Below are 55,584 nucleotides of genomic sequence, written 5' to 3' on the forward strand. Positions count from 1 at the left end.
CCCCCCCCCCCCCCCCCGCCCCCCCCCCCCCCCCCCCCCCCCCCCCCCCCGCCCCCCCCGCCCCCCCCCCCCCCCCCCCCCCCCCCCCCCCCCCCCCCCCCCCCCCCCCCCCCCCCCCCCCCCCCCCCCCCCCCCCCCCCCCCCCCCCCCCCCCCCCCCCCCCCCCCCCCCCCCCCGGCCCGTTCGGCGTCCCCGCCCCGGTCGCGGTGCGACGGGCGGACGGCGACGATGATGTTGAGCACTGCAGCATCCCCCGTCGCCAGTGAGGTCCCCATGCGCCTGCCCATCACCCCCGCCGAGATCGCACCCCGCATCGCGACCGGCGCGTTCATCCTCAACTCCGGCCTGGGCAAGCGCAGCGTCGACGGCGACACCGCCGCCGGGCTGCACGGTTTCGCCGCCGGCGCCTACCCGTTCCTCAAGGGCGTCCAGCCGGCCACCTTCGCCAAGGCGCTGTCCACGACCGAGGTCGTCCTCGGCGTCGCGCTGCTCACCCCGTTCGTCCCGACCGCCGTCGCCGGTGCCGCGCTGACCGGCTTCTCCGGTGGCCTGGTCGGGCTGTACCTGCGCACCCCCGGCATGACCAAGCCCGGCCGCAGCGTCGCCCCCACGCAGGACGGGCTGACGATCGCCAAGGACGTCTGGATGCTCGGCATCGGTCTCGGCCTGCTGACCGAGGCGCTCACCGGCCGGTCCGAGCGGGCCGCGGCGCGGCGCACCGCCCGCCGCACCGCCGGCAGGACCGCGCACCGGGGCAGCCGCCGGGCCGGCCGGAAGGGCGCGAAGCTGGCGGTGGCCGAGAACCGGGCACTGGCCCGGGCCGCCGCCACCGCCGGCGCGGTCAGCGCGCGCGCCCGCGACGCCGTCGCCGCCTAGCTCCGCACTACCCCGGGTCCGAGACCGCCCGGACGAGGTCGGCCAGCACCGCGGCGACCTCGCCCGGGTGGGTCTGCAGCGTCATGTGCGCCGCCCCGGGCAGCTCCACCAGCCGGCCGCGCGGTGCGGCCCCGGCCAGCACCTGCGCCCAGTCGTGCGGGCAGAGCGCGTCGTGGCTGCCCCGCAGGACGACGACGGGCACCGGCACCCGGCGCAGGCGCTGGTCGAGCCGCTCCCCCGACGTCCGCCGCCACACCGCGGTCATCCGGACCGGCCCGGTGGTCACCCACTGCACGAGCAGCAGCGGCACCTGCCACCAGGGCTCGTGGACGGCGGTGCGCACCCACCGTGCGGCGAGCACCCGCAGCCGCCGGGTGCGCGGGTCGGGGGTCGGCCCCAGCAGCAGGACCGCGGCCACCCGGGGGTCCCGCTCGGCCAGCGCGACCACGACGCCGCAACTCTGCGAGTGGCCCACCAGGACGACCCGCCCGGCCGGCAGCCGGTCGGCGAGCTGGCCCGCCAGCACGGGTGCGGGCGGTACCGTTTCCCGCCGGCCCAGGCCGGGCAGGTGCACGACGGCCCCGCCGATGCGGCCGCGCACCCGCGCCGAGGACCGGCAGTCCAGTCCCAGCCCAGGGACCCAGACCACACCGGGCCCCGGAACACCCGGCACGCCCTCGCTGCTCATCCTGATGAGTCCTCGGATGCCCCGGCAGGGGCACCCCGGCGTGGGGTGCCGACCGGCAGCAACAGGGCAGTGGGAGGATGAGTCATCATGACGACATCAGGAGGCAGTGTGACCACCGCAACCCCGTCCACCGGACAGCGACCCCGCGTCGTCATCGTCGGGTCCGGGTTCGGCGGTCTCTTCGCCGCCCAGCGCCTGAAGAAGGCGCCCGTCGACGTCACGCTCATCGGGAAGACCACGCACCACCTCTTCCAGCCGCTGCTCTACCAGGTCGCCACCGGCATCCTCTCCGAGGGCGAGATCGCCCCGCCCACCCGGGAGATCCTGAAGAACCAGGACAACGCCCGGGTGGTGCTCGGTGAGGTCACCGACATCGACCTGACCGCGAAGACCGTCACCTCCACGGTGCTCGGCCGCACCACCGTGCACGGCTACGACGAGCTCATCGTCGCCGCCGGCGCGGGCCAGTCCTACTTCGGCAACGACCAGTTCGCCGAGTTCGCCCCCGGCATGAAGAGCATCGACGACGCGCTGGAGCTGCGCGGCCGCATCTTCGGCGCCTTCGAGCTGGCCGAGCTGGCCACCGACCCGGCCGAGATCGACCGGCTGCTCACCTTCGTGGTCGTGGGCGCCGGCCCGACCGGGGTGGAGATGGCCGGCCAGATCGCCGAGCTCGCCCGCCGCACCCTGCGGCACGACTTCCGCCGGATCGACCCGACCAGCGCGCGGGTCATCCTGGTCGACGCCGCACCGAAGGTGCTGCCCCCGTTCGTCGACAAGCTCAGCCAGAAGGCGCACAAGCAGCTCAACGAGATCGGCGTCGAGGTCCAGCTGGGCGCGATGGTCACCGACGTCGACGCCGACGGCATCGTGGTCAAGGACGGCGACGGCCACGAGCGCCGGATCAACGCGGCCACCAAGATCTGGGCCGCCGGCGTGCAGGCCAGCCCGCTGGGCAAGATGCTCGGCGACCAGTCCGGCGCCGAGGTCGACCGCGCCGGCCGGATCTCCGTCCAGCCGGACCTGACCCTCCCCGGGCACCCCGAGGTGCACGTGGTCGGCGACATGATGTCGCTCAACCGCCTGCCCGGCGTGGCCCAGGTCGCCATCCAGGGTGGCCGGTTCGCCGCCGAGGCCGTCGCCGCCCGGGTCGCCGGCCGGCCGACCAAGCCGGAGTTCCACTACTTCGACAAGGGCAGCATGGCGACCATCTCGCGCTTCCACGCGGTCGCCGACACCTGGAAGTTCCAGTTCGGCGGCTTCATCGCCTGGGTGCTGTGGCTGGTCGTGCACCTGATGTACCAGGTGGGCTTCAAGAACCGGTTCAGCACCGTCGTCCACTGGGCGGTCAGCTTCCTGGGCCGCGGCCGCTCGCAGCGGGTGGGCACCCAGCAGCAGGTCTACGGCCGGCTGGCGCTGGAGCACCTGGGCCCGGACTTCGAGGTCTCCAAGACCGGCGGCAAGCGCCACACCGGCGAGCCGGTCGACGTCACCGGGCGCGACTCCGCCTGACGCCCGGCACCACCGCCTGAGCCGACGACGGCCCGGTCACCGCAGCTGCGGTGACCGGGCCGTCGCCGTACCGGGGTCAGAAGGGGTAGGCCGGCAGGTCCCCGCGCACGGTCACCCACTGGGTCTCGGTGAACGCCTCGATGTTGGCCTGCGGGCCGCCGTGCCGGGAGCCGGTGCCCGAGGCCCCCACCCCGCCGAAGGGCGCGACCGCCTCGTCGTTCACCGTCTGGTCGTTGATGTGCACCAGCCCCGAGGGGATCCGCTCGGCCAGCTGCAGCCCGGCGTAGACGTCGCGGGTCAGGATGCCGAGGCTCAGCCCGTACTCGGTACCGGCGGCCAGCGCCGCGACCTCCTCGAGCGAGGAGAACGACGTCACCGGGGCGACCGGGCCGAAGATCTCCTCCTGGTACGCCGGGGAGTCGACCGGCACGCCGCCGAGCACGGTGGGGCGGTAGAACAGCCCCTCGTAGGTGCCGCCGGTGCGCACCGTGGCGCCGCTGTCGACGCTCGCGGTGACCAGTCCGTGCACGCGGTCGCGCTGGGTGGCGTCGATCAGCGGGCCGAGCGCCACCTGGTCGCGCCAGGTGTCCCCGACCGGGAGGTTCTCCACCTTGCTGGTCAGGATGGCGGTGTACTCCTCGGCGATCGACTCGTGCACCAGGTGCCGGCTGGTCGCCATGCAGATCTGTCCCTGGTGGGCGAAGGTGCCCCACGCGCCGACCGAGGCGGCCGCGGTCACGTCGACGTCGCCCAGCACGATCAGCGCGGAGTTGCCGCCCAGCTCCAGGTGCGCCCGCTTGAGGTGCTGACCGGCCAGTGCGCCCACCGCCCGGCCGGCCTTCGTCGAGCCGGTGAAGGCGATGACCCGCACCGCCGGGTCGGTGACCAGCGCCTGGCCGACGTCGGCCCCACCGGGCAGCACCTGGAACACCCCGGCCGGCAGGCCCGCCTCCTCGAACACCCGCGCGAAGATCGCGCCGCCGCAGATGGCGGTCCGCGGGTCGGGCTTGAGGACGACGGCGTTGCCCAGCGCGAGCGCGGGGGCGATCGCCCGGATGGCCAGGATGGTCGGCACGTTGAACGGCGCGATCACCCCCACCACCCCGGCGGGCACCCGGCGGGAGAACGACAACCGGGGGGAGCCGCTTCGCAGCAGCTCGCCGTAGGGGTGGCTGGGCAGCGCGGAGGCCTCGTAGCACTCCTGCGCGGTGGTGTGCACCTGGAAGTCGCCGAAGGGCTGGATCGCCCCGGACTCCCGGGCCAGCCACTCCTTGATCTCCGCGGCGTGCTCGGTGAGCAGGTCACCGGCGCGGCGGAGCACCGCGGCGCGCTGCTCGAACGGCAGTGCCGCCCACTCCCGCTGGGCCTGGGCGGCACGCGCACCGGCCTTCTCCACATCGGCGGGGGTGGCCTGGCCGACCTCACCGAGCTCCGCGCCGGTGGCCGGCTCCACGGCGGTGTACGTGCCACCGCTGCCGTCGGTCCACGCCCCCGTCCAGATCTTGCCGCGCCATGCGCCGTTCCCGAGCAGTGCGGTGCCGTCCTCGAGCCGTGCCATGGGAGTCCTCATCTCGTCGTCGAGCGTCTCGGAACGGTTCTGCCACCCGGCACCGGCTCCGTCCATCGCGGTCTTCCGTCCTCCGGAAGCAGCGTGGAGTCGGGGCAGGGACACCGCTCCACCGTAGGACGGCCTCCCGTCTCCGGGTGAGCGCGAGGGCGCGCCCCCTTGCCGCCGGGCCCGTGCTGGTCGACAGTCCCCCGTCATGGACGGCGGGACGGTGCTGCGCGGACGACCCGTCCGGGTCGTGCTGCTGGCCACGCTGTTCCTGGTGGGCGGGGCGTTCTGCCTGGCCGCGGCGGTGCGGCCGATGTCCCCCGCCGCCCCGGTCGCGCTGAACGTGGTGCTGGGCGTCACCGGCCTGCTGATCGGGACGGCGCTGTGGGTCGCCGCCTCCCGGGTGGGCGTGGTCGTGGTGCACGCCGCGCTGGTGCTCCTCGCCGTGGCCACCGGGCTGCTGGCCTGGCGGTCGGCGACCGCCGTCGGGATCGTCGGGCTGGGGCCGATGGTCATCGCCCTGGGGTCCTACGCCGCGCACTTCGCCTCGCTGCGCGCAGCGCGCGTGCAGGTGGTCACCGCGCTGGCGGTGGTGACCACCGGCGCGGTGGCCGCCGCCCCGGGTGGGTTCGTCCTGCCATGGCTGATCACCGGCGTCACCGCACTGGCGCTCACCGAGTCGCAGGCCCAGCTCAGCGGGCGGCTGCGGGCGATCGCCGCCACCGACCCGCTCACCGGCCTGGCCAACCGCCGGGCCTGGCAGGCCGAGGCCACCCGCACGCTGGCGCGGGCGCACCGCACCGGTTCGCCGCTGACCGTCGCGGTGCTCGACCTGGACGGCTTCAAGGAGATCAACGACCGGGACGGCCACGACGCGGGGGACGCGTTGCTGCGCCGGCTCTCGGAGGCCTGGTCCAGCCGGCTCCGGACGTCGGACCTGCTGGGCCGGCACGGCGGCGACGAGTTCGTGCTGTGCCTGCCCGACACCGACCCGGTCGGGGCGGGAGAGATCCTGGAGCGGCTGCGCGACGGCGCGGTGGCCACCTGGTCGGTGGGGACGGCGACCCGGCAGGACGGCGACTCGCTCGGCGCGTTGCTGCGGCGCGCCGACACCGCGCTCTACCTGCAGAAGCGGGCCCGCCGCACGCCCGAGCCCGGCGTTCGCTGAGGCGGCACCGGGTCAGCCGTCGTCGGCCTCCCCGCGCAGCCGCGCCACCCGCTCGCCGGCCCGCTCCGCGATGGCCGCCGCGGTGGCCGCCCGGCGGGCCGCCGCGTCCCGGCGGCGCACGCGGTCGGGGACGGCGCGGCCCGCGGCGACGGCCTCCTGCTCGGCGCGGTGCAGCGCGGCGGTGAGCTCCTCGACCCGCGCGCGCAGCTGCTCCTGCCGGTCGGTGGCCCCGGCCAGTTCCCGCTCGGCGTCCTCGGCGGCCGCGGCCGCGTCCCGGGCGACGGCGGCGGCCTCCTCGGCGTCGCGTTCGGCCTGGGCCAGTTCACGGCGCCGGCGCTCGGCCACCTCCCGCCGGGCTCGTTCCTCGGCCTCCCGCCGGGCTCCTTCCTCGGCCTCCCGCCGATCCTCGGCCCCCCGCCGGTCCTCGGCCTGCCCGAGCGTCCGGGAGCTGCTCGGCGGCCGCGCCGGGGCGGGCCGCGCCGGTCCGGCGACCGCGGCAGAGAGATCCACCGGCCCCAGGCCGGTGTAGGACAGCGCCGTGGTCAGCCGGCCGCCCCGCAGCGCGGCGCCGGCGTCCGCGTCGGCGATCGCCGCCCGCAGGGTCGCCTCGACCTGCTCGGCGACGGCGCTGCTGACGTCGTGCCCCTCCCGGTGCGCGATGCCCCGCGCCTGCCGGGCCAGCGCCGCCACCACCTGGTTCCGCCGGCGCCCCAGCTCGCGCAGCTGGTCGCCGGCGAGGTCCGCCTGGGCCGAACGCAGCAGCTCACCGAGCTCGACCAGCTGGTCGACCTCGTCGGGTGCGCGGCGGGCCAGCAGGTTGCAGACCCAGGCCGCGGTGGTCGGCTTGGGCAGCGCGGCGACGTCCTTGGCCAGCTGCCTGTCCCCGGCGGCGCGGGCCTGGTCCCGGGCCGCGGTGCGGGCGGCGACGAACTCCCCGGGCGGCACGCCGTAGAGCTCGTCGGCGACGTCGGCGAGGTCCACGGCGGCCATGGTGCCCGCTCGGTGACGGGGGCAGACTCCGCCTGTGCCCGCCGCGCTGCGCCTGCTCCAGGTCCCGTACGACTCGGGGCGGTACGACGCCCGGATGGGTGCCGGCCCCGGCGTGCTCTCCGGCGCGGGCGCCGCCGAGCGGCTGCGGGTCCGCGGGCACGCCGTCCGGGAGGAGGTCGTCCATCCCGGGTCGGAGTGGCGGGCCGAGCTGCGGACGGGCTTCGAGCTGCAGCGCGCGGTGGCCGTGCGGGCGGCGGAGGCCCGTGCCGCCGGCGAACACCCGGTGGTGCTGTCCGGGAACTGCAGCGCGACCATCGGCGCCCTCGCCGCGCTGACCGGCGGCGGCGAACGGGTCGGCCTCGTGTGGCTCGACGCGCACGGGGACCTCAACACCCCCGACGTCGACCCGCGCGGGTTCCTCGACGGGCAGGGGCTGGCGATGGCCCTGGGCCGGTGCTGGACGGCGGCGACGGCGACCGTGCCGGGGTTCGCCCCGCTCGCGGCGGACCGGGTCGTGCTGATCGGCGCGCGGGACCTGGACCCGGCCGAGACCGATGCGCTGCGCCGGTCGGGGCCGCGGTGGCTGCCACCCCGGGACGCGCGGGACGCCCGGGTCACCGGAGCCGCCCTGGTCGACCTGGCCGACCGGGTCGACGTCGTTCACCTGCACGTCGACCTGGACGTGCACGACCCCTCCATCGCACCGGCCAACGGCTTCGCGGCGCCCGACGGGCTCACCGCCGCCGAGGTGCAGCGAGTGGTCGGGCAGACCGCCGAGCGGGTGCGGATCGGATCGGCGACCCTGGCCGCCTACGACCCCGCCCACGACCCCGCGGGCAGGATGCGCGAGACCGCTCTGGAGCTGCTGACCGTGGTGGCCGGCCTCCTCCGCTGAGCGGTCAGGGGCGGCGCCAGGTGTCGGACTCCAGGTGCGAGCCGGCCATCGGGCCCATCTGCATCATCCCGCCGTCGACCGCCCAGGAGGCGCCGGTGACGTAGCCGGCCGCCGGCGAGGCGAGGAAGGCGACGGTGGCGGCGACCTCCCGGGCGTCCCCGGGGCGCGGCACCGGGATGCCGGGGCGGTGCTTGCCGGGCGCCGTCGGGTCCTCGTCCTCCTGCCCGGTCATCGGGGTGGCGATCTCCCCGGGGGCGACGGCGTTGACCGTGATGCCGTGCTCGCCGAGCTCCAGCGCGGCGACCCTGGTGAGCAGGCCCAGGCCGCCCTTGGCCGCGCAGTAGGCGGCCGCGCCCACCCGCGGGAGGTGCTCGTGCACGCTGGTGATGTTGACGATCCGGCCCCCGCGGCCGGCGTCGACCATCCGTCGGGCCGCCCGCTGCAGGCAGAGGAAGGCGCCGTCCAGGTCGGTGGCGAGCACCGTGCGCCAGGTGTCGTAGTCGGTGTCCAGGATGGTCGACATGTGACCGGTGCCGGCGTCGTTGACCAGCACGTCCAGCCCGCCGAGGGCGTCGGCCAGCTCGTCGACGACGCCCGCGGCGTCCGGCAGCCGGGTCAGGTCCAGGTGCCGCACCTCGGCCCGCCGGCCGGTGCGCCGCACCTGCTCGGCGGTCTCCTCGCCCGCGGCCCGATCTTGGTACCAGGTGATCCCGACGTCGTGGCCGGACTCGGCGAGGGCGACGGCGACCGCCCGGCCGATGCCCGACTCCGACCCGGTGACGACGGCGACGCGGTGCTGCCCACCGCCCGGCTGCTCGCTGTTCTCGGTCATGCGCGCCCGCTACCCCTGCACACCCGCCGGGATGCGGCGCCCCGGCAGCGCACCTGACCGAGTCGCCGGGCACACCAGCGGGTGACGCCCCTGTCCGTCACGGGGATCGGCCCGCGGCAGCTGACCCACCCGGCCACCGGGGAACGGACGCCGACGACCGCCGGGGGCGCCGTCGACGGGGTTCCGGCACGTGCTGGTCGGCGGGACGCCGGTGGTCCGCGACGGGGAGCTGCAGACCGGGGCGCTGCCCGGCCGACCGGTGCGCTCGGGCGACCGCTGACCGTCCCGGGTCCATGTCGGTCTCGTGACCTCTGACGCGTGGGGTGATGCGGCCGTCCGGCCCGGGTAGGCGGTGCACATGAACGCCGTCCGCCCGCTGCTGTTCGTCCTCGCGGTCCTGGTCGGTGCGACCGGGTGCGTCGCCGTCGACACCCGCCCCGCCGGTGGGGGCTCGGCGCCCCCGCCCCAGTCCGCCCCGGCCGGCGACTCCTCCGCCCCGGCGGAGGAGCGGATCGCGCGCGCGGTGTTCGACCGGGTGAACGCCGAGCGGGAGGCCCGCGGGCTGGAGCCCGTGGCCTGGAACGACACGCTGGCCGACGTGGCCGAGCAGTGGAGCACGGAGATGGCCGAGAGCGGCGACTTCGAGCACCAGGACGTCGGCGAGGTGCTGCAGGGCGACGAGCTGTCCGGCTTCGTCTCGGTCGGGGAGAACATCTTCCAGTCCACCGGTCCGGTGCCGGCCGGCGCGATCCACGCCGGGTGGATGCGGTCGGACGACCACCGGGTCAACGTGCTCAACCCGGGCTGGAACCGGCTCGGCGTGGGGGTGCACTGCGGGCCGGACGGCGGGGTCTGGGCCACCCAGTGGTTCGGCCAGACGGCGGACGCCGACCGCCCCGCCGTCGCCTCGACCACCCCACCGGTCGAGCCGATCGCCCGTCCGGAGGAGGACGGGCCGACCTGCTGAGCCCGGGATCGCCTGACGTGAGCCCGGGATTGCCGGGCGCGCCCACCCGGGTAGCCGGTCGGGGATGACCTCCCTCGAACGTCTCCCCCGCGTCCGGCAGGCGCTGGCGCGGGCCCGGCGGCGGTACCACCGCACCCGGGACGCGCTGCCGGCCCCGGTGCTGCGGTTCGGCCGGTGGGTGCGCGGCCCGGAGTTCTTCACCGTCGCCGCCAGCCTGGCCTTCTACGCGATGATCTCGATCCCGCCGATGGTGCTGATCGCCTTCTGGATCGCCGGCGCCTTCGTCGACGAGTCGGCCCTGGAGGGGCTGGGCAGCCAGGTGGACGGGCAGACGCCGGACCAGTTGCCGGTGGGTGAGGTGCTCCGCGCGCTGATCGACATCGCCGCCCGGGCCGGCCCGCTCGCCGTGGTCTCCGCCGCCTGGCCGGCGACCGCATACGGTGCGGCGCTGGCCCGGGCCTTCACCCAGGTGGCCCCGGAGTCCGAGCGGCAGATCCGGGGCTGGCGGGGGCGGCTGCTGGCGCTGGTGCTCATCGCGGTGCTGCCGCTGGTGGTGTTCTCCGCCCTCGCCGCGCTGTACGTCGTCCCGCGGCTGTTCGGCACCGGCTGGGCGCTCACCGCGCTGCTCGGGCTGGGCGCGTTCGCGGTGCTGGCCCTGGTGATCGCCCTGGTCTACGCGCTCTTCCAGCTCCGGGACACCCGGTGGCAGGACGTGGCCGTCGGGGCGCTGATCGCGGCCGGGCTGGTCGCCCTCACCACCGCCGGCTACCTGGTGTACCTGCAGTTCTTCGCCGACTTCTCCGACCGGTACGGCACCAGCTCGCTGGCCACCGCGGTGCTGCTCGGGCTGTGGCTGCTGCTCGGCAACGCGGTGCTGCTGGTCGGGTACCGGCTGATGCTGCGCCGGGCCATCCGCCGGCAGGAGAGGCGCCGCTGAGCGGCGGGACCGACGACCGGATCAGTCGTCGACCGGGCTGCCCACGAGGGCGTCGACGGCAATGTCGTCCTCCTCCACGATCCGGGCGGTGGCGTCGGCGCGGCTGACGTCGCTGAGCACCCCGTTGGGCGTGCTCAACAGGCGGGTCATGTCCTCGGCCGGGCCGATGGCCAGCAGCGAGTACGGGCTGCTGATCCGCTCGCCGTCGACCAGCACCCCGTCGGCGGTGTCGACCAGGGCCGTGGAGACCACCACCCGGACGCCGTTGAGCTGGATCGCCTCGGCGCCGGCGCCGCGCATCTCCTGCACCGCCTCCAGCAGCAGGGCGGCGTCGATCTCCTCCTCGGGGTCGATGATCGACAACCGGATGCCGGGGCCGCGGACCGGGACGGCTCCGGTCAGGACGGCGATCGCCTCGGCCCGCTCGCGGGCCTGCTCGAGGGCGCTGTCGGACTCCGACCGGTCGTCGGTCAGGTCGTCCAGCGTGCGGCGGCTCTCGGCGAGCTGCTGGCGCAGCAGCTCCTCGTTGGCGTCGATGTCGTTGAGGATGGTGACCAGTTCCTCCTCGGTGGCCGTGCTGAGCGGGTCGTCGGTGTTGCTGAGCCGGATCTGGATGGTCATGCCCAGCCCGAGCACCAGCGCGAGGACCCCGCTCACCGCCGACAGCACGAGCCGGCGCCGCCCCCGCCGCGGTGCCGCAGCCGAGCTGCCTCCGCTCCCGCCCGGGCGACCGGTCGTCGACCCGTCGGGTGGGGCCTCCCCGGCCGGGGGCTGCCCGGCTGAGGGCTCGTCGGTGGAGGGCTGCTCGGTGGCGGGATGCTCGAGCGCGGGGTCGACCCGGACCGCGCCGGCCTCCTCGGCGGGCGCGGTGTGCTGGGGACCGGTGTCGTGGGACGGTCCGCTCCGCTCGCCGGCGCTCATCGACGGCCAGCCTAGGCGGCCGGCGGCGCGTCCCGCCGGTGGCGCGAGCGGGCGCTTGTCCCCGTTCCCGGCGGCGGATAGCCTCCTCACGTGGCTGGGCAGCTGATTCCGTGCGGGCTCGCCGGCGACTGATCCTCGCGCCGGCGGGTCCGTGGACACACCCTCGAGGTCGCTCCCCCCGCTGACCAGGGCCGTTCCGGCCCGGAGGCATCCATGTCCACGCACCCCAGCCCGCCCACCAGCTACCGCGCCGCCACCACGGACGCCGCCAGGTTGCGGGTCACCGTCACCGACGCCGTCGCCCTGCAACGCGTCCTCACGATGCTGACCGGGCGGAACCACATCTTCACCCGCCTGGAGGCGGAAGAGGCCGGCGGCGGCCGGTGGACGGTCAGCCTGGACCTGCTGGCGTCGCCGCAGGAGGTCGACCTGGTGACCGCCCGGCTGCACCGGATCCCCAGCGTGCTGACCGTCGCCGCCTCCTCCGTGGGCCACCCCGTCGAGCTGCTCGTCGGCGCCGCCCACGCGGGCTGACCCGCAACGCCCCACCCCTCCCGAGCTCCGCGGCGTCTTGCTGCCGGTGGACCGGCTCCCGGGCGTACCGGGACCGCGCCCGGGTACGCCCGGGAGACCGCGACCCCGGCACGGGGCGACCTCGACGAAGGGAGATGGCAGCGTGGCTCAGCAGGTGACCCAGGACGAGGTGCTGCGGCATCTGGGCGACGTCGACTACCCCGCCGGCAAGGACGACCTGGTGGCCGCCGCCCAGCAGAAGGGCGCCACCGAGGAGGTACTGCGGGCGATCCGGGCGATCCCGCCGGTCGACTACCGCAACGAGGGCGAGGTCGTGTCGTCGCTGCGGGTGGACGAGGGCCCCGGCCCGGTGCCCGGGCAGGCCGCCGAGCAGGCCCGCTACGACAGCAAGCCGGGCATCGCGCAGCCATCCCGCGACCCGCAGCAGGACCGGGTGACCGGAGAGGCCCGCACGACCGAGTAGGACAGGCCGGACCCACAGGGCCGAACGGACTGCTACGTAGCGGTCCGGGCGGCCCTGTCGGCTACCCGGGTGCTCGTCGGCTACCCGCAACGCTGGCTCACGCGCGGCGCCCGCTCAGGTGCCGTGCCCCGCTCAGGTGCCGCGGGGTGCCAGCTCGTAGACCGGTCCGAGCTCGGTCCGGCTCGGGTCGGGGGTCTCGTGCACCAGGCTGGGCTCGCTGTTCATCAGCCGGTGCAGCACCGCGCGGGTCTCCTCCGCATCGAGGTCGGCCCGTCTGGCGATGTCCTGCAGATGCGGCGCCGAGTTGGTGTCCTCCAGCTCGGCCACCGCCTGGTACACCGTGGCGTCGTTCCCGGACAGGTCCTCCACGCGCATGGACGTCCTCCTCGAGGTTGCTGCCTGAACGCCTCGGCCGTACCCGGTTGCCGCGCCGGGAACCGGGTCGGTTGGGCGCTCACGCCACCGGGCTGACGCGCGCAGCAGGCTGCGGCTGAGCCGCCGTCCGCGATCAGCGGACCGTCGCCCGCCAGGTACCGGGTTCGGTGGAGACCGAGCTGAAGCCGGTACCGGGCAGAGATGGCTCCCACAATGGGAACCGCCCCGGCCCTCTGACGAGGGCCGGGGCGGCGACGAGAGCCGGGCGGCTCGAGCTACTGGGCGAGGTCCCGCGGGTCGCTGGCCCTGACACGAGACGTCACCGCAGGCCGCAGTGACGTTCCCGGCCCGCTCGCCGGGACATCCCGCGAGATTCCGCAGGACATCCGGCGAGCGTCGTCATCAGCTGCAGCCGCTGGTGGAGCCGCAGCCCTCGCAGACGTAGCAGCTGCCGGCGGGGCGCATCTTCGTGCCGCAGGTCATGCACAGCGGTGCGTCGGTCGCAGTGCCGGTGACCAGCTCCAGCAGCTCGGCCGAGGAGTGGGCCTCCTTGATCGCCTGCTTCGGCGACTCCTTGACGACCTGCTCCGTCTCGGCCTTCGCCGGGGCCTCGGTGGGCACCGAACCGCGCATCGCCTCGACGTCGACCTCGTCCTCCTCGGCCACCTGCGGGGTGGCGGCGGAGGTGTCGTAGCCGGCGACCTGGGCAGCCCGCTCCTCGGCGCTGAAGATGCCGAGGTTCGACCGCTTGTCCACCGGCAGGTGGTCCAGCGCCAGGCGACGGAAGATGTAGTCCATCACCGACTGGGCGATGCGGATGTCCGGGTCGTCGGTCATGCCGGCCGGCTCGAAGCGCATGTTGGTGAACTTCTGGATGTAGGTCTCCAGCGGCACACCGTGCTGCAGCGCGATCGAGATGCCGATCGAGAAGGCGTCCATCACCCCGGCCAGGGTCGAGCCCTGCTTGCCGAGCTTCAGGAAGACCTCACCGAGGCTGCCGTCCTCGTACATGCCCGCGGTCATGTAGCCCTCGGCGCCGGCGACGCTGAACGACGTCGTCATGCTGGTGCGCTTCTTCGGCAGCCGCTTGCGCACCGGGTGCGCCAGCGCGGTGGCGGCGGGCGCGGTCTCCGCGACCGCGACCTCGGCCTTGGTGCCGTCGTTCTTGCCCTTGCCACCGGACAGCGGCTGGCCGACCTTGCAGTTGTCGCGGTAGATGGCCAGCGCCTTGATGCCCATCTTCCAGCCCTGGAAGTAGATGTCCGCGACCTCTTCGATGGTCGCCGACTCGGGCATGTTGACCGTCTTGCTGATCGCGCCGGAGATGAACGGCTGCACCGCGGCCATCATCCGGACGTGGCCCATCGGGGAGATGGCACGCTCGCCCATCGCGCAGTCGAAGACCTCGTAGTGCTCCGGCCGCAGGCTCGGGGCGTCGACGACGTGGCCGTGCTCGGCGATGTACTCGACGATCGCCTCGACCTGCTCCTCCTGGTAGCCCAGGCTCTTCAGCGCCCGCGGCACCGTCTGGTTGACGATCTGCATGGAGCCGCCGCCGACCAGCTTCTTGAACTTGACCAGCGAGAAGTCCGGCTCGATGCCGGTCGTGTCGCAGTCCATCATGAAGCCGATGGTCCCGGTGGGGGCCAGCACCGAGGCCTGCGCGTTGCGCCAGCCGTTCTCGGTACCGATGGCCAGGCAGTCCTGCCACTGCTGGGTGGCGACCTTGAGCACGTCGGCGTCGTCGGCGCCGACCGGGCGGATCGCGTCGTTCGCGGCGGCGTGCTTGCGCATGACCCGGGCGTGGGCCTCGGCGTTGCGGGCGTAGCCGTCGTAGGCGCCGACGACACCGGCCAGCTCGGCCGAACGGCGGTAGGCGGTGCCGGTCATCAGCGAGGTGATCGCCGCGGCCAGGGTCTGCCCGCCGCGGGAGTCGTAGGCGTGGCCGGTGGCCATCAGCATCGCGCCGAGGTTGGCGTAGCCGATGCCCAGCTGCCGGTAGGCCCGGGTGGTCTCACCGATCGGGTCGGTCGGGAAGTCGGCGAAGCAGATCGAGATGTCCATCGCGGTGATGATCAGCTCGACGGCCTTGACGAAGTTCTTCGAGTCGAACGTGCCGTCGCCGGAGAGGAACTTCATGAGGTTCAGCGACGCCAGGTTGCACGAGCTGTTGTCCAGGCTCATGTACTCCGAGCAGGGGTTGGACGCGTTGATCCGCCCGGTCTCGGGGTTGGTGTGCCAGTCGTTGATCGTGTCGTCGTACTGGATGCCCGGGTCGGCGCACTCCCAGGCCGCCTTGGTGACCTTGCCGAAAAGCTCACGGGCGTCGACGGTCTCGATGACCGAGCCGTCGCCGCGGGCCCGCAGACCGAACTCGGTGCCCTCCTCGACCGCGCGCATGAACTCGTCGTTGACCCGGACCGAGTTGTTGGCGTTCTGGTACTGGACGCTGGTGATGTCCTTGCCGCCGAGGTCCATGTCGTACCCGGCGTCGCGCAGCGCGCGGATCTTGTCCTCCTCGCGCGCCTTGGTCTCGATGAACTCCTCGATGTCGGGGTGGTCGATGTCGAGGACGACCATCTTCGCCGCGCGGCGGGTGGCGCCACCGGACTTGATGGTGCCCGCGGAGGCGTCGGCACCACGCATGAAGGAGACCGGGCCGGAGGCGGTGCCACCGGAGGAGAGCAGCTCCTTGGAGGAGCGGATCCGGGAGAGGTTCAGGCCGGCGCCGGAGCCGCCCTTGAAGATCAGGCCCTCTTCCCGGTACCAGTTCAGGATCGAGTCCATCGTGTCGTCGACCGCGAGGATGAAGCAGGCGCTGACCTGCTGCGGCGAGGCGGTGCCGACGTTGAACCAGACGGGCGAGTTGAAGCTGAACACCTGGTGCAGCAGCATCCAGGTGAGCTCGTGCTCGAAGATCTCGGCGTCGCCCTCGGAGGCGAAGTAGTCGTGCTCACGGCCGGCCGCGCCGTAGGTCAGCACGACCCGGTCGATCAGCTGGCGGAGGCTCGTCTCGCGCTGCGCGCTGCCGACCGCGCCACGGAAGTACTTGGTGGTGACGATGTTGGTGGCGTTGATGCTCCACTCGGACGGGAACTCGACGCCCCGCTGCTCGAAGTTGATCGAGCCGTCCCGCCAGTTGGTCATGACGACGTCGCGCCGCTCCCAGACGACCTCGTCGTAGGGGTGCACGCCGGCGGTGGTGAAGACGCGCTTGACCTTCAGGCCCTTGCCCCGGGTGGGCGCCTTCGGGCTGCGGCGGTTCCGGGTGGTGGCGAGGCGGTCGGCTGTCTCGGTCATCGTGCGAGGGCTCCCTGTTGTCGAGCTCTGGTGTCGAGCTGAGCGGCGGTGCGGGTGGAGCGGCTGGGGAAGCCGGCGGGTGCCGGAGCCGGGTGGTGCGGTGCGGTCTCCTCGTCGAGACCTGTGTAGTCGAGGGGTGTGACAGTTCTGGGGCCGGCGGGCTCAGGACCCGGCGGGCGCGCCCGGCGGTCCGTCGTCGCCGGCGGGTGACCCACCGGCGCGGGCGTTCACGGCGGCGCGCAGCTCGGCGATCTCCTTCTCGAAGTCCGCGGCCGAGCTGAAGCTCCGGTAGACGCTGGCGAAGCGCAGGTACGCGACCTCGTCCAGGTCGCGCAGCGGACCCAGGATCGCCAGGCCCACCTCGTGGCTGGGGATCTCGGCGCAACCGGTGGCCCGGACGGCGTCCTCCACCTGCTGGGCCAGCAGCGCCAGCTGGTGCTCGTCGACGGGCCGACCCTGGCATGCGCGCCGGACACCGGCGATCACCTTCCCGCGGGCGAACGGCTCGCTGACGCCGCTGCGCTTCACCACGGCGAGCACGGCCTCCTCGACGGTGGTGAACCGCCGTCCGCAGCCGGGGCACGAACGCCGCCGGCGGGTGGTCGCGCCCTCATCGGTCTCCCGGGAGTCGATGACGCGGCTGTCGGGGTTGTGGCAGAAGGGGCAACGCATTGCCGGTCCACCTCCTCCCGAGGTGTCGCGGCCGGGATCACCGCGGTGCTGTGACACCGTGGGACACCCGGCCCGTGGACCGTTCCTGTGGACTGCTCGGGGGACATCCGGTGGATGCGCCGGGGAGAACGTGTGGAACGGCTGTGGACGACTTACATCCGTGTAAGCACTAGATGTTGTGGTGGAACCGTACGGCCACCCCTACTGGTGTGCAAGCCCTGCCGCGCGTGTCGTGTTCCGCACCTGACCCGCCTGCCGCTCGAGCACCCATCCGCCCCATCCCGAGGTCCCTCGGGAGGCCGAGGCGCAGGTCAGGGCAGCTCGAGCACCTGGCCGGGCTGCAGCACCACGTCGTCCAGGCCGTTGTGGTCGAGGATCGCGTCGACCACCGCGCGCCGGTCCTCGTCCGGCGCCACGTTCCCGGCGATCGACCACAGGGTGTCGCCGGGCTGGACCACGACCGTGCTGGCGCCGGCCAGCCGCAGCGCGGGCTCGGCGTCGACGACGACCGCGAGCGTGCCCGCCGCCACCACCAGACCGATCGCCACCGAGAGCGCCGCCACCACGCGCCGGCCACGGCGGGTGAGCCGCAGCGGCAGCGGCTCCTCGCGCTGCCCCGGGGGGAGCGAGGCGGCGGTGCGAGCGGGCCAGCAGCCACCACCCCGGACCAGCCGCACGTCCGCGACCCCGGAGGAGGCCACCGGCCGCCCGCCCGGACGCACCGACGGGCGCCGCCCCAGGCGGGGCCCGACCTCTCCCCCGGGCACCCACCCGGCCGCGGGCGGCGGCACCAGGCGCAGGGACGGGCGGGACGGCGCGGGCGCGGCGGCGCTCCCACTCCGGGACTCGGCGATGACCATCGGTGCACTCCTTCCGACGGACGCCCCCTCGGGCACCGTCTCGAACGCCTGTTCGATTCGAACGTCTGTGCGATGTCTACCGCATCCCACCGACAGGAGGACTCCGACACGGCGCGGATTCGAACAGGTGTTTGAACAGACGCGCTGGAGCCGCTACCGTGCGGAGGGAGACCACGACGGCGCCCGCCCCCCTCCCGGGGGCGACGCCACCGGGCAGCTGCGTGCGCAGCCGGACGAGGAGGACAGATGGCGGTCGACGGCCGGACGGCGGACGAGCGCAAGGAGTCCAGTCGGCAGGGGTCCAGTCGGCGCAAGCGCGCGGCCGGGCCGGCTGCGGCGGAGTCCGCGGAGAGCACCGGCGGTGCGGCCGTCCGCGAGTTCCCCGACCGCGGGGAGGCCGGCGACGGGCTGACCCAGCGGCAGCGCCGGGTGCTCGAGGTCATCCGCGACTCCATCGAGCGCCGGGGCTACCCGCCCTCGGTCCGCGAGATCGGCGAGGCGGTCGGCCTCTCCTCCGCCTCCTCGGTCGCCCACCAGCTGTCGGTGCTGCAGCGCAAGGGCTGGTTGCGCCGCGACCCGAACCGGCCGCGCGCGCTGGACGTGCGACTGCCGGGTGAGCAGGGGACGACGGTCGGCACCGGCGCCGGGGTCGAGGGGCTCGCCGCGGCCGGTTCCGCCAGCGGCGTCGACGAGGCGGGCGTTCCGGCGCCCACCTACGTGCCGCTGGTCGGCCGCATCGCCGCAGGTGGCCCGGTGCTGGCGGAGCAGGCGGTCGAGGAGGTCTTCCCGCTGCCCCGCGAGCTGGTCGGCGAGGGGACGCTCTTCATGCTCAAGGTCGCCGGCGACTCGATGATCGAGGCCGCGATCTGCGACGGCGACTGGGTCGTGGTCCGCCAGCAGCCCACCGCCGAGAACGGCGAGATCGTCGCGGCGATGATCGACGGCGAGGCGACCGTCAAGACCTACAAGCGACGCGACGGCCACGTGTGGCTGCTGCCGCACAACCCGGCCTACGCACCGATCCCCGGCGACGACGCGACCGTCCTCGGCCGGGTCGTGACGGTGCTGCGCCGGGTCTGACCCCGGCATCCGGCCGGCGGCGGGACGGGCGCGCCCCTCCCGCCACCGGCCGGGTCACTCCCGCCGGCGGCCGGGTCACTCCCGCCGGCGGCGGACCTTCCCGCCGATCCAGACGAACACGGTGGCGACACCGGCCGCGATGATGCCGGCCGTGACCGGGGGCACTCCCCGGGCCGCGGTCACCAGCTCGCCGGCCGGCCCGGCGCTGGGCGCCGCCTCGGCCAGGCTGCCTGGAGCCGGTTCACCGGGCACGGGGACCAGTGCCACCTGCGCAGGCAGCCCCTCACTGACGACCAGCAGGTCACGGTTGTTCGCCGCGAAGGCGATCGCCTCGCCCTGCGGGGACTCCGGGAGCGCGATCCGGACCGGCGCGCCGGAGAGGGCACCGGCCACATCGGAACCGGTCAGCGTCCAGACGTAGGCGTCGGTGTACGTGCGCAGCGCGATCCGCTGGCCGTCGGCCGAGACCGCTCCCCCGGTCACCAGCAACTGCCCCGCCCGGCCGACCGGCCCGCCCGGCGTGCCGGTCAGGGTGAAGCCCAGCCCGACCACCCGGGTCATCGACACCGTGGCGCCGTCGGCGAGCGGCGCATCGGGGCGGTACACACCGGAGGAGCCGAGCACCTCCTTGGTGACGAGGTAGGGCGTGCCGTCGGGGGCCAGCAGGAGCGCCTCGGCGTCGTGGGCCCCGTCGGGGTAGGTCAGCCTGGTCAGCGTGGTGCTGCCGTCGGGGCGCAGCCCGATCAGCGCGACGGTCTCCCGGGCGGCGTTGTTGTCCCCGATGTCGGCCAGCCACAACGTGCCGTCCGCGCCCAGGGCCAGGTCCTCGGGGTCGTAGGGGTCGACGCTCCCCGACCGGACCTCGGCGACGGCGCACGCGGCGTCCAGGATGAACACCTCGGCCCGGTCGCCGCCGTCGTTCATCGCCAGCAGCGTCTCCCCCGCGCTGGCCAGGCCGGAGATCTCCGGCAGCCGCGGGTCGGTGATGGTGCAGCGCGTGCTCGGCGCGGCCCCCTCGGCGAGCGCCGCAGACGCCGGCAAGAACGCGAGCAGGACCGCCACCGGCACGGCGAGGAGCGCCCCGTCCGCCAGGCAACGGCGGCCGGCGCGGCTACGCGTGCGGCCGGCCCACTCTGGCACGGACCCAGCGTGACACCACGAATGCGTCGAGTGCATGAACCACGCCCAAGAGGACGATGCCGACGGCCGCTCCCACGACTGCATCGGTGACCCAGTGGAAGTTCAACGCCACCATGGCCACTCCTGTCGCCAACGGCCCCAGCACGCTGAGCAGCCAGGCCGCGCGCTGCAGCCGGGCGGGCAGGCCGTACTGGACGACCTGCCAGCGGGCCACCCCCCACATCAGCACGGCGTTGGCCACGTGCCCGGACGGGTAGCTCTCGCCGCCCCGGTGGAAGTAGGAGCCCGGATAGGCCGGGGCCGTGCGCCCGGTGCCCCACTTGAACGCGTAGACCGCCACGGTGAGCAGCACCAGGGCCAGCAGCACACGGACCAGCGGGGCCGCCGTGCGGTGGCGCCAGAACAGCCAGCCCACCAGCGCGCTGAGCACCAGCAGGATGGTGACCCGCCCGCCGGCCTGGGTGAACACCCACACCGGCCAGTAGGCGGCGGAGTCGCGCAGACCCCAGGACCCGACCTGCTCGGAGACCGCCACGTCCAGCCGTTCCAGCCGGCCACCGGCGAGCAGGTCGACGGTGACGCCGGCCGCGACGAGCGCGGAGACGAGCACCAGCCACCACGGCGGCCGGCCGACGCCGACCACCGGCCGGGCCGGGGAGCCGGGGCCACCGGCGGCGCTCCCCGTCACCCGCACCGCTCCGCTCGCCACGGCGTCACGGTACCGGCACCGTGACCTGGCCGTGACCGTCCCGGCAGCGCACTGCGCGGCGCGACCGGACGAGGTCGCGCCGCGCAGTGCTGGGCCGTGATCCCGGGGCCGCCCGACGACGTCCGCCGACCGGCCACCCGGGAGGACGGTGCCACCGGGTCCCGGTGGTCAGCCGCCGGCGACGGGGGTGTCGAACCCGTCGAGCGCCGCGGCGAGGCCGTCGTCGACCCGGGCGGTGAGCCGGGTGCCGTCCGCCTCGTGGCGCTCCTCGAGCACCTCGCCGTCCCGGTGCACCCGGGCGACCAGGTCACCCCGGTCGTAGGGCACCAGGACGTCGACGTCGATGTGCGGGTGCGGGAGCCGCTGAGCGATCACGTCGCGCAGCGCCTCGATGCCCTCACCGGTGCGGGCCGAGACCCAGGCCGCACCGGGCAGCGCCTGACGCAGCGCGAGGACGTCGTCCTCGCTCATCGCGTCCACCTTGTTGACCACGATCAGCTCGGGCACCGCCCGGGCGTCGATCTCCTGCAGCACGATGTGCACCGCGTCGATCTGGCCCAGCGGGTCGGGGTCGGCGCCGTCGACCACGTGCAGCAGCAGGTCGGCGGCGGCGACCTCCTCCAGCGTCGACCGGAAGGCGTCGACGAGCTGGTGGGGCAGGTGGCGCACGAAACCGACGGTGTCGGTCATCGTGAACTCACGGCCCTCCGGGGTCTGCGCCCGGCGGACCGTCGGGTCCAGGGTGGCGAACAGCGAGTCCTGGACCAGCACGCCGGCGTCGGTGAGCTGGTTGAGCAGGCTGGACTTGCCGGCGTTGGTGTAGCCGGCGATCGCCACGCTGGGCGTGGCGTTCCGGTCGCGGGAGTTGCGCTGGGTGGTGCGCGCGGTCGCCATGCCGGCGATCTCCTTGCGCAGCTTGCTCACCCGGGCGCGGATCCGGCGGCGGTCGGTCTCGATCTTCGTCTCACCCGGACCACGGGTGCCGATGCCGCCACCGCCGGCGACGCGACCACCGGCCTGCCGGCTCAGCGACTCACCCCAGCCGCGCAGTCGCGGCAGCATGTACTGCATCTGGGCGAGCTCGACCTGCGCCTTGCCCTCCCGGCTGGTGGCGTGCTGGGCGAAGATGTCCAGGATCAGCGCGGTCCGGTCGACCACCTTGACCTTGAGGATCTTCTCCAGCTGGTTGAGCTGGCCGGGGGCGAGCTCCCCGTCGCAGATCACCGTGTCCGCGCCGGTGGCGGCGACGATGTCCCGCAGCTCGGCGGCCTTGCCCGAGCCCACGTAGGTCGCCGGGTCGGGCTTGTCCCGACGCTGCATCAGCGCGTCGAGGACCTGCGAGCCGGCGGTCTCGGCGAGCGCGGCCAGCTCGGCCAGCGAGCGCTGGGCGTCCGCGACCGTGCCCTCGGTCCACACGCCGACCAGCACGACGCGCTCCAGCCGGAGCTGGCGGTACTCGACCTCGGTGACGTCGGCGAGCTCGGTGGAGAGCCCGGCGACCCGACGGAGGGCGCCGCGCTCCTCCTTGATGTAGGAGCCGGTCGTGTCGTCGGGAGCGTCCCAGGGGGTGGTCGCCGCGGGGCCCGGGTCCTTGGCACGCGCACGCGCCGCCTTGTCCACCCGGGCTTCGGCCTCGTCGAGGCGGTTCTGGGCTGTCGTCATCGGGTCAAGCGTGGCACGCCCCTCGGTGCGGGGCGAGTGAGTTGTCTGCATCGACTCTGTCGTCATCGTCGGGTACAACGCCTCAGGGCTCCGGATGCATCCCGAGGTAGAGCGACCACCGCTCCCCCGCCGGGTCCGCCGGCCGGCGGGCGTACTCGTCCAGCAGCCCGTACAGCCGGGCGCGGAGCTCCGCCATCGCCTCCGACCCCAGCCGCAACCCCATCCGGGTGCTCTCCAGGTGCTCCTCCCCCACCGCGGCCACCTCCGCCAGGAAGGCGGCGAGCGACACGTCCGACCCCGACGCCGCGGCGCCGGGGCCGTCCATCAGCCAGCTCTTCCCGGTGGCCCGGTAGGGCACCTCCCGGGCGCCCCGGTTGCCACGGCGCACCTGTTCGGCGGCCAGGAACCCGGTGTCGACCAGGGTGCGCACGTGGTGCAGCACGGTGGCCGGGTTACGGTCCAGCCGGGCGGCGATCTCCTTGTTGGTCAGCGCCTCGTGCAGGCACAGCCGCAGGATCCGGAGCCGGACGGCGGAGGCGAGGGCCCGGGCCTCCGCGTCGGTGGCCGGGCGGCGGGCGCCGGAGATCCGCGCCGGCCACTCCCGCTCGCTCACCCCGGGCAGCCTAGGCGCCCCGACCGACAGCGGGCCTGCGTCCTGGACCCCTGGAACGGGCCGGTTCAGAAGAACCGGCCGACCAGGTCGATCATCTCGTCCCGGCTCGTGACCGACTCCTGGGCGCGGAAGAACATGTCGAGGTGGCCCGGGGTGACGATGAAGTGGCCCGGGGTGACGATGAAGAGGAAGGTCGCCGGGCCGCCGACGGAGCGGAAGGTGTGGGTCAGCCCCCGCGGGAGGAAGAGCGTGCTGCCCGGGCCGCCGGTGAACGTGTCGTCCCCGCAGTCGGCCGCCACGGTGCCCGCCAGCACGAGGATCGTCTCGTCCTCGTGGGTGTGCCGGTGCGGCGGTGGACCCTGGCCGTCGAGCACCGTCCGGTACACGGCCAGGCTGCCGCCCGTGGACTCGTTCGAGCACTTCACGTCAGCGCTCCGGCCGGGAACGCCCTCGTCCGGCCCCAGGACGTAGCCGCGGCCGGGGACCGGCACCGCCTCGGCGGCGGCGCGACTCGCTCTGGGCGGCCCGGTCCGGGACATGAGGAGACCCTAGGGACACCGGGGACGACGCGCCAGCCACTGATTGACATCTCCCAATCGCCGACCCAGGCTCGCCCGGTGACCAGCGACCGGAGCCTGCTGCGGCACCACGACTTCCGCCGGCTCTGGGCCGCCGAGACCGTCAGCCAGGTCGGCACCCAGGTCACCCTGCTGGCCCTGCCCGTACTGGCGGTCTCCCTGCTCGACGCGACGCCGCTGGAGATGGGGTTCCTCACCGCGCTGGAGACCGCGGCCTTCCTGCTGATCGGGCTGCCGGCCGGCGCGTGGGTGGACCGCTGGCGGCGCAAGCGGGTGCTGGTGACCGCCGACCTGGTGCGGGCGGTGGTGCTGGGCACGCTGCCGCTGGCCTACCTGCTCGACGCGCTGACCCTGGGCCAGCTGTTCGTCGTCGCCGCACTCACCGGCACGGCCACGGTCTTCTTCGACGTCGCCTACCAGAGCTACCTGCCCGCGCTCGTCGACCGGGACCAGCTCGTCGACGGCAACGGGAAGCTGGAGGCCAGCCGGGCGGTGGCCCAGGTCGCCGGGCCCGGCATCACCGGCGGGCTGCTGCGGGTGACGGGCGCCCCGTTGCTCGTCGTCCTGGACGCGGCGTCGTTCCTGGTGTCGGCGCTCCTCCTCGGGCGCATCCAGCGGCCGGACGTGGTGCCCGACCGGGCCGGCCGCCGGTCGCTGCGCGCGGAGATCGGCGAGGGCCTGTCCTTCGTCGTCCGGCAGCCGCTGCTGCGCCGGATCGTCGCCTGCACCGCGACGTCGAACCTGTTCTCGTCGATCACGACGACGCTGCTGGTGCTGTTCGCGCTGCGCGAGCTCCGGCTGTCGGAGAGCACGGTGGGCCTGGTCTTCTCCGCCGGCGCGGTGGGCGGCCTGGCCGGCGCGGCGACGGCGGCGCGGTTCGCCCGGCGGGTGGGCGAGGGCCGGGCGATCCCGCTGGCCATCCTGGTGGCGCTGCCGTTCACCGCGCTCACCCCGCTGGCCGCCCTCGGCGCACCGCTGGTGCTGCTGACGCTCGGCCAGCTGGGCTTCAGCTGGGCGGTCGTGGTCTACAACGTGACCCAGGTGAGCTTCCGGCAGCGGCTCTGCCCGCCGGCCCTGCTCGGTCGGATGAACGCCTCTGTGCGGTTCCTCGTCTTCGGCACCATGCCGCTGGGCGGTCTGCTCGGTGGCGTGCTCGGCACCTGGCTGGGAGTGCTCCCGACGCTGTGGATCGCCACGGCCGGCCAGCTGCTCGCCGCCGGCTGGGTGGTGGCCAGCCCGCTGCGGCGGCTGCGCGACTTCCCCGACGAGCTCGACACCCACGCACCGGCCCCGGCGGCGCACCCGGTCGTCGCCACCGCGCTGCCCGAGGCCCGGACCCCCACCGCGGGCAGCGACCCGGGGCGGGCCGGCTGATTGGTCCGGCGGGCACCGGGTAGGCCGCCGTGGACCGCATCCGCACCGAGCACCCCTGTCAGGGAGGACGACGATGACCAGCCCGAACGAGGAACTCGACGACCCCGGCCGCGACCCCGCGGGCCTCGACCCACCGCGCAACCCGCTCGGCGGCGCGGACCAGGACACCGGTCGCGGTGCGCCGCGGGGCACCGGCAACGTCGGGCCGGCCGACAAGCCCGAGGCGCCGACGGACGACCCGGAGACCCGGGCCGACGAGCCGGACCGGCCCTGACCGTCAGCCGGCCAGCCACTCCGGGGTGAGCACCCCGGTGGCGACGACGACGGCGGGGCCGGCGAGCACCGTCGTCGTCCCGTCGAACTCCACCGTCAGCCGGCCGCCCGGGACGTCCACCGTGACCGTCCCGGCGGTCCGGCCACCGGCTTCCAGGGCGGCGTAGGCCGCGGCGCAGGCCCCGGTGCCGCACGACCGGGTCTCCCCCACCCCGCGCTCGTGCACCCGCAGCCGGATGTGCGCGCTCGTCCCGCCGGGGGCGTCCTCGGCGGCCAGCACGTTGACCACCTCCACGTTCACCCCGTCGGGGAAGAAGTCGGCGTCCACGCCGGGCAGGACGGTGAGGTCCAGGGTGTCGACCGGGGCGTCGGTCAGTGCGGCCAGGTGCGGGTTGCCCATGGAGACGCCCAGGCCGGGGAACTCGGCGCGGCCGATGCGGGCGGCGCTGCGGCCGAGCACCCGGGCCGGGCCCATGTCCACCCAGTAGCCGCCGTCCGGCCGGGCGCCCACCCGGCGCGGCCCGCCGCGGGTGCCGACCAGGACGCCGGCCTCGGCCACCGCCCGGTCCAGCAGGCCCTCGGCGAGCAGCACGTGCAGGAAGAGCCGGATGCCGTTGCCGCACATCTCGGCGTACGACCCGTCGGCGTTGCGGTGGTCCATGAACCACTCGCACTGCGGCAGCGCCTCGCCGAGCACGGCAGCCGCGTCGGGCACGTGCCGGCTGGGCACCACCCGCAGCACGCCGTCGCCGCCCAGACCCGCGCGCCGGTCGCAGAGCCGGCGGACCAGCTCGGGGTCCAGCCGGTCCGCGGGCCACACCGAGCCGTCGGGGTCGGGCAGGACGACGAAGTCGTTCTCCGTGCCGTGGCCGAGGAGGACCCGGGGACCAGCGTTGTCGATCACCGCCCGATCGTACGGTCGGTGATCGCCGTGGCCACCGCGTCGGCCAGGTCGGCCCGGGCGGCGTCGAACCAGGCCGTCGCCGGGTCGCGGCGGAACCAGGATCGCTGGCGGCGGACGAACCGCCGGGTGGTGGTGACCGTGCGCTCCCGCGCCTCGGTGGGCGTGAGCCCGCCGTCGAACTGCTGCAGCACCTGCGCGTACCCCAGCGCGCGGGAGGCGGTGGGGCCCTCCCGCAGCCCGTCGGCGTCCAGCGCCTCGACCTCCGCGACGAACCCGGCGGCCCACATCGCGTCCACCCGGCGGGCGACCCGGTCGTCGAGGTCCTCGGGGGCCCGGTCCAGGCCGATGGTGACCGACGGGTAGCGGGGGCGGGGATCGGGCAGCCGGGCGGTGAACGGCTGCCCGGTGAGCTCGATGACCTCCAGGGCGCGCACCACCCGGCGGGTGTTGCTGGGCAGGATCGCCGCGGCGGCCGCCGGGTCCAGCGCCGCCAGCCGGTCGTGCAGGGCCTGCGCCCCCTCGACGGCCAGCTCGCCGTCCAGCCGCGCCCGCACCCCGGCGTCGGTGCCCGGGAAGTCCAGCTCGTCCAGGACGGCGCGCACGTACAGCCCCGACCCGCCCACCAGCAGCGGCACGACGCCGGTGGCGCGCAGCCGGTCGATCTCGGCGCGCGCCCGCTGCCGGTACTCCGCCACCGAGGCCGGTTCCCGCACGTGCCACAGGTCCATCAGGTGGTGCGGCACCCCGTCGCGCTCGGCGGCGGTGGGCTTGGCGGTGCCGATGTCCATGCCGCGGTAGAGCTGCATCGAGTCGGCGTTGACCACCTCCCCGCCCAGCCGGTGGGCCAGGCCGACGGCCAGGGCCGTCTTGCCCGTCGCGGTCGGGCCGACGACGGCGACCACCGGCGGCAGCGCCGCCGACCCGGTCACCGCGCCGTCCAGGAGGCGACGAGGTAGCCCACCCCGAACGGCGCGGCGTCGTGGCGGAGCTCCGCGGTCACCGGCCTGCCCCGGAGGGCGGTGCCCACGGCCCGCCAGACCGGCACCCCGGCGACGAGCAGGCGGGCGCCCTCGGCGGCGTCCAGGCCGGCCAGGGCGGCGGCGTCCCCGGCGGCCAGCGCCGCGGCGACGGCGGCGTCGTACGGCGGAGCCGCCGGGTCGAGGGCACCGGGCGCCTTCTCGGTGCGCCGCGCCGATCCGTCACCCATCGCGAGCACCCCGACCGGGCCGGGCGCGTCGGCCAGCGCGCCCGCCAGGTCGGCCGGGCCCACCCCCAGGCGGGCACCGGTGTGGCCGGCGTCGTCGAGCAGTTGGGCGCCGACCACGTGCGGCAGCGGCAGCCGCCGGCCACCCGGCCGCACCCGCCCGGCGAAGGGCACCTCCCGGTCGACGCCGTATCCGCGCAGGTCACCGCCGTCCCCGGGGCCGAACCGGGCGCCGTCCGCACCCGCGCCGACGACGACCACCACCTGGGGTCCGGTGTCCAGCACGGTCTGCACCGCGGCCGACACCGCGGCCCGCAGCACCGACAGGGCGTGGCTGGGCGCACCGGCGACGACCGGCAGCAGCACCGGCGCCTGCGGGCAGAACGCCACCGTGACCGGAGAGGGAGGACTCACGCCAGGCAGTGTCGCCGATGCATCGTGGGAGACTGCTGGCGTGTCGAGCACGGAGAACACCGGAGACCGGACTGAGCAGGCCACCCCCGGCGTCGAGGAGCGCCCCGAGACGGCGGTGACCGCGGTCGCGCCGGTCGACGAGGGGCCCCTGGCCGCGACGCCGGACGCCGCCGTCCCCACCGGCGCCGCGGAGGACGCCCCCGAGCAGGTCGACGCCCCCGAACAGGTGGACGCCGGCGAGCAGGGCGCGGCCGACGGCGGCGCCCCCGCCCCGGCCGAGGAGCCCGCGGTCGAGGTCGCGCCGGTCGACGAGGGGCCCCTGGCCGCGACCCCCGACGCCGCCGTCCCCACCGGCACCGACGCCCCCGCCCAGGCGGTGACCGACGCCGCCGGCACCCCCGCCGCCACCGAGTCCCCTGCCGAGTCCCCTGCCGAGAACACCACCGAAGCCCCCACCGACGGCTCCACCGAGCCCGCTGCCGAGACCCCCGCCGGGACCCCGGCGCCCAAGCCGGGTCGCAACCGCGGCCGTGGCCGCGGCCGGGGCGCCGGCACCCCGGCCACCGAGCAGCTGGTGGTCCCCGCCGTCACCCCCTCCGACCCGACCGAGTGGGGCCGGGTCGACGAGGAGGGCACCGTCTACGTGCGCACCGCGACCGGTGAGCGCGCCGTCGGCTCCTGGCAGGCCGGGGCCCCCGACGAGGGGCTGGCGCACTTCGGCCGGCGCTACGACGACCTGGCCACCGAGGTGACGCTGCTGGAGGCCCGGCTGGCCGCGCACACCGGGAACCCGAACGAGATCAAGACCAAGGCCGAGGAGCTCGCCGAGCAGATCCTCACCGCCGCCGCCGTCGGCGACCTCGACCACCTCGCCCTGCGCGCCCGGGCGATCAGCAGCATGGCCGAGACCGCCGTCGCCGCGAACCGCCGCGAGCGGGCCGCCCAGCGGGCCGTGCAGGTCGAGCGCAAGGAGGCCCTCGCCGTCGAGGCCGAGCAGATCGCCGCGGAGTCCACGCAGTGGAAGGCCGCCGGTGACCGGCTGAAGGCGATCGTCGAGGAGTGGAAGACGATCAAGGGCATCGACCGCAAGACCGACGAGGCGCTCTGGCAGCGCTTCGCGGCGGCGCGGGACGCCTTCGGCCGTCGTCGGGGCGCCCACTTCGCCGAGCTGGACAAGCAGCGGAGCGAGTCGCGCGCGGCCAAGCAGGAGCTCATCGCCGAGGCCGAGCGGCTGTCCACCTCCACCGAGTGGGGGCCGACCAGCGGCGCCATGCGCACGCTGATGGACCGCTGGAAGGCCGTGCCGCGGGTCGGCCGGGACACCGACGACGACCTGTGGAAGAAGTTCCGCGCCGCCCAGGACGTGTTCTTCGCCGCCCGCACCGCCAACGACCAGGCCCGCAGCAGCGACGAGGTGGCCAACCAGAAGGCCAAGGAGGAGCTGCTGGCCGAGGCCGAGAAGCTCGACCCGGCCAACCGGGGCAACCAGAACGCGCTGCGCAAGATCCAGGAGCGGTACGACGCCATCGGGCACGTGCCCCGCGGCGTGATGCGTCAGCTCGAGGACCGGATGCGGGCCGTGGAGGAGAAGTTCCGGGGCGTCGCCGACGCCTCCCGCCCGCGGGTGCAGCCGGAGAACCCGCTGCTCACCTCGATGCGCGCGGCGGTCACCAAGGCCGAGGAGCAGCTGGCCAAGGCCCAGGCCTCCGGCGACGCCAAGCGGGTCGGCGAGGCGGAGGCCGCCCTGGCCACCCGCCGCGAGTGGCTCGCCGAGGCAGAGAAGGCCGCCGGCCGCCGCTGAGCAGGGACCCCTCTGCAGGGGCCGTTCCATCACGTCGCCAGGGCCCGTCCGTTCGCCGGACGGGCCCTCGGTGTTTTCCGGAACGGTCGTGTAGCGCCAGGGTCGACGGGTAGGTCGTGGACGACGGAATGCGCCGCGCCGCATGCGTGCGCGCCCGCCGCTGCCGATCCGGAAGGAGCCCGACGTGGCCCTGTCCTACCCCACCCAGCCCGGCGACATCGACCACCTGATCGCCGACGACCACGCGATCGTCGACCGGCAGTTCCAGCACCTGGAGGCCGGCCGCGGCAACCGGCGGGTGCTCGTCGACCAGATCTCCTTCGAGCTGGCCGCGCACGCGTATTCCGAGGAGGTCGTGCTCTACCCGATCTGGCCGGAGATCGGGATGACCGACGAGCACGACGACGCCGAGCACGAGCACCAGCAGATCAAGGAGCTGCTGGTGACGCTGGGCCGCACGGACCCCGGCCAGCCGGAGTTCGAGGAGGCCGTCACGCAGCTCATCTCGATCACCCGGCACCACGTGGACGACGAGGAGAACGACGAGCTGCCGCAGTTCCGCGCCAAGGCCGGCGCGGAGCGGATGGCCGAGCTCGGCGAGGAGTTCCTCACCAACAAGCGGATGGCGCCCACCCGGCCGCACCCGCACGCCCCCGACGAGGGCATCGCCGAGAAGATCGCCGGGATGCTGGCCAAGCCCCTGGACCACGTCCGCGACATGCTCTCCGGGCGCCAGCAGGAGCTGGCCACCGACGCCAGCGGCCTGCTCAACCCGCAGGCCCAGGCGATCGTCGACGCCCACTCCTCGCTCGGCCCGCTGCCCTTCGAGATCCTCACCCCGGCCGAGGCCCGCAAGCAGCCCGGCCCGGACGCGGCGGTGCGGAAGGTGATGGCCGACCGCGGCATCGAGGGCCCGGAGCCGGTCGGCTCGGTGCATGACCTGCGGATCCCCGACGGTGCAAGCGGCGAGCAGACCCTGCGCGTCTACACCCCGGACAACCCGGACGGCGGCCCGCTGCCGATCGTCATGTGGGTGCACGGCGGCGGCTGGGTGCTGTTCGACATCGACACCTACGACGCCTCCTGCCGCGGCCTGTGCACCAAGACCGACGCGATCGTCGTCTCCCCGGACTACCGGCGGGCGCCGGAGGCGGTGTTCCCGGCCTCGCACGACGACGTCCTGACCGCCTGGACGTGGGTGCGCGAGAACGCCCGGCAGCTCGGCGGGGACCCGGACCGGATGGCCATCGGTGGGGAGTCCGTGGGCGGGACCATGGCCGCGGCGACCTCCCTGCAGCTGGCGGCCAACGGCCAGCCGCTGCCGGTGGCGCAGGTCTGCGTCTACCCGCTGACCACCGGTGAGCAGTTCGGCGAGTCGATGGAGGACGCCGCCGACGGCCGCCCGCTGAACCGCGCCCTGCTGTCGTGGATGGCGATGCACGCCTTCCAGGGCAAGCCGGAGGCGGCGACCGACCCGCGGGTCGCACTGCTGGACTGGACACCCGACCAGCGGGCCGGCATGCCGCCCACGCTGGTCATCACCGACGAGCGCGACGTGCTGCGCAGCCAGGGCCAGCAGTTCGCCCGCGACCTCGAGGCCGCCGGGGTGCCCACCACCCACCGCTACTTCGCCGGCGTCATGCACGAGTTCTTCGGCGCCGCCGCCGTCCTGGACGAGGCCGAGCAGGCCCAGCAGGCCGCCGCCGCACACCTCACCCAGGCGTTCAGCAGCCGCTGAGCGCGTCCCCAGGGAAGGAGCAGCACATGAAGGCCATCGTCTACCGAGGCCCCAAGAACGTTTCCGTCGAGGAGGTGCCGGACGCCACGATCCAGGCGCCGACCGACGCGGTCATCCGGATCACCACCACCAACATCTGCGGGTCCGACCTGCACATGTACGAGGGCCGCACCTCCGTGGAGGAGGGCAAGGTCCTCGGGCACGAGAACATGGGCGTCGTCGAGGCCGTCGGTGACGGCGTCGACCGGATCAAGGTCGGCGACCGGGTGTCGGTGCCGTTCAACATCGCCTGCGGTACCTGCCGCAACTGCACCGACGGCTGGACGTCGTTCTGCCTGCGGGCCAACCCCACCGAGGGGATGGACGGCGCGGCCTACGGCTACGCCAACATGGGCCCCTACGACGGCGGCCAGGCCGAGTACCTGCGCGTGCCGTGGGCGGACTTCAACCTGCTCCACCTGCCCGAGGGCACCGAGCACGAGAACGACTTCACGATGCTGTCGGACATCTTCCCGACCGGCTGGCACGGCGTGGAGCTGTCCGGCTTCCAGGTCGGCGACCGGGTGGCGGTGTTCGGCGGCGGCCCGGTCGGGCTGATGGCCGCGCACAGCGCGATGGTCCGCGGCGCCTCCGAGGTCTTCGTCGTCGACAAGGAGCCCGACCGGCTGGCGCTGGCGGAGAAGTACGGGGCCACCCCGGTCGACTTCAGCGCCGGTGACCCGGTGGAGCAGCTGCTGGACGCCACCGGCGGTCGCGGCGTGGACCGCGGCGTCGAGGCGGTCGGCTACCAGGCGCACGACTCCGGCGGCGAGGAGCACCCGGAGCTGGTGCTGGACAACCTGGTGCAGGTGGTCCGGTCCACCGGCGGGATCGGCGTCGTCGGCGTCTACGTGCCGCAGGACCCGGGCGCGACGAGCGACCTGGCCAAGGAGGGGCGGATCCCCTGGCAGTTCGGCACCTTCTTCACCAAGGGCCAGTCGATGGGCACCGGGCAGGCGCCGGTCAAGCGCTACAACCGGCAGCTCCGTGACCTGATCATCGACGGCAAGGCCAACCCCGGCTGGATCACCAGCCACGAGCTGGGCCTGGACCAGGCCGTCGAGGCCTACCAGCGCTTCGACGACCGGGACCAGGGCTGGACCAAGGTGCTGCTCAAGCCCGGCCAGTAAGCCCCCGCTCGTCCAGGCACAGGAAGCTTTGCACCCGGTATTCCGCGTGATGGCGGGTGCAGAGCTTCCTTTGCCTCTCCAGGCGCGGACGGGGTCCTTCGTCAGCCGCAGGCGGGCGCCGCGACCGGGAGGGGCGCCGGGACGCCGACGGCCGGCATGCCGAGCGACACCCCGGGCGTGGTCGGCCGGGTGCCTGCCTCGGCCGCGTCGCCGGCCCGGGTGCGCCGGTGCGACAGCAGCGCGCCCCCGGCGACCAGGTGGTGCGGGGCGGCCTGGGTGATCACCGTCTCGACGACGTCACCCGGGCGAACCCCGTCCGCCGCGTCGAAGTGCACCAGCCGGCCGTCGCGGGCCCGGCCGGAGAGCCGGCCCCGGGCGGCGTCCTTGCTGCCCTCCCCCGCCGCGACCAGCAGCTCGACCCGGGTGCCGACGAGCGCCTTGTTCAGCTCCCAGCTGATCTCGTCCTGCAGCGCGGTGAGCCGCAGGTAGCGCTCCTGGACGACGTCCTTGGGCAGCTGGTCGGCCATCTCCGCCGCCGGGGTGCCCGGGCGCTTGGAGTACTGGAAGGTGAAGGCGCTGGAGAAGCGGGCCTGCCGGACGACGTCCAGGGTCTGCTGGAAGTCCGCCTCGGTCTCGCCCGGGAAGCCGACGATGATGTCGGTGGTGATCGCGGCGTCGGGCATCGCGGCCCGCACCCGGTCGATGATCCCGAGGTAGCGGTCCTGCCGGTAGCCGCGGCGCATCCGTCGCAGCACGTCGTCGGACCCGCTCTGCAGCGGCATGTGCAGCTGGTGGCAGACCGCCGGCGTCTCGGCCATCGCGGTGATGACGTCGTCGGTGAACTCGCGCGGGTGCGGGCTGGTGAAGCGCACCCGCTCCAGTCCCTCGATCGCCCCGGTGGCGCGCAGCAGGTCGGCGAAGGCCCCGCGGTCGCGGAACTCCACGCCGTAGGCGTTCACGTTCTGCCCGAGCAGTGTCACCTCGAGCACGCCCTGGTCGACCAGCGCCTGCACCTCGGCCAGGATGTCGCCGGGGCGGCGGTCCTTCTCCTTGCCGCGCAGCGCCGGGACGATGCAGAACGTGCAGGTGTTGTTGCACCCGACGCTGATCGACACCCAGCCGGAGTGCGCGGAGTCGCGCTTGGCCGGCAGCGTCGACGGGAAGACCTCGAGCGCCTCGGCGATCTCGACCTGGGCCTCCTCGTTGTGCCGGGCCCGCTCCAGCAGCGCCGGCAGCGAGCCGACGTTGTGGGTGCCGAAGACGACGTCGACCCACGGGGCCCGCCGGACGATCTCGCCGCGGTCCTTCTGCGCCAGGCAGCCGCCGACCGCGATCTGCATGCCGGGGTGCGCGTCCTTCACCGGGCGCAGCTGGCCGAGGTTGCCGTAGAGCCGGTTGTCGGCGTTCTCCCGGACCGCGCAGGTGTTGAGCACGACGACGTCGGCGTCGGTGCCCTCGGCGGCGGTGTAACCGGCCGACTCCAACAGCCCGGAGAGGCGCTCGGAGTCGTGCACGTTCATCTGGCAGCCGTACGTGCGGACGAGGTAGGTCTTGCCGTTCACCACCGCATCGTACGGACCTGCGGCCCGCGGCCGGGGGCGCCTCAGCGGCGGACGGCCAGGAACCGGTCGTGGACCAGGGCGGTGGCCTGCAGGGCGACGTACTTGTCCACGACGTCGACCACCCAGTCCTGCCGGCTCCAGCGGCTCGGGCGGTAGACGCCCAGCGCCTTCCCGGCCAGCACGTCGGCGGGGTAGCCGAGGGCGAAGACGACGTGGACGGCCCGCTGCCCGCGGAGCCCGGCCCGGGTGGCGAGCGCGTGGCCGGCGCCCCAGACGGTGCCGAAGCCGAAGTGCGACACCCAGTTCAGCCGGGTCCGGGCCGCCGGGGTCGAGGGGCGCAGGGGCAGCAGCGCCTCGGCGATCTCCGCCGGCGCGTAGCTGTCCGGGCGGCCGGTGAGCGGCTGCTCGACGAACCGCTGGAACGCTGTCATCACCGCCGTCCCGGCCACTCCGGCGGCCGCGCCGCGGGCGAGGGAGCTGAACAGGACGGGCGTCGACATGCCCGGCCTGTACCCGGTCGGGCTCCGCGCACGCCCAGATCGTGACCGGAGCGAGACCGGAGCCGGGAACCCCGGGGCGCGGAACGGCTTCGTTACGGCATCGTGACCGCCCGGCAGCGTTCCGGCGCCGAGGGGGCACCTAGGGTCCCTCCCCGTGACCGAACGTCCGACCGGAGAGCCTCTCGTCCGCCTGTCCGGCGTCAACAAGTGGTTCGGCGAGCTGCACGTCCTGCAGGACATCGACCTGTCGATCGACCGCGGCGAGGTCGTCGTCGTCATCGGCCCGTCCGGATCGGGCAAGTCGACCCTGTGCCGCACGATCAACCGGCTGGAGTCGATCGAGCAGGGTGAGATCACCATCGACGGCCAGCGTCTGCCCGACGAGGGCAAGGAGCTGGCCCGGCTGCGCGCCGACGTCGGCATGGTGTTCCAGAGCTTCAACCTCTTCGCGCACAAGAGCGTGCTGGAGAACGTGACGCTGGGCCCGATCAAGGTCCGCAGGCAGTCGAAGGCCGACGCCGAGAAGCGCGCCCGCGAACTGCTCGACCGGGTCGGCGTGAGCGCCCAGGCCGACAAGGTGCCCGCCCAGCTGTCCGGCGGCCAGCAGCAGCGGGTGGCCATCGCCCGCGCGCTGGCGATGGACCCGAAGGTCATGCTCTTCGACGAGCCGACCTCCGCGCTGGACCCGGAGATGATCAACGAGGTCCTGGACGTGATGGTGGGCCTGGCCCGCGACGGCATGACCATGGTCGTGGTCACCCACGAGATGGGCTTCGCCCGCCGGGCGGCCAACCGCGTCGTCTTCATGGACGGCGGCCGGATCCTCGAGTCCGCCACCCCGGAGGAGTTCTTCACCAACCCGTCCTCCGACCGGGCCAAGGACTTCCTCTCCAAGATCTTGAACCACTGACCACCGGCACATCCACGAGAGGACCCTCCATGCGCATCACCCGATACGCGGCCGCCGTTGCGGCCGCCGGCATCGTGCTGACCGGCTGTTCCAGCGAGGCAGGCGACGCGGTCGAGGACGCCGCCGACGCTCCCGAGGTGGCGGAGGACGTCGACTTCGAGGCCGGGACGACGATGGCCGAGCTCGCCGAGGCGGGCTCCATGACCGTCGGCACCAAGTTCGACCAGCCCGGGTTCGGGCTGCGCAACCCCTCCGGCGTGCCCGAGGGCTTCGACGTCGAGATCGCCAAGATCATCGCCGGCGAGCTCGGGATCGCGCCGGAGGACATCACCTGGACCGAGACGGTCTCGGCCAACCGCGAGTCCTTCATCATCAACGATGAGGTCGACATGGTCGTGGCCACGTACACGATCAACGACGACCGCAAGGAGCAGATCGACTTCGCCGGCCCGTACTACGAGGCCGGGCAGGACATCATGGTCGCCGAGGGCAACCCGCTGGGCATCGAGGGCCCCGAGGACCTCGCCGGCCGGAACGTCTGCTCGGTGGAGGGCTCCACGCCGGCCGAGGAGATCCGCACCAACTACCCCGAGGCGCAGCTGACGCTGTTCGACGTCTACTCCAAGTGCGCCGACGCCCTGGCCAACGGCCAGGTCGACGCCGTCACCACGGACAACGTCATCCTCACCGGGATCGTCGCGGGCAGCCCGGACCAGTTCGACCTGGTGGGCAACCCGTTCACCGAGGAGCCCTACGGCATCGGCATCCCCAAGGGTGACGACGAGTTCCGGGCGTTCATCAACGACACCCTGGAAGAGGCGTACGAGTCCGGCGCCTGGGCCGAGGCCTGGAACGAGACCGCCGGTGCGATCACCGGCACCGACGCCCCTGAGCCGCCGGACGTCGACCGCTACTGATCGTCCTGGTGTGGGCTGCCGGGCGGGTTCCCCCCGCCCGGCGGCCCCGCCCCGCCCCGGGCCTCGAGAGGAGGCGCAGTGCAGTTCCTGATCGACAACTTCCCGCTGCTGTGGGACGCCTTCCTCACGACGCTGAGCCTGTCCCTGCTCGCCGGCGTGCTGGCCCTGGTCCTGGGCACCCTGCTGGCGGCCTTCCGGGTCAGCCCGATTCCCCCGTTGCGCGGGCTGTCCACGTTCTACGTGGAGACCTTCCGCAACACCCCGCTGACGGTGGTCTTCTTCTTCATCATCTTCGGGCTGCCGCAGATCGACTTCGCGGTCGGCTTCTTCACCGGCTCGGTGCTCGCGGTCGGCCTCTACACCGCCGCCTTCGTCTGTGAGGCGGTGCGTTCGGGCATCAACGCGGTCTCCGCCGGCCAGGCCGAGGCCTCACGTGCGATCGGCCTCACCTTCGGCCAGTCGCTGCGCGAGGTGGTGCTGCCGCAGGCGTTCCGCTCGGTCGTCCCGCCACTGGGCAACGTCTGGATCGCCATGGTCAAGAACACCTCGATCGCCGCCGGTTTCGCCGTCTCGGAGCTCACCGCGTCCATGCAGCGGCTCTCCAACGCCAACGCCGGGGAGCTGCTCCTCGTCCTGGTCGCCGTCGTGGTCGGCTACATGCTGATCACGCTTCCCTCCGCCTATGCCATCAGCCGGGTGGAGCGACGGGTGGCGATCCTCCGGTGAGCGCCCCGGTCCTGTTCGACGTCCCGGGCCCCAAGGCCCGGGCGCGCATCCGCATCGGCACGGCCATCGGCGCGCTCGTCGTGCTGGCGATCGTCGGCTTCGTCCTGGTCCGCCTGGCCGGCAACGACCAGCTCGACCCGCAGCGCTGGGCGGTGCTCTTCGACCCCGGCAGCGGTGTGCCCCAGGCGCTCGGGGAGGCGCTGCTCCGGACGCTGCAGGTCGCACTGGTCGGCATGGTCTTCGCGACCGTCCTCGGGCTGCTGCTCGCGGCGGGCCGGCTGTCGGACCACCGCTGGGTCCGGATCCCGGTCACCACGGTGATCGAGTTCTTCCGCGCGATCCCGCTGCTCGTGGTGATCTTCGCGCTGTTCTTCATCCTGCCGAGCTTCGGCGTCCGGCTGAGCGCCTACGCGGCCCTCACCGGCGGGCTGATCCTCTACAACATGGCGGTGCTGGCCGAGATCTTCCGGGCGGGCATCCTGTCGGTGGACAAGGGCCAGCGGGAGGCCGCCTTCGGCCTGGGCCTGCGCAAGACCCAGGTGATGACCCTGGTGCTGCTGCCGCAGGCGGTTCGCCGGATGCTCCCGGTGCTCATCGCCCAGCTCGTCGTCCTGCTCAAGGACAGCTCGCTGGGCTTCATCATCGGCTACTTCGAGCTGCTCCGGCAGGCCCGCAGCCTGGTCGAGTTCTTCATCCCGCAGTTCGGCAACCAGTACACGTTCCAGCTGTACGTGGGCGCAGGGCTGATCTACATCATCGTCAACGTGCTGCTCTCCCAGCTCGCGAAGGTGGTGGAGCGGCGGACCAACCGCAGCAAGGTCAGCGGTCCGGCCGTGAAGGCCGAGCCGGCGGACCAGATGGGGGCCGGCGCCGGCGCTCCCTGAGCCGCAGCCTGCGTCACCGCACGCCGCGGCCCGGCCGGACCGGGCAGCGAGCCGACTCCCACAGGGCCCGCACGCCGCCTGGCGTGCGGGCCCTCGGCGTCTCACCAGGAAGGGTCCGACGCGTCCGGAAACGACCCCGGTTCGGAAGGTCAGACAGCGCCGTACTGGGGGGCACGGCTTGGCAACTACCGCCGGTGGGAGCGCTGTACCGGTCTGCCGAGAACTGGGGTGTGACCGCCTCCCCCCTCGCAGCGAGCTTCGACATGGACTTCGACCTGGCCGACACCGCCCAGCTGTTCGTCAACCGGCTCCGGACGTCGGCCGCGAGCTTCGCCGCCGCCGCCGGCGCCGAGGAGGCGATCGTCCGTGAGGCGGTGCCCCCGGCCCGCCACCGGCGTTCGCGCTGCCGCGTGGTGCTGCGCTACCGCGACGGGCAGGAGAGCGACGTGACCTTCGTCGGCCCGGTCGTCTCCCCGGACCTGGGCAAGTACCTGTCGATGTCGGAGTTCGACGCCTCCATCGAGCAGTGGCTGGGCTCCGGCCAGCAGCGCAGCCGCCGCTGGCTGCTGCCGGACGACGAGGCCGCCGACGGCGTCGCGGTCGACGTGACCGCCTGGCTGGACCGCGCCCCCGGGGCGTTCGTGCCGCGCCCACGCTGAACCCGCGAGTCCGGCCCGCGAGGGGGCGGTCCGGACAACCGCGCACCCATCGCGAGCTCCCGGCACGACGAGGCCGGTGCGACGTCCTGGACGTCGCACCGGCCTCGTCGCCGTTCCGGCCTCGTCGCTGTTCCGGGCTGCTCAGCCGCCGGAACCGCCTCCGCCGAGCATCCAGCTGTTCTTGCTGATCGCCCCGCGGGCGTCGGGCGGCTGGCTCTCCGCGCCCGTACCCCGTCCGGGCGGGTCGTTGCTCGGGAACTCCGGCTGCGCCATCCGTTCCCAGCGACGCCGGCGGCTCCCCGCGTAGACCACCGCAGCGACGACCACCCCGACGGCGAGCAGCACGAGAACCCACTCCACGGACGACCTCCGTTCGACGGCCCATCCGCAGGGCCGCTCTGGCCGACCATGCCCCGAGCCGTCGCCGGGAACCGTCCGCGACCCTCAGGGGAGGTGGTCCTCCCAGACATCGCCCGGCCGGGCGGCGCGGCGACCGAGCCCGCGCACCTGCCCCTCCCCCACCTCGGGTCCGACGGGCCCGGACTCGTCGCTCGTCTCGGCAGCGAGGTCGTCGAGACGCTCGTCCTCGGCCAGCAACTCCGCCGTGAGCGCGTCCAGCGCCTCCCGGACCACATAGCCGGCCAGCCCGCCGCCGTAGCCCTTGCGGGCCAGCATGCCGACCAGGCGGCGCTCGGCGGTCACCCGGTCGAGCCGGCGCATCGACGGCAGCTTGCGCTCGACCAGCCGGCGCGCGGCGTCCCACTCGTCCTGCGGGTCGACCTCGGCGACCGCGGCAGCGGCCACCTCGCCGTCCACGCCCTTGGCCCGCAGCTCGGCGGCGAGCGCCCGACGGGCGAGCCCGCGGCCCGACTGGCGCGAGCTCACCCAGGCCGCGGCGAAGGCTGCGTCGTCGATCAGCCCGACCTCGGTGAACCGGTCGAGCACCGCCGCGGCCGCCTCCTCGGGGATGTCGCGCTTGGCGAGCAGGTCGGCCAACTGCTTGCGGGTCTTCGACGTACCCGTGAGTGCCCGCAGGCAGATCGCCCGGGCGGCCTGCTCCGGGTCGCCCGGATCGTCCTCGGCGTGCCCGGGGGCGTCGTCGTCTCCCCGGCGGGAGGGACGCTCGGCGCGCGGGCGCCGCGTCCCCTGGTCACCCTCTCCCGGGGTGGTGGACCAGCCGGGACGACGACGGCCGGCGCGGCGGGTCTCCCCGCCGGCCGGCCGTGCGTGGTCCTCGGCCGGCCCGTCGCTGGTGAAGAGCGATTCGGACACGGCCGGGATCAGAAGTCGGCCGGCTCGGCCGCCGGGACGTCGGGTGCGGCGACGACACCGATGCCGAGCTTCTCCTTGATCTTCTTCTCGATCTCGTCGGCCAGGTCGGGGTTGTCGCGCAGGAAGGAGCGGGCGTTCTCCTTGCCCTGGCCCAGCTGGTCGCCCTCGTAGGTGTACCAAGCGCCGGACTTGCGGACGAAGCCCTGCTCGACACCCATGTCGATCAGGCCGCCCTCGCGGCTGAAGCCGTGACCCCAGAGCAGGTCGAGCTCCGCCTGCTTGAACGGTGCGGCGACCTTGTTCTTCACGACCTTCACCCGCACCCGGCTGCCGACCGCCTCGGTGCCCTGCTTGAGGGTCTCGATGCGGCGGATGTCGAGGCGGACCGAGGCGTAGAACTTCAGCGCCCGACCACCGGTGGTGACCTCCGGCGAGCCGTAGACCACACCGACCTTCTCGCGCAGCTGGTTGATGAAGATGCAGGTGGTGCCGGAGTTGCTGAGCGCGCCGGTGATCTTGCGGAGCGCCTGGCTCATCAGCCGGGCCTGCAGGCCGACGTGGCTGTCACCCATCTCGCCCTCGATCTCGGCGCGGGGCACGAGGGCCGCCACCGAGTCGATGACGATGAGGTCGAGCGCGCCGGAGCGGATCAGCATGTCGGCGATCTCCAGCGCCTGCTCACCGGTGTCGGGCTGGCTGATCAGCAGCGCGTCGGTGTCGACGCCGATCGCCCGGGCGTAGTCGGGGTCGAGGGCGTGCTCGGCGTCGATGAAGGCGACGATGCCGCCGGCCGCCTGGGCGTTGGCCACCGCGTGCAGGGCGATCGTCGTCTTGCCGGAGGCCTCGGGGCCGTACACCTCGACGACGCGGCCACGCGGCAGGCCGCCGACACCGAGGGCGATGTCGAGGGCGACCGAGCCGGTCGGGATCACCTTCATGACGACCTCGGGAGAGTCGCCCAGGCGCATGACCGAGCCCTTGCCGAACTGCTTGTCGATCTGGGCGAGGGCCATGTCGAGGGCCTTGTCGCGGTCCAGGGTTGCTGCCATGGTGGCCACCTTCGGGTGTCGCTGTGCGCTGTCTGCGGGTCGTCGCCGACGTTAGGGCGGGGGTCTGACAGTTTCGCCGGGCCGACGTCAGCTGTGGACGAGCACCCGACCTGTGGACACCGTAGGCCGAACAGGTGTTCGAAGCCAGCGACACGCCGTCCGGCTGCCACACCAGCCCCACCGGTCCGCCCCGACGGTGCTCAGCGGGCCGGGCGCGCCTCGTCCGCCGCGGCCCGGGCGGCGTGCACCGCCGGCATCCGCCCCTCGACGAAGTCGATGAGCGCGAGTAGGTGCGGCACCAGCTGCACCCCGTCCTCGGTCAGCCGGTACTCAACGTGCGGCGGGATCGACGAGCGCACCTCGCGGTGCACCCAGCCGTCGCGCTCGAGGGTCTGCAGGCTCTGCGCCAGCATCTTCTCGCTGACCCCCTCGATCCGGCGACGCAGCTCACCGAACCGGTGCGGGGACCCGGCCAGCGCCGACAGGGCCAGCAGCGACCACTTCCCGGTGACGTGCTCGAGGGCCTCGCGAGAGGTGCACGCGCGCCGGAAGACGTCGGCGACCAACTGCTCGACCGTCTGCTCCACGGAATGCCCCCTCTCCGACGACGCCGACGAGTGTACGGTGCGGACGACCTGCACTAACGATTAGTTAGTGCCCTCGACGCAGCATGCACCCTTCGGAGGGTCTCTTGATCACCGTCACCGGAGCCAGCGGCCAGCTCGGCCGGCTCGTCGTCCTCGGCCTCCTCGACGCCGGCGTGCCGGCCGCCGAGGTCGTCGCCGTCGTCCGCACCCCGGCCAAGGCCGCCGACCTCGCCGACCGCGGCGTGCAGGTGCGCCAGGCCGACTACGCCGACCCGGCCGCCCTGTTGGCGGCCCTGCAGGGCACCGACCGGCTGCTGCTGGTCTCCGGCAACGAGGTGGGCCAGCGCGTTCCCCAGCACGGCAACGTGCTCGAGGCGGCGAAGGCGGCCGGCGTCCAGCTGTTCGTCTACACCAGCGCGACCCGGGCCGACGACACCCCGCTGCCGCTGGCCCCCGAGCACATCGCCACCGAGCGGCTCATCGCCGAGGCCGGCATCCCGTCGGTCGTGCTGCGGAACAACTGGTACCTGGAGAACTACGACTCCCAGCTCCGCCAGGCGGCCAGCACCGGTGAGCTGACCGGCAGCTCCGGCAGCGGCCGGATCGCCGCTGCCACCCGGGCGGACTACGCGGCCGGGGCGGTCGCGGTCCTCACCGCCGACCAGCCGGAGACCGGCGTCCTGGAGCTCGGCGGGGACGAGGCGTTCAGCATCGCCGACCTCGCCGCGGTCGTCGCGGCGCAGACCGGACGCGACGTCGTCTACCGCGACCTCTCCCCCGAGGAGCACCAGCGCACGTTGACCGAGGCCGGGGTGCCCGAGGCCACGGCCGGCTTCGTCGTGGCACTGGACCAGTCGATCGCCCAGGGGGCGCTGGACACCGGCAGCACCGACCTGCACCGGCTCATCGGCCGGGCCCCGACCAGCCTGGAGCAGTACGCCCGCACGGTGCTGGCCTCCTGACCCGTCGGCGTCCCGCCGGAGCGGCCTCAGCGGTCCTTCGGCGGGACGTCGTAGGCCTTGCAGATCTCCAGCCAGACGGTGCGCACCGGCACCCCGGCCTCGATCGCCTCGAGCGCCGTCCGACCGCCGAGCGGGCCGAACGAGTGGTCGCGGACGACGCTCTGCGACCGCATCGAGCCGAACTGCTGCTCCATCCGGGACCAGAACTCCTGCAGACGCACAGCCAGCACGGTACTCACCGGCGCCGCCCGGCCTACCCTCGGCGCATGGTCCCCAGCACCGGCTCCCCGACCTGGGACACGATCCTGGAGATCGCGATCGTGTGTGCCCTGGTCGCCTGGCTGGTCCTGCTGTGGCGGAGCTACCGCAACCGGCGCTGAGCCACCCACACCACGGCGAGCGGGACGACGAGCACGGCGCTCACCGCCGCCACCAGCCCGAAGCCTCCGCCGGCCAGCAGCGGCCCGCCGACCGCCCCGGCCAGCGCCGCGCCGAGCCCCATCAGCAGGTCGGTGGCGCCCTGGGCGGTCGGGCGGAGCTCGTCGGACACCGACTCGGTGACCAGCGTCGAACCGGCCACCAGGCCGCACGACCAGCCCACGCCGAGCAGGAACAGCCCGATGCCCAGCTGCCAGGCCGCGCCCGGCGGGGCGGTGCCGGCGACGAGCGCGGCGAGCAGCAGGAGTGCGCCGCCGAGCGCCACCGTCGCCGAGCGGCCGAACCGGTCGGCCAGCCAGCCGACGACCGGGGAGAACAGGTACATCCCGGCAACGTGCACGCTGATCACCAGGCCGATCACCCGCAGCGTGGTGCCGTCGGCGTGCGCGCCTCCCGCGCCCATGTGCACCGGGGTCATGACCATCAGCCCGACCATCACCGAGTGCGCCACGACGACGGCGGTGAGCCCGAGGCGCCCGGTCGGCGTCGCCCAGACGGCGCGCACGGCACCGATCGCGCCGGCGCGGGGCGCCGGCCCGACGGTGGGCCCGGTCGCAGCGAGGCGCCGGGCCAGCAGCAGCGGGTCGGGGCGCAGCAGGACGAGGACCCCCAGGACCACGGCGACGAAGACGACGACGGGCAGCACGAACGCGCCGCCGAGCGCGGGCAGGCCCAGTGCCCGGCCGAGGTCGTCGCCGGGACCGGCCAGGTTGGGGCCGAGCACCGAACCGATGGTCGTCGCCCACACCACCAGGGACAGCGCCCGCCCCCGGTGCTGGGGTTCGGCCAGATCGGCGGCGGCGTACCGGGCCTGCAACCCGCTGGTGGTGGCCGCGCCGAAGAGGAACAGCCCGGCCAGCAGCAGGACCAGCGACGAGAGCGCCGCCGCAACGACGACCACCAGCGCGCCCAGCACGGCGACCGTGTAACCGAGGGCGAGGCCGGCCCGCCGGCCGGCGCGGTCGCTGACCCGCGCCAGCGGCACCGCGATCAGCGCCGCCCCCAGCACGCTCGCCGTCTGCCCCAGCCCGGCGGCGGCATCACTGCCGGCGACCTCGCGGGCGAGCAGCCCACCCACGGTGATGCCGACGGTCACCCCGAGCCCGCCCAGCGCCACCGCGCCGGAGAGCACGGCGACCGTGCGGCGCTGCACGGCCGCCCGGTCCGGGATCGTCGTCGGCGCGGTCACGGCGGGCAGTCTGCCGCAGGCCACCGACGGGGCGGGCCGGCCACGCCCCGGGTCAGGGGCTCCGGTCAGGCCGCCCGGTGGACCGCACGGCAGTGGAACCGGGGCTTGATCGAGGTGTTGACGTAGCGCCCGATGCTGGCCGACTCCAGCATCGCCAGGGCCTCTTCGGGCGGGACGTCGAGGTAGTCGTAGACCCCGCCGTCGACGAACTCGAGTTGCAGCACGTGGGAGTCGAGGTCGTAGCCCACCGACCGGACGCTGGACGACTGCACGTGAGCCCGTCTCATCGGTCCCCCAGGAACACATCGGTGTAGTTCCACCAGTGTGATCCCGCGGGAGCGCCGTCGACAAACCCTCGTGTCGACTCATCGACCGGCACCGGCCCGGGCCTCACCCGGGCGGGGGGGGGGGGGGGGGGGGGGGGGGGGGGGGGGGGGGGGGGGGGGGGGGGGGGGGGGCGCGTGGGGGGGGGGGGGCGGGGGGGGGGGGGGGGGGGCGGGGGGGGGGGGGGGGGGGGGTGGGGGGCTGCTGGTCGTCGTGGTGGTGTTGACCGGGGGGCCGCCGCGACGCCGCGGGCGCCCCCCCGGGCTCCGGCTGGGCTACCCCGACCGCACCGGGAACGCACCTTTGCGATCCGGTGACGGATCGTCACACGCGCTCCGCGGGGGTTCCGGCACGGCGTCCGGCGACTCAAGGTGGACGCATGGTCTCCGTCTGGGTACAGAGCGTGCACAACCTGCACTGCCCCCGATGCAACAGCCGGCTCGTCGAGCAGGCCGGGCGCTTCGCGGTCGCCGAGCGGCCGTCACCGGTCTACGTCGGCGAGGTGGGCACCCTGCAGTGTCCGGAGGGCCACGTCCTCCCGCCGCGGGACGTCCTCTACGCGCACCGCGAGCAGCGCGGCCTGCCGCGCGCCGCCCCGGTCGCCGAGGTCGATGCGCCCTCCGCGGAGCGCCCGCTCACGACGGTGGAGCGGTGAGCAGCGCGGTGTAGTCCGCCGCCGTCAGCGGCGCCGAGGTCAGCTCGCCCGAGGGGAGCGGCGCCTCGACCGGGAGCCCGTTCCGGCTCAGCAGCACCTCGTCCACCCCGGCCAGGCTGGTCGCGGTCAGCACGATCTGCGCGACGGTGCGCCGGCTGTCCCGCCCCGACGGTGCGTCGACGACGTCCTCGAACTCGATCGTGGCCGTCGACCCGGAGAGGTCGGCCAGCGACAGCTCGGTGCCCGGCGGCAGCGCGGTGGACAGCTGGTCGTCGCGCTCGGCCCGGGTCGGTCCCTCCGTGAGATCACCGAGCAGGTCGGCCAGCCGGTCGGCCACCGAGCTGCCGTCGACGTCCCGGGCGCGGGGGACCAGCACCTCCGCGTCGTCCACCAGGTAGACCTGCGGCTGCTCGGCGCCCGGTCGGGCCGGCACGGCCGACGACGGCGGCGTGCTGGGTGACGCGAGCGCGGAGGGCACCTGGGAGCTGGGGATCGCCTCCGGCGGCCCGCCGGTGGGCACCCCGCAGGAGACCAGCGCGAGCGGCACCGCGAGCGCCACCGCGGCGAGCGGGACCAGCCCCCGCACGCCCCGCGTCCTCACGACGACGCCGCCGGCAGCGCGGTGCTGGACGACACCGCCGCCGGCAGCGCGATGCTGAACCGGGCACCACCGGCGGGGTTGGGGGCACACCAGGCGGCGCCGCCCAGGTGGGCGGCGGTCTCGGCGACGATCGCCAGCCCGAGCCCGGCCCCGGGCAGCGACCCGCGGGCGGCGCGGGGGCCGCGGGCGAACCGCTCGAAGACCCGCTCCCGGTCCTCGGCGGCCACGCCCGGGCCGGAGTCGTCGACGTGCAGCACCACGGAGTCCCCGATCCGCTGCACCTGCACCGCGCTCACCCCACCGGCGTGCCGGTCGGCGTTCTCCACCAGGTTCCGCACGGCCCGCTCCAGCGGGAGCTTGCGGGCCAGCACCGCCGTGGCGGACTCGTCGTCGGCGGCCAGCAGGTCGACCGGGTGACCGGTGCGCTCGAGCACCTCGCGCACCAGCGCCGCGACGCTCACCACCGGCGGGGTCGCCCCGGGCGGCTCGGCACCGGGGGTGTCGCGCGCGTTGTCCAGCTTGGCCAGCTCCAGCAGGTCGTCGAGGGTCCGGCGGAACCGGTCCAGCTCCGACTGCACCAGCGCGAGCGCCTCGCGTCCCCGGGGGGTGAGGTCGTCCCGCCGGCCGGCCAGCACCTCCACGGTGGTCACCAGGCTGGTGAGCGGGCTGCGCAGCTCGTGGCTGACGTCGCCCACGAAGCGGGCGTCCCGGTCGATCCGGGTGGACAGTGCGTCGACCATGCTGTTGAAGCTCCCCACGATCGCGACCAGGTCCGGGTCGTCGGTGGGCGGCAGCCGGGTGGTCAGGTCGCCGCCGGCGATCGCGGTGGCCGCGCCGGCCACCTGCTCCAGCGGCTGCACCGCGCGGCGGCTGGCCCAGCTGCCGAACGCCGCGCCGGCGAGGGTGGCGGCCCCCGCACCGGCGGCGAGCACCGCGCCGAGGGTGCGCAGTGACAGCTCCAGCTCGGTGAGGGTGGACAGCTCGTAGAACTCCACGTCGGTGCCGGGCAGCTGGATGCCGACCACCACCCGTGGTCCGACCCGGGAGCCGGTGCGCGCGGTGGCCGGCTGGCCGTCGGCCACCTGTTCCTGCAGCGCCTCCGGGACGTCGCGTGCGCCGACCTCCAGGCTGGAGGAGTACCAGGCGCCGCCGCTGCGCACGACCACGTCGGCGCCACCGGAGGGCACCAGGTCACCGAGCACGTCACCGACCTCCGTGCCGGCGGTGGACAGCCGGCTGCGCAGCACGCTCGCGTCGGTGAAGGCCTGCCGGACGGCGGAGCGCTCCCGCTGGTCGAGGAGGTAGTTGCGGGCCAGCACGAAGGTGGTGACCACCAGGACGGCGGAGACCAGCAGCGTCACCGCGGCGAACCCCAGCACGATCCGCGCCCGCAGCCCCCGCGGGCGCTGCGTCCATCTCACTGCACGTCCAGCCGGTACCCCAGCCCGCGCACGGTGACCACGACCTGCGGATTGCCCGGGTCGAGCTCGATCTTGGTGCGCAGCCGCCGCACGTGGACGTCGACGATCCGCTCGTCACCGAAGAACCCGTGCTCCCAGACCCGGCTGAGCAGCTCCTGGCGGCTGAGCACCCGCCCCGGGACCGACGCCAGCTCGCAGAGCAGCCGGAACTCGGTCAGCGTCAGGGCCAGCTGCTCCGCACCCCGGTGCACGGTGCCGCGCTCCTGGCGCAGCACCAGCGGCGCGTCGGCGTGCGCGTCCAGCACCACCTCCGGCGTGGGCGCCTCCGCGGTGCCCGGCCGCGGCGCGCCGGTGGACACCCGACGGCGCAGGGCCCGCAGGCGGGCGGTGACCTCCTTCAGCTGGAAGGGCTTGGTCACGTAGTCGTCCGCGCCGGCCTCCAGCGCGGCCACGATGTCGTGGGTGTCGGCGCGGGCGCTGACCACGATGATCGGCAGGTCGTGCTCGCGGCGGACCTCGCGGATCACGGCGAAGCCGTCCATCGCCCCGAGCATCAGGTCGACGAGCATGAGGTCGGGGACCGCGGCGGCGACGCGGCGGACCGCGTCCTCACCGTCGACGGCCTCCTCGACCAGGTAGCCCTCGTCCTCCAGGGCCCAGCGGAGCGCGGTGCGGATGTGGTCGTCGTCCTCGACGACGAGGAGACGGGGCGGCACGCGGGACATGCTGCCACGTGCCCGGGGGGCAGCACCGCCGCAGTGCGGTCGTCATCGGATCGCAATCGAACGGATGGGGCGTTCGTCACCCCCCGCGGGAACGCTGGTCGCTGACCGCACCGAACCCCGTGGCGGCCCGAGGAGGACCGGATGACGACCAGCACCGCAGCCCGGCAGACGTCCGGGCGACCGGCCGACGTCGAGGGCGACGAGCGGGTCGTCCACCTCTGCGAGGCACACGTCTGCGACGGGCTGGCCGACGTGCGCTGGCTGCTGCACCAGGCGCTGCTCGGTGGCGCGCGGCGCATCATCGTCGACCTCACCGAGGTGCCCCACCTGGCGAGCCCGGCGCTGGCCAGCTTCCTCTGGGCGCACCGCATCTGCCGGGCCCGCGGGGGTGCCGTGGTGCTGCGGGGCGCCGACCGGCGGACCCAGGACGTGCTGCGTCGCACCGGTCTGCAGCACGTGCTCCAGGTCGAGCCGCGCAGACCCCGGGTCGCCGCGTGACGAGGGCGGTGCACGAGCCGGAGACGGCCTACCAGCAGTTCGTCGACGTCCAGGCCGGTGCGATCCGGGCCGGGGGGCGGCTCAGCGTGCAGGGCGCCGACCTGATGTACGGCGCCGTGCTGGTGCTGCAGGGCCGCGGCCACCGGCGGGTGACCCTCGATCTGGAGGGGGTGCAGGTCGTCGACGACGACGGCCTGGATGCCCTCCGCTCGCTGCAGGACGCCATCTCGGCCACCGGCCGGGAGCTGGTGCTGCTGCACCCGCCCGCCGGGGTGGGCGCGCGGTGAACCCACAGCGGCACTGCCCCGGCTGCGGGGCCGAAGAGCCCGAGGAGGTCCGCGACGACGGCGACGACCCGGGCTGGTGGTCGCGGCTGCGCTGCCGCGCCTGCCGCTACGAGTGGGCCGCCGGCGCCTGAGCGCTGGGCTCTCTCATCCCGGGTTCCCTCGTTTCCGTTCCCTCATCCCCGACGCCGGCGGCGGTCGCCGGGGGCTCAGCCCAGGGTGCCGCTCCCGACGACCGCGGTGACCACCCCGGCGCCCACCCCCACGGCGAGCACCCCGACCGCCCCGGCGGCCGCGGCGCCCCGCGCCCACGGGCGGTCGGGCAGCTCCTCGGCACCGTCCCGCTCGTCCGGCCGGGACAGCGCGGGCACCAGCCACCGCAGGTAGTACGCGAGGCTGAGCACGGTGTTCGCCGCCGCGACCACCACCAGCCAGGCCAGGCCGCCGTCCCAGGCGGCGGTGAAGACCGTGAGCTTGCCGACGAACACCGCCGTCGGTGGCGTGCCGACCAGGCTCAGCAGGCTGATCACCAGCGCGGCGGCCTGCCCCGGGCGCCGCCGGCCCAGGCCGCGGGAGTCCGCGAGCGACCTCGTGCGGGGATCGCCGGCGAGCACCGCGAAGGCGGTCAGGTTGGTGACCGCGTAGCCGACCAGGTAGGTGAGCAGCGCGGGCACGGCGGCGTCGGTGGCGCCCACGACGGCGACCGGCATGAGGAGGTAGCCGACCTGGCTCACCGTCGACCAGCCCAGCAGCCGGCGGGCGTCGGTCTGCCCGAGCGCGGCGAGGTTGCCCAGCGTCATGGTGACCGCGGCGAGCACCCCGACCAGCAGCGGCCACGGCAGCGAGCCGGGCAGCACGTCGACCAGCCGCATCATCGCGACCAGGGCCCCGACCTTCGGCACCGTGGTGAGGAAGGCGGCCGCGGCGGTGCCGGCGCCCTGCGCCGCGTCGGGCACCCAGAAGTGCAGCGGCACCCCGCCGGCCTTGAACAGCAGCCCGCCCAGCACCCCGATCGCCCCGACGGCGACCGCGGCCGCGGGGGCACCGGCCAGCCCGCCGGCCAGGCCCGCATAGGCGGTGCTGCCGGCCACGCCGAACAGCACGCTGCTGCCCAGCAGCAGGAGGATGCCCGAGAGCGCGCCCAGCAGGTAGGTCTTCAGCGCCGCCTCGGCCGCCCGGGCGTCGCGGCCGAGCCCGACCAGCGCGTACAGCGGGATGCTCGACAGCAGGAAGCCGACCGCCAGCACCAGCAGGTCGTCGGTGGCCGCGAGCACCACCGCGCCCAGTGAGCTGAGCAGCAGCAGGCTGTACGTCTCGCTCTCCCGCACCTGCCCGGCGAGTTCCTCGACGCCCAGGCCGATCACCAGCAGCGTCGAGGCGACGACCACCAGCCGGGCGATCCCGGTCGGGGTGTCGACGACGAAGGCGCCGAACACCGTCCGCGCCGGGTCGACCAGCGGCAGCGCCGCGGCCACCCCGGCGGTCAGCAGCGCGGCGACCGCCACCAGCCGGGCCACCCACTGCCGCTGCCGCGGCAGGAAGGAGCCGGCCAGCAGGGTGACGACGGCGCCGGCGAGCAGGCTGATCTCCGGCAGCAGCGCCAGCAGGTCCTGGTCCATCACCGCAGAGCCCCGGTCACCGGCTCACCAGGTCCACGACCAGCGAGGCGGCCGGGGAGATGACGTCCAGCAGCGGCCAGGGGACCAGGCCGATGGCCAGGGAGAGCGCGAGCAGCCCGATGACCGGGGCCGCCTGCACCGCCCGCACGTCGGCGAACCCGACCGACCGGCCGCCGGTCTCCCCGGTGAACACCCGCTGCAGGGCGCGCAGGAACAGCGCGGCGGTGAGCAGGATGCCCGGCAGCGCGACCGCCGCCCACGCCGTCGCCCCGATGCTGCCGGCGAAGACCTGGAACTCCGCGACGAACCCGCTGAGGGCCGGGATGCCCAGCGAGCCGAACGCCGCGACGGCGAACAGCCCGGCGTAGACCGGCGCGCTGCGGGCCAGCCCGCCGTACTCGTCCATCGCGTAGCTGCCGGTGCGGTCGTGCAGCACCCCGGCGAGCAGGAACAGCGCGCCGGTGAGCAGGCCGTGGCTGACCATCTGGGTCACCGCGCCGGTCACCGCGAGCTCCCGGGCCGCCGTCCCGCTGCCGACCAGCCCGGCCGCGCCGACGGCCACCAGCACGTAGCCCATGTGGTTGATCGAGGTGTAGGCGATCATCCGCTTGAGGTCGGTCTGCGCCAGCGCGACCAGCGCCCCGTAGAGCACCGAGGCGATGCCGACGGCGAGCACCACCCAGGCCGCGCCCTGCCAGGCGTCGGGCATCGCCGGCATCGCGATCCGGACGAACCCGTAGGTGCCCATCTTCAGCAGCACCGCGGCGAGCACCGCAGACCCGATGGCCGAGGCGTCGGTGTGCGCCGGCGGGAGCCAGGTGTGGAAGGGGATGGTCGGCGTCTTGATGGCAAGCCCGACCAGCAGCGCGGCGAGCACGAACCCGCCGGCGACCGGGGAGTCGGCCAGCGGGGCGGCGGCGACCAGCTCGGGGATGTCGAAGGTGTGCGGGTCGGCCGCCAGGTACAGCCCGATGAAGCCCAGCAGCAGCGCCAGGCTGCCCAGGAACGTGTAGAGGAAGAACTGCAGCGCGGAGCGGCCCGCCTGCCGGCCGTGCCCCCAGCCGGCGATCGCGGCGTACATGCCGACGATCGACAGGTCGAAGAAGAGGAAGAACAGGATCAGGTCCTGGGCCACGAACAGCCCCAGGCAGGTCGTCTGCAGGGCCAGGAACAGCGCGGCCAGCTTCCGCGGCCGCCGCTGCTCGCGCAGCGAGTAGACCGCGCAGGCGAGGAAGACGACGGCGGTGAGCGCCACCAGCGGCAGGGACAGCCCGTCGACGCCGACGTGGTAGCTGCTGTTCACCGACGGGATCCACCGGGCCTGCACCTCGTACGCCAGGCCGCCGCCGGCCGGCGTCCGGTACCCGACGCAGAGCGCGATCACCAGCGCCAGGTCGGCGGCGGTCACCCCCACCCAGGCCCAGCGGGCGGCACGGTCGGGCACCCGCACCAGGGCGAGCGCCGCCGCGGCGACCAGCGGCAGGAAGACGATCACGGTGAGCACGGGGTTACCTTCCGACCAGCAGGAGGAGGGCCAGCGCGGCGGCGAGCACCGCGACGGCCTGGACGTAGTACTGGTGCAGCAGCCCGGTCTGGGCCCGCCGGGCGAGCCCGCCCAGCTGCCGGGTGCCGGCGGCCAGGCCGCGGACCAGCCGGTCGGGGCCGGCGAGATCGGCGCGCGCGGTGGCACCGGCCAGCCGCACGGTCGACCGGCCGGCGCCGGCCGTGGCGGGGGCGAGCGCGCCGTCGTCGAACCGGCCCAGCGCCCCGGCGGTGCGCAGCGCCGACCGGCCGGCGCCACCGACGGCGGGGGCGAGCACCCGGTCGTCGAACCGGGCGCAGGCCTCGGCGGTGCGCAGCACCGGCCGCACGACGAGCGCGGAGGTCGCGCGGGGGAGTCCCAGCCAGCCGGCCAGCCACCCCACCCGCTCCGCACCGCGCCAAAGTGGCCACTTCGGCGCGGAGAGGCCCACGACGGCGACGGCGAGGGCCGCGGAGAGGGCCATCTCCCAGACCGTCGGGCTGGGCGCGCCGGTCGTACCGAGCGCCCGGCGCAGCGCCTCGCCCACCGGCGGGAGGGCCAGCAGGCCCAGCACGGCGGCGCCGGCCGCCAGCACCACCAGCGGCGCCTGCTCCAGCACGACGACCCGGCGGCTGCCCTCCTCCTCGGTGTCGTAGCCGCTCTCGGCGTCGTCCGGCAGCTGCTGCCAGACCAGCCAGAGCACCTTGCCCGCGTAGGCCGCCGACACGGCGGCCGCGGCCAGCCCGACGACGTACAGGGCCAGGGACTCGTGGCGGGCGACGGCCAGCACCGCGTCCTTGGTGGCCCACAGCGACAGCGGGACGACGCCGGCCAGCGCCAGCGCGCCGACCGCGGCGCAGACCCCGACCAGCGGCCAGCGCCGGGCCGCGCCGCGCAGCGCAGCCAGCTGCTTGGTACCCAGCGCGCTCAGCCACGCCCCGGCGACGAGGAACAGCAGCGCCTTCGTGGCGGCGTGCGCGACCAGGTGCGCGGTGCCCCCGGCGACCGAACCGACCCCGGCGGCCAGCACGACGAACCCCAGCTGGGCCGCGGTCGAGGCGGCCAGCAGCTGCTTGAGGTCGCGCTGGGCGACGGCGACCGCGCCGAGCAGCAGCGCGGTCAGCGCGCCGATCCAGGCCGCGGTCGGGCCGGCCCAGCCGGTGGCCGCCAGCAACGGCTCCATGCGCAGCAGCAGGTAGCCGCCCATCGCGACCATCGCCGCGGAGTGGAGCAGGGCGCTGACCGGGCTCGGTCCCTGCATCGCCGCGGACAGCCACGCGGTGAACGGCAGCTGCGCGGCCTTGCCCAGCGCGGCGACCAGCACGCCGGCGGCGGCGACGTGCAGCCACGGGCCGCCGGCGGTGGCGAGGTCGTCCAGCGCCAGCCCGGCGCCGCCGGCCAGCGCGGCACCGGCGGCCAGGTAGAGCCCCAGGTCGGCGGTGCGGGTGGTGAGGAACGCGGTGAGCCCCGCCCCGACCCGGTGGTCCTCCTGCCAGCGGAAGCCGATCAGCGCGTAGGAGGTCGCGCCCATCACCTCCCAGGCGAACAGCAGGGTGGGCAGCGTGCTCGCGGTGACCGTGACGGCGACCGCCGCGGTGAACAGCAGCATCAGCCCGGTGAACCGGGCCCGCGCCCCCTGGTAGGGCGCATCGGTGTCGCCGGCGGAGAAGACCAGCACCAGCAGGGCCACCGCGGCCACCGCCGGGAGCACCACCGCGGCCAGCGCGTCGACCGCCAGGCCGAACGGGGCACCCGGGAGGAAGGGGACGGTGGTGGCCGGCCGGCCCCGGGCCACCGCGATCGAGAGCACCAGCGCGGCCGCCGCCGTCGCCACCCCGGCCGGCAGCGCCGCCCGGTCGGCCTGCCGGCCGAGCACGCACAGCAGCGCGCCGACGGCGGCGGGCAGCGCGGCCGTCGCCCACAGCAGCCCGGTCACCGGGACAGGTCCGTGGCCATGTCGGTCATGTCCGACTGCTTCGCCCGGTGCAGCAGGGTGGCGACGGCGAACCCCATCGCCATCTCCACCGTCATCGCCGAGATGACCACCAGCAGCAGCACCTGGCCGTCGGGGGAGGGGGAGAGGAACCACCAGAAGGCGGCCGCGGCCAGGATGACGCCGTTGAGCATGAGCTCCAGGCCCATCATCACCATGACCACGACCTGCTGGGAGATCGCGCCGTAGAGACCCACGCTGACCAGCGCGGCCGCCACCACCAGCACCGCCTGCAGCGTCACCGCCCCGCACCCCGCCGCAGGTCCGTACCGCGCAGGTCCGTACCGCGCAGGTCGTCGCCCATCCGGTCGTAGCGGCTGCCCGGCAGCGCCAGCACCAGGGCGGCGACGATCGTGGCGAAGAGGACCGGTGAGACGGTCATCATCACCAGCATCTTCGACTCCATGACCGCCTCGCCCAGCGAGGTGACCAGGTCCGCCGCCGGGGCGCCGCGGCGGGTGGGCCAGTCGACGAGCAGCGCCCCGCCGGCCAGCACGACGAACGTGCCGATCGAGACCGCCAGGGCCGGGCGCTTCCCGTGCACCATGCTCATCGGCATGAGCGCGGGGTTCATCCCCATGAACATGATCATGTAGATGGCCATGATCGCCATCTCCATCACCATCATCAGCACGGTGATCACGCCGAGGAACTGCAGGTCGAACAGCAGCAGGGTCAGGCCGACGGCGATGAACGACGCCGCCAGCGCGTAGGTGGCCCGGGCCATCGAGTCGACCCGGAAGACGGCGACCCCGGCGGCGACCGCGATCACCGCGAGCACCCAGAACACGATCCCGCTGACCACGGTCACCCCCGGACCACGACGACGACGGACACGAACAGCAGCTGCAGCAGCGTCAGCGGCAGCACGACCAGCCAGGCCGGCACCGCCAGCTGCTCGGGCCGGACCACCGGCAGCCGGCGGCGCACCGCCACGAGCACCGCGAGCAGCGCGGCGGTCTTGACCAGGACCCACAGCCAGGCCGGCAGCAGCGGGCCGTGGCCGCCGCCGAGGAACACGGTCGCCCCGAACGCCGCCCCGGCGCTCAGCAACGCGTAGCGACCGGTGACCAGCAGCCACCGGTCCAGCCCGGAGACCTCGGCGAGCACCCCGCCGGCCGTCGTCGTCCCGGCCGCGGCCGAGAACGGTCCCCACACCGAGAAGGCGACCACCGCGGCGCAGAAGACGACGAAGGCCACCGGCATCCAGACGACGAACCACAAGCCGTCCTGGGCGGCGACGACGTCCCCCAGCCGAAGGCTCCCGGCGGCCGCCGCCGGTGCGGTCAGCGCGAACATCAGCGGCAGCTCGTAGCTGAGCGCCTGGGCCAGGAAGCGGAACCCGCCGACGAGGGAGTGCGCGCTGTTCGGCCCCCAGCCGGCCAGCCAGACCGCCGCCCACAGCAGCACGTCCATCGCGTTGAACCAGACGATGCCGACCGCCAGGTCCGCGACCGTCCACCGGCCGAACGGGACCACGACCACCATGAGCAGCGCCGCGGTGAGCAGCCCGGCGCCGCCGACCCGCCACAGCAGCACGTCGGCGGCGAGCGTGCTGCGCCGGCGCTGCCGGAACAGCCGGGCCGTCTCGGCGGCCGGCGCGGCGAGCCCGGCGCCCAGCGGCTGCCCGGCGGCCCGGGCGCTGAGCACCCCGTCCAGGACGGCGGCCGATGCGGCGACCGCCAGCAGCAGCGCCGCGGCCAGCGGCACCCAGGCGGAGGAGACCTGCTCGACGGTCACGACGCCGACTCCACGGGCACCCGGTGCCGGTCGGTGGTGTCCAGGTCGAGGCTGGCGACCACCAGCCGGGCCGAGGCGAGGTCCAGGCCGGTGACCAGGTCGGCCACCTCGTCGGTGGTGATCGCGCGCTGCGGTGCGTGCCCGTCCAGCCAGTGCAGCAGCCGGTCGTGCGCGTCGCCCTCCGGCAGTCGGCCGAGGCCGCGCAGCGCCGCGCGCAGCAGCCGGGACCGGCGGACCCGCCGCGCCAGCCGCTCGGCGTCTGCCTGGGGCAGCGCACCGGCCAGGGCCGCGTCGCGCAGCCGCGCGGCGGTCGCGGCGGCGTCGGCCCAGCCGGCCAGCGCGA

General features: G+C 74.6%; 60 protein-coding genes (1 of these 60 only partly in view). 24 read left to right on the forward strand and 36 right to left on the reverse strand.

The features are described from left to right. Positions 1-273: 273 nt before the first annotated feature. Complete coding sequence (locus ACI79U_RS14645; RefSeq protein ID WP_457070787.1) at positions 274-876, forward strand: hypothetical protein; 603 nt, start codon at positions 274-276, stop codon at positions 874-876. 7 nt (positions 877-883) lie between these two features. On the opposite strand, the gene ACI79U_RS14650 is transcribed toward ACI79U_RS14645, so the two are convergent. Further along, complete coding sequence (locus ACI79U_RS14650) at positions 884-1,564, reverse strand: alpha/beta fold hydrolase (RefSeq protein WP_457070788.1); 681 nt, start codon at positions 1,562-1,564, stop codon at positions 884-886. Positions 1,565-1,672: 108 nt separating this feature from the next. Between ACI79U_RS14650 and ACI79U_RS14655 the strand changes: the two genes are divergently transcribed. Beyond that, the gene (locus tag ACI79U_RS14655; RefSeq protein WP_457070790.1) at positions 1,673-3,076 is read left to right on the forward strand and encodes an NAD(P)/FAD-dependent oxidoreductase; all 1,404 of its coding nucleotides are present in this window, start codon (positions 1,673-1,675) and stop codon (positions 3,074-3,076) included. A 76-nt stretch (positions 3,077-3,152) separates the two neighbouring features. Here the strand turns inward: ACI79U_RS14655 and ACI79U_RS14660 are convergent, their stop codons facing one another. Further along, complete coding sequence (locus ACI79U_RS14660) at positions 3,153-4,634, reverse strand: benzaldehyde dehydrogenase (RefSeq protein WP_457070792.1); 1,482 nt, start codon at positions 4,632-4,634, stop codon at positions 3,153-3,155. Positions 4,635-4,839: 205 nt separating this feature from the next. On the opposite strand from ACI79U_RS14660, the gene ACI79U_RS14665 reads away from it, so the two are divergent. Continuing rightward, a complete protein-coding gene (locus tag ACI79U_RS14665) occupies positions 4,840-5,799 on the forward strand; it encodes a diguanylate cyclase (RefSeq protein ID WP_457070794.1) in 960 nt (319 codons plus the stop codon). A 12-nt stretch (positions 5,800-5,811) separates the two neighbouring features. Here ACI79U_RS14665 and ACI79U_RS14670 read toward each other — a convergent pair whose 3' ends face one another. Continuing rightward, complete coding sequence (locus ACI79U_RS14670; protein WP_457070796.1) at positions 5,812-6,789, reverse strand: hypothetical protein; 978 nt, start codon at positions 6,787-6,789, stop codon at positions 5,812-5,814. A 34-nt stretch (positions 6,790-6,823) separates the two neighbouring features. On the opposite strand from ACI79U_RS14670, the gene ACI79U_RS14675 reads away from it, so the two are divergent. Next, positions 6,824-7,684, forward strand: coding sequence for an arginase family protein (locus ACI79U_RS14675; RefSeq protein ID WP_457070798.1), 861 nt, complete (start codon positions 6,824-6,826; stop codon positions 7,682-7,684). Positions 7,685-7,688: 4 nt separating this feature from the next. On the opposite strand, the gene ACI79U_RS14680 is transcribed toward ACI79U_RS14675, so the two are convergent. After that, a complete protein-coding gene (locus ACI79U_RS14680; protein ID WP_457070800.1) occupies positions 7,689-8,516 on the reverse strand; it encodes an SDR family oxidoreductase in 828 nt (275 codons plus the stop codon). A 358-nt stretch (positions 8,517-8,874) separates the two neighbouring features. Here ACI79U_RS14680 and ACI79U_RS14685 point away from each other — a divergent pair, with 358 nt between their 5' ends. Then, positions 8,875-9,483, forward strand: coding sequence for a CAP domain-containing protein (locus ACI79U_RS14685; RefSeq protein WP_457070802.1), 609 nt, complete (start codon positions 8,875-8,877; stop codon positions 9,481-9,483). 64 nt (positions 9,484-9,547) lie between these two features. Then, positions 9,548-10,420, forward strand: coding sequence for a YihY/virulence factor BrkB family protein (locus ACI79U_RS14690; RefSeq protein WP_457070804.1), 873 nt, complete (start codon positions 9,548-9,550; stop codon positions 10,418-10,420). A gap of 21 nt (positions 10,421-10,441) precedes the next feature. Here ACI79U_RS14690 and ACI79U_RS14695 read toward each other — a convergent pair whose 3' ends face one another. Further along, the gene (locus ACI79U_RS14695) at positions 10,442-11,341 is read right to left on the reverse strand and encodes a DUF881 domain-containing protein (protein WP_457070806.1); all 900 of its coding nucleotides are present in this window, start codon (positions 11,339-11,341) and stop codon (positions 10,442-10,444) included. Positions 11,342-11,554: 213 nt separating this feature from the next. Here ACI79U_RS14695 and ACI79U_RS14700 point away from each other — a divergent pair, with 213 nt between their 5' ends. Together ACI79U_RS14700 and ACI79U_RS14705 are read left to right on the forward strand one after the other, a co-directional pair. Next, positions 11,555-11,875, forward strand: coding sequence for a hypothetical protein (locus ACI79U_RS14700; RefSeq protein WP_457070808.1), 321 nt, complete (start codon positions 11,555-11,557; stop codon positions 11,873-11,875). A 142-nt stretch (positions 11,876-12,017) separates the two neighbouring features. After that, on the forward strand, positions 12,018-12,338 hold the full coding sequence (locus tag ACI79U_RS14705) for a DUF2795 domain-containing protein (protein ID WP_457070810.1): 321 nt from the start codon (positions 12,018-12,020) through the stop codon (positions 12,336-12,338). Positions 12,339-12,470: 132 nt separating this feature from the next. On the opposite strand, the gene ACI79U_RS14710 is transcribed toward ACI79U_RS14705, so the two are convergent. From ACI79U_RS14710 to ACI79U_RS14725, 4 genes are all read right to left on the reverse strand, one after another. Further along, on the reverse strand, positions 12,471-12,713 hold the full coding sequence (locus ACI79U_RS14710; protein WP_457070812.1) for a hypothetical protein: 243 nt from the start codon (positions 12,711-12,713) through the stop codon (positions 12,471-12,473). A gap of 402 nt (positions 12,714-13,115) precedes the next feature. After that, positions 13,116-16,013, reverse strand: coding sequence for a vitamin B12-dependent ribonucleotide reductase (locus tag ACI79U_RS14715; RefSeq protein ID WP_457070814.1), 2,898 nt, complete (start codon positions 16,011-16,013; stop codon positions 13,116-13,118). Between the two features lie 162 nt (positions 16,014-16,175). Continuing rightward, complete coding sequence (gene nrdR / locus ACI79U_RS14720) at positions 16,176-16,685, reverse strand: transcriptional regulator NrdR (protein WP_457070816.1); 510 nt, start codon at positions 16,683-16,685, stop codon at positions 16,176-16,178. A 311-nt stretch (positions 16,686-16,996) separates the two neighbouring features. After that, on the reverse strand, positions 16,997-17,545 hold the full coding sequence (locus ACI79U_RS14725; protein WP_457070818.1) for a LysM peptidoglycan-binding domain-containing protein: 549 nt from the start codon (positions 17,543-17,545) through the stop codon (positions 16,997-16,999). 246 nt (positions 17,546-17,791) lie between these two features. Here ACI79U_RS14725 and lexA point away from each other — a divergent pair, with 246 nt between their 5' ends. After that, positions 17,792-18,625, forward strand: coding sequence for a transcriptional repressor LexA (lexA, locus tag ACI79U_RS14730; RefSeq protein WP_457070820.1), 834 nt, complete (start codon positions 17,792-17,794; stop codon positions 18,623-18,625). Between the two features lie 75 nt (positions 18,626-18,700). On the opposite strand, the gene ACI79U_RS14735 is transcribed toward lexA, so the two are convergent. The 5 genes from ACI79U_RS14735 to ACI79U_RS14755 form a co-directional block, all read right to left on the reverse strand. Beyond that, on the reverse strand, positions 18,701-19,765 hold the full coding sequence (locus ACI79U_RS14735; RefSeq protein ID WP_457070822.1) for a hypothetical protein: 1,065 nt from the start codon (positions 19,763-19,765) through the stop codon (positions 18,701-18,703). After that, complete coding sequence (locus ACI79U_RS14740) at positions 19,737-20,474, reverse strand: phosphatase PAP2 family protein (protein WP_457070824.1); 738 nt, start codon at positions 20,472-20,474, stop codon at positions 19,737-19,739. The genes ACI79U_RS14735 and ACI79U_RS14740 overlap by 29 nt, the downstream gene beginning before the upstream one ends. A 168-nt stretch (positions 20,475-20,642) precedes the next feature. Beyond that, positions 20,643-22,136, reverse strand: a complete 1,494-nt coding sequence (gene hflX, locus ACI79U_RS14745) for a GTPase HflX (protein ID WP_457070827.1) — start codon at positions 22,134-22,136, stop codon at positions 20,643-20,645. 82 nt (positions 22,137-22,218) lie between these two features. Next, positions 22,219-22,749 carry an ArsR/SmtB family transcription factor gene (locus ACI79U_RS14750; RefSeq protein WP_457070830.1) on the reverse strand — a complete coding sequence of 177 codons (531 nt, stop codon included), beginning with the start codon at positions 22,747-22,749 and terminating at the stop codon, positions 22,219-22,221. A 65-nt stretch (positions 22,750-22,814) separates the two neighbouring features. After that, positions 22,815-23,174: a cupin domain-containing protein gene (locus ACI79U_RS14755; protein WP_457070833.1), complete on the reverse strand. Its 360-nt coding sequence runs from the start codon at positions 23,172-23,174 to the stop codon at positions 22,815-22,817. A 192-nt stretch (positions 23,175-23,366) separates the two neighbouring features. Between ACI79U_RS14755 and ACI79U_RS14760 the strand changes: the two genes are divergently transcribed. After that, positions 23,367-24,701 (forward strand): MFS transporter, encoded by a 1,335-nt coding sequence (locus ACI79U_RS14760; RefSeq protein WP_457070836.1) that lies wholly within the window; start codon positions 23,367-23,369, stop codon positions 24,699-24,701. Positions 24,702-24,774: 73 nt separating this feature from the next. Further along, positions 24,775-24,975: a hypothetical protein gene (locus tag ACI79U_RS14765; protein ID WP_457070839.1), complete on the forward strand. Its 201-nt coding sequence runs from the start codon at positions 24,775-24,777 to the stop codon at positions 24,973-24,975. Between the two features lie 3 nt (positions 24,976-24,978). Here the strand turns inward: ACI79U_RS14765 and dapF are convergent, their stop codons facing one another. From dapF to ACI79U_RS14780, 3 genes are read right to left on the reverse strand one after another with little or no spacing between them, the layout of a single operon-like run. After that, positions 24,979-25,878: a diaminopimelate epimerase gene (gene dapF, locus ACI79U_RS14770; protein ID WP_457070841.1), complete on the reverse strand. Its 900-nt coding sequence runs from the start codon at positions 25,876-25,878 to the stop codon at positions 24,979-24,981. Then, a complete protein-coding gene (gene miaA / locus ACI79U_RS14775; RefSeq protein WP_457070844.1) occupies positions 25,875-26,807 on the reverse strand; it encodes a tRNA (adenosine(37)-N6)-dimethylallyltransferase MiaA in 933 nt (310 codons plus the stop codon). The genes dapF and miaA overlap by 4 nt, the downstream gene beginning before the upstream one ends. Next, positions 26,804-27,496: a hypothetical protein gene (locus tag ACI79U_RS14780; protein ID WP_457070847.1), complete on the reverse strand. Its 693-nt coding sequence runs from the start codon at positions 27,494-27,496 to the stop codon at positions 26,804-26,806. The genes miaA and ACI79U_RS14780 overlap by 4 nt, the downstream gene beginning before the upstream one ends. A 40-nt stretch (positions 27,497-27,536) precedes the next feature. Here ACI79U_RS14780 and ACI79U_RS14785 point away from each other — a divergent pair, with 40 nt between their 5' ends. The 3 genes from ACI79U_RS14785 to ACI79U_RS14795 all read left to right on the forward strand — a co-directional run bounded on the left by ACI79U_RS14785 (position 27,537) and on the right by ACI79U_RS14795 (position 32,204). Beyond that, positions 27,537-29,297 carry a DUF349 domain-containing protein gene (locus tag ACI79U_RS14785; RefSeq protein WP_457070850.1) on the forward strand — a complete coding sequence of 587 codons (1,761 nt, stop codon included), beginning with the start codon at positions 27,537-27,539 and terminating at the stop codon, positions 29,295-29,297. 184 nt (positions 29,298-29,481) lie between these two features. Next, complete coding sequence (locus ACI79U_RS14790) at positions 29,482-31,035, forward strand: alpha/beta hydrolase fold domain-containing protein (protein WP_457070853.1); 1,554 nt, start codon at positions 29,482-29,484, stop codon at positions 31,033-31,035. Positions 31,036-31,061: 26 nt separating this feature from the next. Beyond that, entirely contained in the window at positions 31,062-32,204 is a 1,143-nt protein-coding gene (locus ACI79U_RS14795; RefSeq protein ID WP_457070855.1) for a glutathione-independent formaldehyde dehydrogenase, read from the forward strand. Positions 32,205-32,305: 101 nt separating this feature from the next. On the opposite strand, the gene miaB is transcribed toward ACI79U_RS14795, so the two are convergent. Then, entirely contained in the window at positions 32,306-33,766 is a 1,461-nt protein-coding gene (gene miaB / locus ACI79U_RS14800; protein WP_457070857.1) for a tRNA (N6-isopentenyl adenosine(37)-C2)-methylthiotransferase MiaB, read from the reverse strand. A gap of 41 nt (positions 33,767-33,807) precedes the next feature. Continuing rightward, a complete protein-coding gene (locus tag ACI79U_RS14805; protein WP_457070859.1) occupies positions 33,808-34,266 on the reverse strand; it encodes a hypothetical protein in 459 nt (152 codons plus the stop codon). 154 nt (positions 34,267-34,420) lie between these two features. Between ACI79U_RS14805 and ACI79U_RS14810 the strand changes: the two genes are divergently transcribed. The 5 genes from ACI79U_RS14810 (at position 34,421) to ACI79U_RS14830 (ending at position 38,362) form a co-directional block, all read left to right on the forward strand. Further along, positions 34,421-35,176, forward strand: coding sequence for an amino acid ABC transporter ATP-binding protein (locus ACI79U_RS14810; protein WP_457070860.1), 756 nt, complete (start codon positions 34,421-34,423; stop codon positions 35,174-35,176). A 29-nt stretch (positions 35,177-35,205) separates the two neighbouring features. Further along, positions 35,206-36,093 carry a glutamate ABC transporter substrate-binding protein gene (locus ACI79U_RS14815; protein WP_457070863.1) on the forward strand — a complete coding sequence of 296 codons (888 nt, stop codon included), beginning with the start codon at positions 35,206-35,208 and terminating at the stop codon, positions 36,091-36,093. 78 nt (positions 36,094-36,171) lie between these two features. Continuing rightward, complete coding sequence (locus ACI79U_RS14820; RefSeq protein WP_457070865.1) at positions 36,172-36,819, forward strand: amino acid ABC transporter permease; 648 nt, start codon at positions 36,172-36,174, stop codon at positions 36,817-36,819. Further along, positions 36,816-37,703 (forward strand): amino acid ABC transporter permease, encoded by an 888-nt coding sequence (locus tag ACI79U_RS14825; protein WP_457070867.1) that lies wholly within the window; start codon positions 36,816-36,818, stop codon positions 37,701-37,703. The genes ACI79U_RS14820 and ACI79U_RS14825 overlap by 4 nt, the downstream gene beginning before the upstream one ends. A gap of 230 nt (positions 37,704-37,933) precedes the next feature. Beyond that, on the forward strand, positions 37,934-38,362 hold the full coding sequence (locus tag ACI79U_RS14830) for a hypothetical protein (protein ID WP_457070869.1): 429 nt from the start codon (positions 37,934-37,936) through the stop codon (positions 38,360-38,362). Positions 38,363-38,503: 141 nt separating this feature from the next. On the opposite strand, the gene ACI79U_RS14835 is transcribed toward ACI79U_RS14830, so the two are convergent. The 4 genes from ACI79U_RS14835 to ACI79U_RS14850 all read right to left on the reverse strand — a co-directional run bounded on the left by ACI79U_RS14835 (position 38,504) and on the right by ACI79U_RS14850 (position 41,270). Next, positions 38,504-38,722: a hypothetical protein gene (locus ACI79U_RS14835; RefSeq protein WP_457070871.1), complete on the reverse strand. Its 219-nt coding sequence runs from the start codon at positions 38,720-38,722 to the stop codon at positions 38,504-38,506. Positions 38,723-38,806: 84 nt separating this feature from the next. Further along, positions 38,807-39,634 (reverse strand): regulatory protein RecX, encoded by an 828-nt coding sequence (locus ACI79U_RS14840; RefSeq protein WP_457070874.1) that lies wholly within the window; start codon positions 39,632-39,634, stop codon positions 38,807-38,809. 8 nt (positions 39,635-39,642) lie between these two features. Further along, entirely contained in the window at positions 39,643-40,683 is a 1,041-nt protein-coding gene (gene recA, locus ACI79U_RS14845) for a recombinase RecA (RefSeq protein WP_457070877.1), read from the reverse strand. A 200-nt stretch (positions 40,684-40,883) separates the two neighbouring features. Further along, positions 40,884-41,270 (reverse strand): winged helix-turn-helix transcriptional regulator, encoded by a 387-nt coding sequence (locus ACI79U_RS14850; protein ID WP_457070880.1) that lies wholly within the window; start codon positions 41,268-41,270, stop codon positions 40,884-40,886. Between the two features lie 104 nt (positions 41,271-41,374). Between ACI79U_RS14850 and ACI79U_RS14855 the strand changes: the two genes are divergently transcribed. Next, complete coding sequence (locus ACI79U_RS14855; RefSeq protein WP_457070883.1) at positions 41,375-42,232, forward strand: NmrA family NAD(P)-binding protein; 858 nt, start codon at positions 41,375-41,377, stop codon at positions 42,230-42,232. A 26-nt stretch (positions 42,233-42,258) separates the two neighbouring features. Here the strand turns inward: ACI79U_RS14855 and ACI79U_RS14860 are convergent, their stop codons facing one another. From ACI79U_RS14860 to ACI79U_RS14870, 3 genes are all read right to left on the reverse strand, one after another. Further along, a complete protein-coding gene (locus ACI79U_RS14860; RefSeq protein WP_457070886.1) occupies positions 42,259-42,453 on the reverse strand; it encodes a DUF3046 domain-containing protein in 195 nt (64 codons plus the stop codon). A 140-nt stretch (positions 42,454-42,593) separates the two neighbouring features. After that, positions 42,594-43,859 (reverse strand): MFS transporter, encoded by a 1,266-nt coding sequence (locus tag ACI79U_RS14865; RefSeq protein WP_457070889.1) that lies wholly within the window; start codon positions 43,857-43,859, stop codon positions 42,594-42,596. A 65-nt stretch (positions 43,860-43,924) separates the two neighbouring features. Next, positions 43,925-44,131 (reverse strand): KTSC domain-containing protein, encoded by a 207-nt coding sequence (locus ACI79U_RS14870; protein ID WP_457070892.1) that lies wholly within the window; start codon positions 44,129-44,131, stop codon positions 43,925-43,927. A 431-nt stretch (positions 44,132-44,562) separates the two neighbouring features. Here ACI79U_RS14870 and ACI79U_RS14875 point away from each other — a divergent pair, with 431 nt between their 5' ends. Further along, positions 44,563-44,838, forward strand: coding sequence for a hypothetical protein (locus ACI79U_RS14875; protein ID WP_457071438.1), 276 nt, complete (start codon positions 44,563-44,565; stop codon positions 44,836-44,838). Here ACI79U_RS14875 and ACI79U_RS14880 read toward each other — a convergent pair. The 3 genes from ACI79U_RS14880 to ACI79U_RS14890 are packed head-to-tail and all read right to left on the reverse strand — an operon-like array spanning position 44,819 to position 47,585. Then, entirely contained in the window at positions 44,819-45,424 is a 606-nt protein-coding gene (locus ACI79U_RS14880) for a GerMN domain-containing protein (protein ID WP_457071440.1), read from the reverse strand. The two genes, ACI79U_RS14875 and ACI79U_RS14880, sit on opposite strands and share 20 nt — an antisense overlap. 11 nt (positions 45,425-45,435) lie before the next feature. Next, complete coding sequence (locus ACI79U_RS14885) at positions 45,436-46,860, reverse strand: HAMP domain-containing sensor histidine kinase (protein WP_457071442.1); 1,425 nt, start codon at positions 46,858-46,860, stop codon at positions 45,436-45,438. Then, on the reverse strand, positions 46,857-47,585 hold the full coding sequence (locus ACI79U_RS14890) for a response regulator (RefSeq protein WP_457071444.1): 729 nt from the start codon (positions 47,583-47,585) through the stop codon (positions 46,857-46,859). Before ACI79U_RS14890 ends, ACI79U_RS14885 begins: the two co-directional genes overlap by 4 nt. Positions 47,586-47,726: 141 nt before the next feature. Between ACI79U_RS14890 and ACI79U_RS14895 the strand changes: the two genes are divergently transcribed. The 3 genes from ACI79U_RS14895 to ACI79U_RS14905 are packed head-to-tail and all read left to right on the forward strand — an operon-like array spanning position 47,727 to position 48,501. Then, positions 47,727-48,083, forward strand: a complete 357-nt coding sequence (locus tag ACI79U_RS14895) for an STAS domain-containing protein (protein ID WP_457071446.1) — start codon at positions 47,727-47,729, stop codon at positions 48,081-48,083. Beyond that, positions 48,080-48,370, forward strand: a complete 291-nt coding sequence (locus ACI79U_RS14900) for an STAS domain-containing protein (protein WP_457071448.1) — start codon at positions 48,080-48,082, stop codon at positions 48,368-48,370. Before ACI79U_RS14895 ends, ACI79U_RS14900 begins: the two co-directional genes overlap by 4 nt. Then, a complete protein-coding gene (locus tag ACI79U_RS14905; protein ID WP_457071450.1) occupies positions 48,367-48,501 on the forward strand; it encodes a hypothetical protein in 135 nt (44 codons plus the stop codon). The genes ACI79U_RS14900 and ACI79U_RS14905 overlap by 4 nt, the downstream gene beginning before the upstream one ends. Positions 48,502-48,576: 75 nt before the next feature. Here the strand turns inward: ACI79U_RS14905 and ACI79U_RS14910 are convergent, their stop codons facing one another. The 7 genes in view from ACI79U_RS14910 to ACI79U_RS14940 are tightly spaced (at most 16 nt apart) and all read right to left on the reverse strand, a layout consistent with a single transcriptional unit that may run on beyond the window. Continuing rightward, entirely contained in the window at positions 48,577-49,986 is a 1,410-nt protein-coding gene (locus ACI79U_RS14910; protein ID WP_457071452.1) for an NADH-quinone oxidoreductase subunit N, read from the reverse strand. Between the two features lie 16 nt (positions 49,987-50,002). Then, positions 50,003-51,490, reverse strand: a complete 1,488-nt coding sequence (locus ACI79U_RS14915) for a complex I subunit 4 family protein (protein WP_457071454.1) — start codon at positions 51,488-51,490, stop codon at positions 50,003-50,005. A gap of 4 nt (positions 51,491-51,494) precedes the next feature. Beyond that, positions 51,495-53,444, reverse strand: a complete 1,950-nt coding sequence (locus ACI79U_RS14920) for a proton-conducting transporter transmembrane domain-containing protein (RefSeq protein WP_457071456.1) — start codon at positions 53,442-53,444, stop codon at positions 51,495-51,497. Further along, complete coding sequence (locus tag ACI79U_RS14925; RefSeq protein ID WP_457071458.1) at positions 53,441-53,743, reverse strand: NADH-quinone oxidoreductase subunit NuoK; 303 nt, start codon at positions 53,741-53,743, stop codon at positions 53,441-53,443. The genes ACI79U_RS14920 and ACI79U_RS14925 overlap by 4 nt, the downstream gene beginning before the upstream one ends. Beyond that, positions 53,740-54,312 carry an NADH-quinone oxidoreductase subunit J gene (locus tag ACI79U_RS14930; RefSeq protein WP_457071460.1) on the reverse strand — a complete coding sequence of 191 codons (573 nt, stop codon included), beginning with the start codon at positions 54,310-54,312 and terminating at the stop codon, positions 53,740-53,742. The genes ACI79U_RS14925 and ACI79U_RS14930 overlap by 4 nt, the downstream gene beginning before the upstream one ends. Continuing rightward, on the reverse strand, positions 54,309-55,241 hold the full coding sequence (locus ACI79U_RS14935; protein ID WP_457071463.1) for an NADH-quinone oxidoreductase subunit H: 933 nt from the start codon (positions 55,239-55,241) through the stop codon (positions 54,309-54,311). The genes ACI79U_RS14930 and ACI79U_RS14935 overlap by 4 nt, the downstream gene beginning before the upstream one ends. Next, a protein-coding gene (locus ACI79U_RS14940; RefSeq protein WP_457071465.1) for a hypothetical protein crosses the window boundary here: on the reverse strand, positions 55,238-55,584 show its 3' portion. The gene runs 991 nt beyond the window's last position; the window shows 347 of its 1,338 coding nt (coding positions 992-1,338); its start codon lies beyond the right edge, outside the window — the gene reads right to left on this strand; it ends in the stop codon at positions 55,238-55,240. The genes ACI79U_RS14935 and ACI79U_RS14940 overlap by 4 nt, the downstream gene beginning before the upstream one ends.

It is taken from the genome of Modestobacter sp. SYSU DS0904, assembly GCF_054051115.1.

Bases quoted from the DNA above. Each gene is read 5' to 3' on its own strand.
- ACI79U_RS14645 (WP_457070787.1), top strand. From the start codon at position 274: ATGCGCCTGCCCATCACCCCCGCCGAGATCGCACCCCGCATCGCGACC.
- ACI79U_RS14875 (WP_457071438.1), top strand. From the start codon at position 44,563: ATGGTCTCCGTCTGGGTACAGAGCGTGCACAACCTGCACTGCCCCCGA.
- ACI79U_RS14890 (WP_457071444.1), bottom strand. From the start codon at position 47,585: ATGTCCCGCGTGCCGCCCCGTCTCCTCGTCGTCGAGGACGACGACCAC.
- ACI79U_RS14680 (WP_457070800.1), bottom strand. From the start codon at position 8,516: ATGACCGAGAACAGCGAGCAGCCGGGCGGTGGGCAGCACCGCGTCGCC.
- recA (WP_457070877.1), bottom strand. From the start codon at position 40,683: ATGGCAGCAACCCTGGACCGCGACAAGGCCCTCGACATGGCCCTCGCC.
- ACI79U_RS14895 (WP_457071446.1), top strand. From the start codon at position 47,727: ATGACGACCAGCACCGCAGCCCGGCAGACGTCCGGGCGACCGGCCGAC.
- ACI79U_RS14685 (WP_457070802.1), top strand. From the start codon at position 8,875: ATGAACGCCGTCCGCCCGCTGCTGTTCGTCCTCGCGGTCCTGGTCGGT.
- ACI79U_RS14805 (WP_457070859.1), bottom strand. From the start codon at position 34,266: ATGTCGACGCCCGTCCTGTTCAGCTCCCTCGCCCGCGGCGCGGCCGCC.
- ACI79U_RS14765 (WP_457070839.1), top strand. From the start codon at position 24,775: ATGACCAGCCCGAACGAGGAACTCGACGACCCCGGCCGCGACCCCGCG.
- hflX (WP_457070827.1), bottom strand. From the start codon at position 22,136: ATGACGACAGCCCAGAACCGCCTCGACGAGGCCGAAGCCCGGGTGGAC.
- ACI79U_RS14795 (WP_457070855.1), top strand. From the start codon at position 31,062: ATGAAGGCCATCGTCTACCGAGGCCCCAAGAACGTTTCCGTCGAGGAG.
- ACI79U_RS14650 (WP_457070788.1), bottom strand. From the start codon at position 1,564: ATGAGCAGCGAGGGCGTGCCGGGTGTTCCGGGGCCCGGTGTGGTCTGG.
- lexA (WP_457070820.1), top strand. From the start codon at position 17,792: ATGGCGGTCGACGGCCGGACGGCGGACGAGCGCAAGGAGTCCAGTCGG.
- ACI79U_RS14665 (WP_457070794.1), top strand. From the start codon at position 4,840: ATGGACGGCGGGACGGTGCTGCGCGGACGACCCGTCCGGGTCGTGCTG.
- nrdR (WP_457070816.1), bottom strand. From the start codon at position 16,685: ATGCGTTGCCCCTTCTGCCACAACCCCGACAGCCGCGTCATCGACTCC.
- ACI79U_RS14725 (WP_457070818.1), bottom strand. From the start codon at position 17,545: ATGGTCATCGCCGAGTCCCGGAGTGGGAGCGCCGCCGCGCCCGCGCCG.
- ACI79U_RS14695 (WP_457070806.1), bottom strand. From the start codon at position 11,341: ATGAGCGCCGGCGAGCGGAGCGGACCGTCCCACGACACCGGTCCCCAG.
- ACI79U_RS14670 (WP_457070796.1), bottom strand. From the start codon at position 6,789: ATGGCCGCCGTGGACCTCGCCGACGTCGCCGACGAGCTCTACGGCGTG.
- ACI79U_RS14910 (WP_457071452.1), bottom strand. From the start codon at position 49,986: ATGGACCAGGACCTGCTGGCGCTGCTGCCGGAGATCAGCCTGCTCGCC.
- ACI79U_RS14660 (WP_457070792.1), bottom strand. From the start codon at position 4,634: ATGGCACGGCTCGAGGACGGCACCGCACTGCTCGGGAACGGCGCATGG.
- ACI79U_RS14710 (WP_457070812.1), bottom strand. From the start codon at position 12,713: ATGCGCGTGGAGGACCTGTCCGGGAACGACGCCACGGTGTACCAGGCG.
- ACI79U_RS14700 (WP_457070808.1), top strand. From the start codon at position 11,555: ATGTCCACGCACCCCAGCCCGCCCACCAGCTACCGCGCCGCCACCACG.
- ACI79U_RS14690 (WP_457070804.1), top strand. From the start codon at position 9,548: ATGACCTCCCTCGAACGTCTCCCCCGCGTCCGGCAGGCGCTGGCGCGG.
- ACI79U_RS14715 (WP_457070814.1), bottom strand. From the start codon at position 16,013: ATGACCGAGACAGCCGACCGCCTCGCCACCACCCGGAACCGCCGCAGC.
- ACI79U_RS14815 (WP_457070863.1), top strand. From the start codon at position 35,206: ATGCGCATCACCCGATACGCGGCCGCCGTTGCGGCCGCCGGCATCGTG.